The 54,513-nt window shown below is 72.6% G+C and carries 59 protein-coding genes, 1 tRNA gene and 2 pseudogenes (1 of these 62 cut by a window edge); 22 read left to right on the forward strand and 40 right to left on the reverse strand.

Going from position 1 to position 54,513, the window contains the following annotated elements; all coding sequences use genetic code 11:
• Positions 1–594 (forward strand): annotated as a pseudogene (locus ACIOFR_RS27260) (RNA helicase); the annotation flags it as partial.
• A 189-nt stretch (positions 595–783) separates the two neighbouring features.
• The gene (locus tag ACIOFR_RS27265) at positions 784–1,617 is read left to right on the forward strand and encodes a TIGR02452 family protein (protein ID WP_401001706.1); all 834 of its coding nucleotides are present in this window, start codon (positions 784–786) and stop codon (positions 1,615–1,617) included.
• 73 nt (positions 1,618–1,690) lie between these two features.
• On the opposite strand, the gene ACIOFR_RS27270 is transcribed toward ACIOFR_RS27265, so the two are convergent.
• A complete protein-coding gene (locus ACIOFR_RS27270) occupies positions 1,691–1,987 on the reverse strand; it encodes a hypothetical protein (RefSeq protein WP_401001708.1) in 297 nt (98 codons plus the stop codon).
• Between the two features lie 95 nt (positions 1,988–2,082).
• On the opposite strand from ACIOFR_RS27270, the gene ACIOFR_RS27275 reads away from it, so the two are divergent.
• Both ACIOFR_RS27275 and ACIOFR_RS27280 read left to right on the forward strand, forming a co-directional pair.
• Positions 2,083–3,327, forward strand: a complete 1,245-nt coding sequence (locus tag ACIOFR_RS27275) for an SLC13 family permease (RefSeq protein ID WP_401001709.1) — start codon at positions 2,083–2,085, stop codon at positions 3,325–3,327.
• 74 nt (positions 3,328–3,401) lie between these two features.
• A complete protein-coding gene (locus ACIOFR_RS27280; protein WP_401001710.1) occupies positions 3,402–4,538 on the forward strand; it encodes a low temperature requirement protein A in 1,137 nt (378 codons plus the stop codon).
• Here the strand turns inward: ACIOFR_RS27280 and ACIOFR_RS27285 are convergent.
• Both ACIOFR_RS27285 and ACIOFR_RS27290 read right to left on the reverse strand, forming a co-directional pair.
• Positions 4,528–5,235, reverse strand: coding sequence for a tyrosine-protein phosphatase (locus ACIOFR_RS27285; RefSeq protein ID WP_401001711.1), 708 nt, complete (start codon positions 5,233–5,235; stop codon positions 4,528–4,530). The genes ACIOFR_RS27280 and ACIOFR_RS27285 overlap by 11 nt on opposite strands.
• Before the next feature lie 56 nt (positions 5,236–5,291).
• The gene (locus ACIOFR_RS27290) at positions 5,292–6,041 is read right to left on the reverse strand and encodes an SDR family oxidoreductase (RefSeq protein ID WP_401001712.1); all 750 of its coding nucleotides are present in this window, start codon (positions 6,039–6,041) and stop codon (positions 5,292–5,294) included.
• A gap of 97 nt (positions 6,042–6,138) precedes the next feature.
• Between ACIOFR_RS27290 and ACIOFR_RS27295 the strand changes: the two genes are divergently transcribed.
• Complete coding sequence (locus tag ACIOFR_RS27295) at positions 6,139–6,813, forward strand: transglutaminase family protein (protein WP_401001713.1); 675 nt, start codon at positions 6,139–6,141, stop codon at positions 6,811–6,813.
• A gap of 17 nt (positions 6,814–6,830) precedes the next feature.
• On the opposite strand, the gene ACIOFR_RS27300 is transcribed toward ACIOFR_RS27295, so the two are convergent.
• Entirely contained in the window at positions 6,831–8,063 is a 1,233-nt protein-coding gene (locus ACIOFR_RS27300; RefSeq protein ID WP_401001715.1) for a DNA glycosylase AlkZ-like family protein, read from the reverse strand.
• 149 nt (positions 8,064–8,212) lie between these two features.
• On the opposite strand from ACIOFR_RS27300, the gene ACIOFR_RS27305 reads away from it, so the two are divergent.
• The 4 genes from ACIOFR_RS27305 (at position 8,213) to ACIOFR_RS27320 (ending at position 11,565) form a co-directional block, all read left to right on the forward strand.
• Complete coding sequence (locus ACIOFR_RS27305; protein WP_401001716.1) at positions 8,213–8,887, forward strand: DNA polymerase beta superfamily protein; 675 nt, start codon at positions 8,213–8,215, stop codon at positions 8,885–8,887.
• Between the two features lie 111 nt (positions 8,888–8,998).
• A tRNA-Lys gene (locus tag ACIOFR_RS27310) sits at positions 8,999–9,071 on the forward strand.
• Positions 9,072–9,322: 251 nt separating this feature from the next.
• The gene (locus ACIOFR_RS27315) at positions 9,323–9,952 is read left to right on the forward strand and encodes a hypothetical protein (RefSeq protein ID WP_401001718.1); all 630 of its coding nucleotides are present in this window, start codon (positions 9,323–9,325) and stop codon (positions 9,950–9,952) included.
• A 71-nt stretch (positions 9,953–10,023) separates the two neighbouring features.
• Complete coding sequence (locus ACIOFR_RS27320; protein ID WP_401001719.1) at positions 10,024–11,565, forward strand: hypothetical protein; 1,542 nt, start codon at positions 10,024–10,026, stop codon at positions 11,563–11,565.
• 50 nt (positions 11,566–11,615) lie between these two features.
• Here ACIOFR_RS27320 and ACIOFR_RS27325 read toward each other — a convergent pair whose 3' ends face one another.
• The gene (locus ACIOFR_RS27325; protein WP_401001720.1) at positions 11,616–12,071 is read right to left on the reverse strand and encodes a hypothetical protein; all 456 of its coding nucleotides are present in this window, start codon (positions 12,069–12,071) and stop codon (positions 11,616–11,618) included.
• Positions 12,072–12,954: 883 nt separating this feature from the next.
• Between ACIOFR_RS27325 and ACIOFR_RS27330 the strand changes: the two genes are divergently transcribed.
• Together ACIOFR_RS27330 and ACIOFR_RS27335 are read left to right on the forward strand one after the other, a co-directional pair.
• Positions 12,955–13,347, forward strand: a complete 393-nt coding sequence (locus tag ACIOFR_RS27330; protein ID WP_401001722.1) for an STAS domain-containing protein — start codon at positions 12,955–12,957, stop codon at positions 13,345–13,347.
• Positions 13,348–13,450: 103 nt separating this feature from the next.
• The gene (locus ACIOFR_RS27335; protein WP_401001724.1) at positions 13,451–13,879 is read left to right on the forward strand and encodes a hypothetical protein; all 429 of its coding nucleotides are present in this window, start codon (positions 13,451–13,453) and stop codon (positions 13,877–13,879) included.
• A gap of 7 nt (positions 13,880–13,886) precedes the next feature.
• On the opposite strand, the gene ACIOFR_RS27340 is transcribed toward ACIOFR_RS27335, so the two are convergent.
• Positions 13,887–14,351 (reverse strand): DUF4238 domain-containing protein, encoded by a 465-nt coding sequence (locus ACIOFR_RS27340; RefSeq protein WP_401001726.1) that lies wholly within the window; start codon positions 14,349–14,351, stop codon positions 13,887–13,889.
• A gap of 23 nt (positions 14,352–14,374) precedes the next feature.
• On the opposite strand from ACIOFR_RS27340, the gene ACIOFR_RS27345 reads away from it, so the two are divergent.
• Positions 14,375–14,821, forward strand: coding sequence for a hypothetical protein (locus ACIOFR_RS27345; protein WP_401001728.1), 447 nt, complete (start codon positions 14,375–14,377; stop codon positions 14,819–14,821).
• A gap of 3 nt (positions 14,822–14,824) precedes the next feature.
• Here ACIOFR_RS27345 and ACIOFR_RS27350 read toward each other — a convergent pair whose 3' ends face one another.
• Both ACIOFR_RS27350 and ACIOFR_RS27355 read right to left on the reverse strand, forming a co-directional pair.
• On the reverse strand, positions 14,825–15,457 hold the full coding sequence (locus ACIOFR_RS27350; RefSeq protein WP_401001729.1) for a GNAT family N-acetyltransferase: 633 nt from the start codon (positions 15,455–15,457) through the stop codon (positions 14,825–14,827).
• A gap of 52 nt (positions 15,458–15,509) precedes the next feature.
• Entirely contained in the window at positions 15,510–15,863 is a 354-nt protein-coding gene (locus tag ACIOFR_RS27355; RefSeq protein ID WP_401001730.1) for a helix-turn-helix domain-containing protein, read from the reverse strand.
• Positions 15,864–15,997: 134 nt separating this feature from the next.
• On the opposite strand from ACIOFR_RS27355, the gene ACIOFR_RS27360 reads away from it, so the two are divergent.
• Positions 15,998–17,245, forward strand: coding sequence for an IS110 family transposase (locus ACIOFR_RS27360; protein WP_401001731.1), 1,248 nt, complete (start codon positions 15,998–16,000; stop codon positions 17,243–17,245).
• 141 nt (positions 17,246–17,386) lie between these two features.
• The gene (locus tag ACIOFR_RS27365) at positions 17,387–18,028 is read left to right on the forward strand and encodes a hypothetical protein (protein WP_401001733.1); all 642 of its coding nucleotides are present in this window, start codon (positions 17,387–17,389) and stop codon (positions 18,026–18,028) included.
• Positions 18,029–18,361: 333 nt separating this feature from the next.
• Here ACIOFR_RS27365 and ACIOFR_RS27370 read toward each other — a convergent pair whose 3' ends face one another.
• Together ACIOFR_RS27370 and ACIOFR_RS27375 are read right to left on the reverse strand one after the other, a co-directional pair.
• On the reverse strand, positions 18,362–19,876 hold the full coding sequence (locus tag ACIOFR_RS27370; RefSeq protein ID WP_401001734.1) for a tyrosine-type recombinase/integrase: 1,515 nt from the start codon (positions 19,874–19,876) through the stop codon (positions 18,362–18,364).
• A gap of 83 nt (positions 19,877–19,959) precedes the next feature.
• A complete protein-coding gene (locus ACIOFR_RS27375; protein WP_401001736.1) occupies positions 19,960–20,592 on the reverse strand; it encodes a helix-turn-helix domain-containing protein in 633 nt (210 codons plus the stop codon).
• Positions 20,593–20,696: 104 nt separating this feature from the next.
• Here ACIOFR_RS27375 and ACIOFR_RS27380 point away from each other — a divergent pair, with 104 nt between their 5' ends.
• Positions 20,697–20,972 carry an integrase gene (locus ACIOFR_RS27380; protein WP_401001737.1) on the forward strand — a complete coding sequence of 92 codons (276 nt, stop codon included), beginning with the start codon at positions 20,697–20,699 and terminating at the stop codon, positions 20,970–20,972.
• A gap of 462 nt (positions 20,973–21,434) precedes the next feature.
• Here the strand turns inward: ACIOFR_RS27380 and ACIOFR_RS27385 are convergent, their stop codons facing one another.
• Complete coding sequence (locus ACIOFR_RS27385; RefSeq protein WP_401001738.1) at positions 21,435–22,169, reverse strand: phytanoyl-CoA dioxygenase family protein; 735 nt, start codon at positions 22,167–22,169, stop codon at positions 21,435–21,437.
• Between the two features lie 354 nt (positions 22,170–22,523).
• Between ACIOFR_RS27385 and ACIOFR_RS27390 the strand changes: the two genes are divergently transcribed.
• The 5 genes from ACIOFR_RS27390 to ACIOFR_RS27410 all read left to right on the forward strand — a co-directional run bounded on the left by ACIOFR_RS27390 (position 22,524) and on the right by ACIOFR_RS27410 (position 26,164).
• Positions 22,524–22,670 carry a hypothetical protein gene (locus ACIOFR_RS27390; RefSeq protein ID WP_401001740.1) on the forward strand — a complete coding sequence of 49 codons (147 nt, stop codon included), beginning with the start codon at positions 22,524–22,526 and terminating at the stop codon, positions 22,668–22,670.
• 8 nt (positions 22,671–22,678) lie between these two features.
• The gene (locus ACIOFR_RS27395) at positions 22,679–23,893 is read left to right on the forward strand and encodes a JmjC domain-containing protein (protein ID WP_401001741.1); all 1,215 of its coding nucleotides are present in this window, start codon (positions 22,679–22,681) and stop codon (positions 23,891–23,893) included.
• Positions 23,803–24,660: an aldo/keto reductase gene (locus tag ACIOFR_RS27400; protein WP_401001743.1), complete on the forward strand. Its 858-nt coding sequence runs from the start codon at positions 23,803–23,805 to the stop codon at positions 24,658–24,660. The genes ACIOFR_RS27395 and ACIOFR_RS27400 overlap by 91 nt, the downstream gene beginning before the upstream one ends.
• Complete coding sequence (locus ACIOFR_RS27405) at positions 24,641–25,474, forward strand: aminoglycoside phosphotransferase (RefSeq protein ID WP_401001744.1); 834 nt, start codon at positions 24,641–24,643, stop codon at positions 25,472–25,474. The genes ACIOFR_RS27400 and ACIOFR_RS27405 overlap by 20 nt, the downstream gene beginning before the upstream one ends.
• 192 nt (positions 25,475–25,666) lie before the next feature.
• Positions 25,667–26,164, forward strand: a complete 498-nt coding sequence (locus ACIOFR_RS27410; RefSeq protein ID WP_401001746.1) for a hypothetical protein — start codon at positions 25,667–25,669, stop codon at positions 26,162–26,164.
• A gap of 61 nt (positions 26,165–26,225) precedes the next feature.
• Here the strand turns inward: ACIOFR_RS27410 and ACIOFR_RS27415 are convergent, their stop codons facing one another.
• The 24 genes and pseudogenes from ACIOFR_RS27415 to queC all read right to left on the reverse strand — a co-directional run bounded on the left by ACIOFR_RS27415 (position 26,226) and on the right by queC (position 45,061).
• Positions 26,226–27,089 (reverse strand): protein phosphatase 2C domain-containing protein, encoded by an 864-nt coding sequence (locus ACIOFR_RS27415; RefSeq protein ID WP_401001748.1) that lies wholly within the window; start codon positions 27,087–27,089, stop codon positions 26,226–26,228.
• A 38-nt stretch (positions 27,090–27,127) separates the two neighbouring features.
• Positions 27,128–27,766 carry a DUF5753 domain-containing protein gene (locus tag ACIOFR_RS27420; protein WP_401001749.1) on the reverse strand — a complete coding sequence of 213 codons (639 nt, stop codon included), beginning with the start codon at positions 27,764–27,766 and terminating at the stop codon, positions 27,128–27,130.
• 90 nt (positions 27,767–27,856) lie between these two features.
• Positions 27,857–28,786 carry an endonuclease/exonuclease/phosphatase family protein gene (locus tag ACIOFR_RS27425; protein ID WP_401001750.1) on the reverse strand — a complete coding sequence of 310 codons (930 nt, stop codon included), beginning with the start codon at positions 28,784–28,786 and terminating at the stop codon, positions 27,857–27,859.
• Between the two features lie 84 nt (positions 28,787–28,870).
• Entirely contained in the window at positions 28,871–29,626 is a 756-nt protein-coding gene (locus tag ACIOFR_RS27430) for a PIG-L deacetylase family protein (protein ID WP_401001752.1), read from the reverse strand.
• 23 nt (positions 29,627–29,649) lie between these two features.
• On the reverse strand, positions 29,650–29,877 hold the full coding sequence (locus ACIOFR_RS27435; RefSeq protein WP_401001754.1) for a hypothetical protein: 228 nt from the start codon (positions 29,875–29,877) through the stop codon (positions 29,650–29,652).
• The gene (locus ACIOFR_RS27440; protein WP_401001755.1) at positions 29,874–30,356 is read right to left on the reverse strand and encodes an NUDIX domain-containing protein; all 483 of its coding nucleotides are present in this window, start codon (positions 30,354–30,356) and stop codon (positions 29,874–29,876) included. Before ACIOFR_RS27440 ends, ACIOFR_RS27435 begins: the two co-directional genes overlap by 4 nt.
• A 134-nt stretch (positions 30,357–30,490) precedes the next feature.
• A complete protein-coding gene (locus ACIOFR_RS27445; protein WP_401001757.1) occupies positions 30,491–31,867 on the reverse strand; it encodes an NUDIX domain-containing protein in 1,377 nt (458 codons plus the stop codon).
• A 205-nt stretch (positions 31,868–32,072) separates the two neighbouring features.
• Complete coding sequence (locus tag ACIOFR_RS27450) at positions 32,073–34,064, reverse strand: ATP-binding cassette domain-containing protein (RefSeq protein WP_401001758.1); 1,992 nt, start codon at positions 34,062–34,064, stop codon at positions 32,073–32,075.
• An 85-nt stretch (positions 34,065–34,149) separates the two neighbouring features.
• Positions 34,150–34,476 carry a MazG-like family protein gene (locus tag ACIOFR_RS27455; RefSeq protein ID WP_401001760.1) on the reverse strand — a complete coding sequence of 109 codons (327 nt, stop codon included), beginning with the start codon at positions 34,474–34,476 and terminating at the stop codon, positions 34,150–34,152.
• A 127-nt stretch (positions 34,477–34,603) separates the two neighbouring features.
• The gene (locus ACIOFR_RS27460) at positions 34,604–34,888 is read right to left on the reverse strand and encodes a hypothetical protein (RefSeq protein ID WP_401001761.1); all 285 of its coding nucleotides are present in this window, start codon (positions 34,886–34,888) and stop codon (positions 34,604–34,606) included.
• A complete protein-coding gene (gene folE, locus ACIOFR_RS27465; protein WP_401001842.1) occupies positions 34,864–35,799 on the reverse strand; it encodes a GTP cyclohydrolase I FolE in 936 nt (311 codons plus the stop codon). The genes ACIOFR_RS27460 and folE overlap by 25 nt, the downstream gene beginning before the upstream one ends.
• A pseudogene (locus ACIOFR_RS27470) lies at positions 35,784–36,035 on the reverse strand (SAM-dependent methyltransferase); the annotation flags it as partial. The pseudogene ACIOFR_RS27470 and the gene folE, both read right to left, overlap by 16 nt.
• Positions 36,036–36,150: 115 nt before the next feature.
• The gene (locus ACIOFR_RS27475; protein WP_401001762.1) at positions 36,151–36,771 is read right to left on the reverse strand and encodes a PIG-L deacetylase family protein; all 621 of its coding nucleotides are present in this window, start codon (positions 36,769–36,771) and stop codon (positions 36,151–36,153) included.
• Positions 36,765–37,628 carry a 5'-3' exonuclease H3TH domain-containing protein gene (locus ACIOFR_RS27480; RefSeq protein ID WP_401001764.1) on the reverse strand — a complete coding sequence of 288 codons (864 nt, stop codon included), beginning with the start codon at positions 37,626–37,628 and terminating at the stop codon, positions 36,765–36,767. Before ACIOFR_RS27480 ends, ACIOFR_RS27475 begins: the two co-directional genes overlap by 7 nt.
• Complete coding sequence (locus tag ACIOFR_RS27485) at positions 37,628–38,761, reverse strand: glycosyltransferase family 4 protein (RefSeq protein ID WP_401001766.1); 1,134 nt, start codon at positions 38,759–38,761, stop codon at positions 37,628–37,630. Before ACIOFR_RS27485 ends, ACIOFR_RS27480 begins: the two co-directional genes overlap by 1 nt.
• Positions 38,758–39,318, reverse strand: a complete 561-nt coding sequence (locus ACIOFR_RS27490) for a phosphoribosyltransferase (protein WP_401001767.1) — start codon at positions 39,316–39,318, stop codon at positions 38,758–38,760. Before ACIOFR_RS27490 ends, ACIOFR_RS27485 begins: the two co-directional genes overlap by 4 nt.
• Positions 39,315–40,262: a radical SAM protein gene (locus tag ACIOFR_RS27495; RefSeq protein ID WP_401001769.1), complete on the reverse strand. Its 948-nt coding sequence runs from the start codon at positions 40,260–40,262 to the stop codon at positions 39,315–39,317. Before ACIOFR_RS27495 ends, ACIOFR_RS27490 begins: the two co-directional genes overlap by 4 nt.
• A complete protein-coding gene (locus ACIOFR_RS27500) occupies positions 40,259–41,296 on the reverse strand; it encodes a glycosyltransferase family 2 protein (protein ID WP_401001771.1) in 1,038 nt (345 codons plus the stop codon). The genes ACIOFR_RS27495 and ACIOFR_RS27500 overlap by 4 nt, the downstream gene beginning before the upstream one ends.
• On the reverse strand, positions 41,293–41,736 hold the full coding sequence (locus tag ACIOFR_RS27505; RefSeq protein WP_401001772.1) for a hypothetical protein: 444 nt from the start codon (positions 41,734–41,736) through the stop codon (positions 41,293–41,295). Before ACIOFR_RS27505 ends, ACIOFR_RS27500 begins: the two co-directional genes overlap by 4 nt.
• Complete coding sequence (locus tag ACIOFR_RS27510; RefSeq protein WP_401001773.1) at positions 41,733–42,299, reverse strand: formylglycine-generating enzyme family protein; 567 nt, start codon at positions 42,297–42,299, stop codon at positions 41,733–41,735. Before ACIOFR_RS27510 ends, ACIOFR_RS27505 begins: the two co-directional genes overlap by 4 nt.
• Positions 42,300–42,308: 9 nt before the next feature.
• Entirely contained in the window at positions 42,309–43,091 is a 783-nt protein-coding gene (locus ACIOFR_RS27515; RefSeq protein ID WP_401001775.1) for an RNA-directed DNA polymerase, read from the reverse strand.
• A 160-nt stretch (positions 43,092–43,251) separates the two neighbouring features.
• Positions 43,252–43,965, reverse strand: coding sequence for a 7-carboxy-7-deazaguanine synthase QueE (locus ACIOFR_RS27520; RefSeq protein ID WP_401001776.1), 714 nt, complete (start codon positions 43,963–43,965; stop codon positions 43,252–43,254).
• Entirely contained in the window at positions 43,962–44,363 is a 402-nt protein-coding gene (locus ACIOFR_RS27525; RefSeq protein WP_401001778.1) for a 6-pyruvoyl trahydropterin synthase family protein, read from the reverse strand. Before ACIOFR_RS27525 ends, ACIOFR_RS27520 begins: the two co-directional genes overlap by 4 nt.
• Positions 44,360–45,061: a 7-cyano-7-deazaguanine synthase QueC gene (gene queC / locus ACIOFR_RS27530; RefSeq protein WP_401001780.1), complete on the reverse strand. Its 702-nt coding sequence runs from the start codon at positions 45,059–45,061 to the stop codon at positions 44,360–44,362. The genes ACIOFR_RS27525 and queC overlap by 4 nt, the downstream gene beginning before the upstream one ends.
• 304 nt (positions 45,062–45,365) lie before the next feature.
• Between queC and ACIOFR_RS27535 the strand changes: the two genes are divergently transcribed.
• Together ACIOFR_RS27535 and ACIOFR_RS27540 are read left to right on the forward strand one after the other, a co-directional pair.
• Positions 45,366–46,115: a helix-turn-helix domain-containing protein gene (locus tag ACIOFR_RS27535; RefSeq protein WP_401001782.1), complete on the forward strand. Its 750-nt coding sequence runs from the start codon at positions 45,366–45,368 to the stop codon at positions 46,113–46,115.
• Positions 46,112–46,582 (forward strand): NUDIX domain-containing protein, encoded by a 471-nt coding sequence (locus tag ACIOFR_RS27540; protein ID WP_401001784.1) that lies wholly within the window; start codon positions 46,112–46,114, stop codon positions 46,580–46,582. Before ACIOFR_RS27535 ends, ACIOFR_RS27540 begins: the two co-directional genes overlap by 4 nt.
• Here the strand turns inward: ACIOFR_RS27540 and ACIOFR_RS27545 are convergent.
• The 5 genes from ACIOFR_RS27545 to ACIOFR_RS27565 all read right to left on the reverse strand — a co-directional run.
• Complete coding sequence (locus tag ACIOFR_RS27545) at positions 46,570–47,124, reverse strand: HD domain-containing protein (RefSeq protein WP_401001785.1); 555 nt, start codon at positions 47,122–47,124, stop codon at positions 46,570–46,572. The two genes, ACIOFR_RS27540 and ACIOFR_RS27545, sit on opposite strands and share 13 nt — an antisense overlap.
• 9 nt (positions 47,125–47,133) lie before the next feature.
• Positions 47,134–49,293: a Helicase associated domain protein gene (locus ACIOFR_RS27550; RefSeq protein WP_401001786.1), complete on the reverse strand. Its 2,160-nt coding sequence runs from the start codon at positions 49,291–49,293 to the stop codon at positions 47,134–47,136.
• Positions 49,294–49,518: 225 nt separating this feature from the next.
• Complete coding sequence (locus tag ACIOFR_RS27555) at positions 49,519–50,502, reverse strand: phosphotransferase (protein WP_401001788.1); 984 nt, start codon at positions 50,500–50,502, stop codon at positions 49,519–49,521.
• Positions 50,503–50,689: 187 nt separating this feature from the next.
• Positions 50,690–52,816: an NB-ARC domain-containing protein gene (locus ACIOFR_RS27560; protein WP_401001789.1), complete on the reverse strand. Its 2,127-nt coding sequence runs from the start codon at positions 52,814–52,816 to the stop codon at positions 50,690–50,692.
• A gap of 14 nt (positions 52,817–52,830) precedes the next feature.
• Positions 52,831–54,513, reverse strand: the 3' portion of a protein-coding gene (locus ACIOFR_RS27565) for a glycoside hydrolase family 15 protein (protein WP_401001791.1). The gene runs 210 nt beyond the window's last position; only the last 1,683 of its 1,893 coding nucleotides appear in the window; its start codon lies beyond the right edge, outside the window; its stop codon occupies positions 52,831–52,833.

Genomic DNA, 54,513 nt, shown 5'->3' on the forward strand with positions numbered 1-54,513 from the left:
TCGTTCGGTGACCGTGACAACCGTTCGGGTGGCTTCAACCGGGACAACCGCTCCGGTGGTTTCAACCGTGACGACCGTCCGGCCCGTTCGTTCGGTGACCGTGACAACCGTTCGGGTGGCTTCAACCGGGACAACCGCTCCGGTGGTTTCAACCGTGACGACCGTCCGGCCCGTTCGTTCGGCGACCGTGACAACCGCGGTGGCGGCACCGGTGGCTTCGGCAACCGTGACCGGGACAACCGCTCCGGTGGTTTCAACCGTGACGACCGTCCGGCCCGTTCGTTCGGTGACCGTGACAACCGCGGTGGCGGCACCGGTGGCTTCGGCAACCGTGACCGTGACGACCGTGGCGGCCGTTCCTTCGGCAACGACCGTCCGGCCCGCTCGTTCGGCGACCGCCCGTCGTTCGGTGACCGTGACCGCGGCGCCGGCAGCAGCCGTCCGTTCGCCCGCCGCGACGACCACCGTTCCGGTGGCCGCCCGCAGGGCTTCAACCGCGACGACCGTCCGGGTGGCCGCTCCTTCGGTGGCGACCGCGACAACCGCTCGGGCGGCTTCAACGGCGGCGACCGCAAGCCGCGTTGGAAGAGCTGACGACTGACGGCGCGACCGCGCCACCGCACTGAGGCCTGGGGCCGATCCACTCCGGTGGGTCGGCCCCAGGCCTTTTGCGTGCCCGCGACCGGCGGGGGACCTGGCTGCGGGCCTGGCCGCGGGCCTCGCATTCTCCGAATGAGAACAACTCGGTGGCGGGCCGCCCCCGCCTCGCGTACGGTCGCCGGTATGAGCAGCAGAATGCATCAGGTGGCGGTCGAGAACGAGGAGATCGCCGAGCGGGGGACCTACCGCACCCGCGCGGGGGCGACGGTCGGGATCGGCGAGCCGCTCGCCCTGGCCCGCGCCGGGACGGTCTCGTACGGGTCCGACGAGCCGCTGCGGGGCGGGGAGCGCGGGCCGCTGCGCGGACCGGTCGAGGTGACCTCCGAGGGCAGCATGCAGGCCGCGCGCCGGCTGACCGAGGGCGGCGGCGAGCACGTCGCGGTGCTGAACTTCGCCTCCGCGCGCAACCCCGGGGGCGGGTACCTGCGCGGGGCCAAGGCCCAGGAGGAGGACCTCTGCCGGTCGGCGCTGCTGTACCGCTGCCTGCTGGAGGCCCCCGACTACTACGAGGCCCACCGGGCCTCCACCGACCTGCGCTACAGCCACCGGGTGATCTGGTCCCCCCGGGTCCCGGTGGTCCGCGACGGGCACGGCGACCTGCTCGCGGAGCCGTACACCGTCTCGTTCCTGACCTCGCCGGCGCCCAACGCGGGCCAGCTGGCGCTGCGTTCGCCCGGGAAGCCGGTCGACGTGCGCGGCGTGCTGGCCGCCCGGGCCGACCGGGTGCTGGCGGTGGCGGCGCAGCACGGGGTGCGGGAGCTGGTGCTGGGGGCCTGGGGGTGCGGGGTGTTCCGCAACGACCCCGCGGTGGTGGCGGAGGCCTTCGAGACCGCGCTGACCGAGCACGGTGCGGCGTTCGACCGGGTGGTCTTCGCGGTCTGGGACCGCGCGCCGGTGTCGGCGAACCGGGCGGCCTTCGAGGACCGCTTCGGGCCGGCCGGCGAACAGGTCGGCTGAGCGGCGGGTCGGCTGAGTGGCGGGTCGGCTGAGCGAACGGGTCGGCTGCGGCGCGCTCGGCCCGGCCCGGCGGTCAGGAGCCGGTGGTGAGCACCGAGGCGGCCACCACGACGCCGGTGACCGTCAGCACGGCCGGCCAGGCGCCGATGCTCCGGGCCAGCGGGTGCGAGCCGCCGAACGCGGCCACGTACAGGCCGGTCAGGGCGGCCGCCGCGGGTGTGCCGGCGGAACGCCGCCAGCGCACCGCCGCGACCGCCCCGGCCGTCGCCAGGACGGCGCCGCCCAGTTCGCGCCGTCCGGTGCCCCGGGCGGTGCCGTAGCCGCCGATCAGGCCGGCCGCCGCGATCGCCGAGGTGGGGATGCCTGCCATGGTGCGCTCCTGGTTCCCGTCCGGTGGTGCCGTCCTGCGAGCCTATGCCCGGTCCGGGGCGGGGCGCCGCCGTGCCCGCGTGCGATGCTCGCGGGATGAGCACTGCCGCCGCCGAAGCCCTTTCCGTCCTGTTGCTGGTCCTGGTGCTGGGCTTCGCGGTGGTCCGGCCCCGGGGGTGGCCGGAGGCGGTGGCGGCGGTGCCCGCGGCGGTGCTGTTGCTGGTGGTCGGCGCGGTGCCACCCGGTGACGCCTGGCAGCAGACCCGTGAGCTGCTGCCGGTGGTCGGGTTCCTCGCCGCGATCCTGGTGCTGGCCCGGCTCTGTGCGGACGAGGGGCTGTTCGAGGCGGCCGGGCGGATGGTGGCCCAGGTCTGCCACGGCCGGCCGGTCCGGCTGCTCGGCGGCGTCTTCGGGGTGGCCGCCGTGATCACCGCCGCGCTCAGCCTGGACGCCACGGTGGTGCTGCTGACGCCGGTGGTGCTGGCCACCTCGTCCCGGCTGGGCGCCCGGCCGAAGCCGCACGCGTACGCCTGTGCGCACCTCGCCAACTCCGCGTCCCTGCTGCTGCCGGTGTCCAACCTGACGAACCTGCTGGCGTTCACCGCGAGCGGGCTGAGCTTCACCCGGTTCGCGGCGTTGATGGCGCTGCCCTGGACGGTGGCGATCGGCCTGGAGTACGTGCTCTTCCGCCGGTTCTTCCGGGCCGATCTGGCGGCCGGCGCGCCGCTGCCGCCGCCGCCCGGGCGGCCGGCGGTGCCGCTGTTCACCCTGGTGGTCCTCGGCCTGACACTGGCGGGGTTCGCGGTCGCCTCGCCGCTCGGGCTGAACCCGGCGTGGGCGGCCCTCGCCGGTGTGGTGGCGATCGGGGCACGGGCGCTGCGGCGGCGCGACACCACCGTCCGGGAGCTGGTGGGGGCGGCCGGGCTGTCGTTCTGCCTGTTCGTGCTGGCGCTGGGCGTGGTGGTGGAGGCGGTGGTGGCCAACGGGCTCGGCGACTGGCTGGGCGAGTGGCTGCCGACCGGTGACGGGCTGCCCGCCCTGCTGGCCGTCGCGGGGGTGGCCGCGCTGCTGGCGAACCTGATCAACAACCTGCCGGCCACCCTGGCGCTGGTCCCGCTGGCGGCGCCGGCCGGCGCGGGGCCGGTGCTGGCCGTCCTGATCGGCGTCAACCTCGGCCCCAACCTGACGTACGTCGGCTCGCTCGCCACGCTGCTGTGGCGCGGCGTGGTCGGCGGGCTCGCCGAGCTGTCGACGTTCACCCGACTCGGGGTGCTGGCCGTCCCGCTGACGGTGGTCGGTTCCACGACGGCGCTGTGGCTCGGGCTGGGCGTCCTGGGATAGCCGGGCCGCCCTCCGATCCGGTTTTCCGCCGGACGGCCCGCGCCGGACGCCTCCCTTGATCCATACTCGCCCCTGTGACCACCGACCTCGAACACCGGGCCGAATCCGATCTCCGGGTCAGCCCGCTGGAGTTGTTCTTCGACCTCGTCTTCGTCTTCACCGTCACCCAGCTCACCGCGAGCCTCGCCCACCACCTCACGGCCGGTGGGCTGGCGAGGGTTCTGGTGATGCTCGCGGTCATCTGGTGGATGTACGACGCGTTCATCTGGCTCACCAACGCGATGCCGCCGACCACCCACCCGCGGCGCGGGCTGCTGCTGACCGGCATGGCGGGCTTCCTGGTGGTCGCGCTGAGCGTCCCGCACGCCTTCGAGGGCAGCGGGGTGGCCTTCGGGCTGGCGTACCTGCTGGTCGTCGCCGTGCACACCGGGATGTTCGCCGGCGCGGACGTGCCGCTGGACTCGGTGCTGCGGATGGGGGCGCTCAACCTGGTCAACGCCGCCCTGGTGGTCACCGGGGGCTACCTGGAGGGCACCGCCCAACTGCTGCTCTGGGGCGCCTCGGTGGGCGTCCAGCTGGCCATCCCGTACCTGGTCGACCTGCCGCGGTTCCAGCTGCGGGCCCCGCACTTCGTCGAGCGGCACGGGCTGGTGATGATCGTCGCCTTCGGGGAGTCGGTGATCGCGATCGGCGTCGGTGCCGGGGACGCCGAGATGTCCGCCCCGCTGGTCGGGGCGGCGGTGCTGTCCCTGGCGGTCTGCGTGGCCCTGTGGTGGGCGTACTTCGGCCGGGACGACGACGAGTACGCGGGCCGCTACCTGGCCGCCCTGCCCGGCGCCCGCCGCAACCAACTGGCCATCCGGGTCTACAACATGGGCCACTACGTGCTGCTGCTCGGCGTGATCCTGCTGGCCACCGGCGCGAAGTCGGCGCTCGCCCACCCCGCGCAGGAGCTCGCCACCGCCCCGGCCACGGCCCTGGCCGGCGGGGCGGCGCTCTTCCTCGTCGCCAACGCCGCGATCCGGCGGACCCTCACGCTGGCCCCGAACACCGTCCGGGTGATCGCCGCCGCCGCGGTGGCGGCGACGATCCCGCTGGGCACGCACGTCTCCGCGCTGGCCCAGGTGGCCGCCGCGGCGGCGGTGCTCGCGGCGGCCGTCGGGTACGAGGAACGGGCGGCCGGGGAGCGGGCCCCGGCCGCTACGCGGTGAGCAGCGCCCGGACGCGGTCCAGCTCGTCGCGGGGCACGCCGTGGGCCGCCAGGTAGTCCTCGATCGAGCCGTGCAACTGGTGGATGCGGTCCAGCGCGGTGTGCAGCCGGTCCGCCACGGCGGGGTGGGCCAGGTGCTGCTCGCCGAACTCGTCGAGGTAGGGGACGGGCCCGGCGTCGAGGCCGAGCCCGGGGTTGGAGCGGAGGTAGTCCGCGGTGATCTCGTCGAGGTCCAGCCCGCCCAGGTGCTGGAGGACGGCCACCGTCAGGCCGGTGCGGTCCTTGCCGACCGCGCAGTGCACCAGCACCGGACCGCCGCCCGAGGCCAGCGCGCGGACGGTGGCGGCGACCGCCGCTCCGCCGACCTCCGCCATCAGCCGGTAGACCGCGAACTGGTCGCTGGGCCACGGGTTCTCGGCATCGAGGCGGTCCGGGAGCAGCGGGACGTGCAGGTACCGGTGGCCGAGGTCGTGGTGCAGGTCCGGGGCGGTCGCGAGCTCCGCGTGGGTGCGCAGGTCGACGACGGTCCGGATGCCGAGCGCCCGCAGCCGCCGGGCACCCTCGGCGGTGAGGCCGGAGAGGGCGGCGGACCGGTAGAGCAGGCCGGGCCGGAGCCGGCCGCAGGAGGCGTCACGGAAGTTCCGTACGTCGGGGATGTCCAGGAGGGCAACGGCAGCGTCGAACCCGTGGTCGGTCATGCCCTCACGCTAGCGCCGGCGGACGGCCTGCCGGGGACTCGTTGCCGACCTGTGCCTCAACGGCCGCCGGCCACGTCCAGGAAGGTGCCGGTGGCGTACGAGGCGGCCGGCGAGAGCAGGAAGAGGATGGCCTCGGCGACCTCCTCGGGCCGCCCGCCGCGCCCCATCGGCAGCTGTGGTGCGACCCGGTCGACCCGGCCCGGTTCCCCGCCCAGGGCGTGGATGTCGGTGTGGATCAGCCCGGGGCGGACGGCGTTGACCCGGATGCCCTCGCCCGCGACCTCCAGGGCCAGGCCCCGGGTCATGCTGTCCAGCGCGCCCTTGGAGGCGGCGTAGTCCACGTACTCGTTCGGCGACCCGAGGCGGGCGGCGGCCGAGGACACGTTGACGATCGCGCCGCCCCGGCCGCCGTGGCGGGTCGACATCCGGCGGACGGCGGCGCCGGCGCACAGGAAGGGCCCGGTGATGTTGGCCGCCCAGATCCGGGCCAGCCGGTCCTCGTCCAGCTCCTCCAGCCGGGCCTGCCGCTCCAGCGTGCCGGCGTTGTTGACCAGCGCGGTGAGCGGGCCCAACTGCTCGTCCACGGCCCGGAACAGCCGCTCGACCCCGGCGGCCCGGCTGACGTCGGCCGCCACGGCGACCGCGGTCCCGCCGTCGGCCCGGATCCCGTCCACCACCGCGCGGGCGGACGCCTCGTCGCTGCGGTAGTTGACGCACACCCGGTACCCGCGCCGGCCGGCGAGCCGGGCGGTGGCGGCGCCGATGCCGCGGCCACCGCCGGTGATCAGGACGGTCTCGGACGGCATGCTGACTCCCTCGCGCTGACGGCCAACCGCCCCCGACCGTAGCCCACATACCGGAATTCCCGGCCGGCCCGGCCGCGCGTCGCCCACGATGGCCGGCATGACCACCGAACCGCCCCCGCCGCGGCCCGCCCCGACCCGGCCGCTCCCGCCGCGGCCCGCCCCGACCGCCGCGCCCCGACCGCCCCGGCTGCGGGCCGCCTCCGCCGAGCCGGCCGACTACCTGGCCGCCGACGAGGTGATCGACCACGGGCACCCGGAGATCCGGGCGCTCGCCGGCCGGCTGCGCCGGGACAACCCGGCGGAGAGCGCCCGGGCCGCCTTCGAGCACGTCCGCGACCGGGTGGCGCACTCCGCCGACCTCGGCCGGTGGAGCGGCGCGTACCGGGCCTCGGACGTCCTCGCCGCCGGGGACGCGATCTGCCACGGCAAGGCCCACCTGCTGACCGCCGTCCTACGGGCCCAGGGCATCCCGGCCGGGCTGTGCTACCAGCGGCTGGACGTGCTGCACGCGATGGTCGCCGCGCACTGGCCGCAGCCGGCGGGCGGCGGCGCGTGGGTGCGGCTGGACCCACGCGGCAACAAGCCGGGCGTGGACGCGCGGTTCGCCACCGACCCGGCCGCGGAGCGCCTCGCCTGGCCGGTCGACCCGGCGCGCGGCGAGTACTGGTACGACACGGTCCACCCCACCACCCCGGACCGGCTGCGCACCGCCCTGGCCGCGGCCGAACCGGGGCGGACCGGCTACGGCTACTACCTGCCGGCCGAGCTGTGACCCGGCCGCCGTCGTGTTCAGGAGCCCGCGGCCGCCCGCATCGCGGCGATCCTCGGCGCGCGGCTCCTCGGTGAGTCCAGGCTGAAGCCGCGGGCGTCGCCGAGCTGGTCCCGGACGAACTCCTCGGTGCGGCGGACGGCCTCCCGGAGCGCGTCGTCGAGCGGCACGAACAGCTGGTGCACGATCTCCCGCCGCTCGGTGTCGTACTCCCAGAACCCGACGATCCGGCCGCGGTCGACCACGACGTGGGTCTGCGGATCCGCCTCGGAACCGAACACCCGGCCCTCCCTGGCCGCGGGGACCGGCCGCCCGGCGTCCGCCGGGTCGAGCAGACGCGACAGGTCGCGGTGCAGCAGGTGGATGCCGTCGATGCCCGCCAGCAGGGCGTACCGGGGCTCGGCCGGCGGCCGGAACCCGGCGAACTCCTCGGCGAGTTCGGCGGGCATCAGCAGATCGGTGCCCGGCACGGCGGTCAGCTCCAGCGGCCCCAGGGCGGCCTTGGCGGTGGCGGCGGTGAAGCCGGAGAACCAGCGGAAGTGCCGGACCGAGGCCGGCGCGGCCCAGGAGAAGTAGCGGTCGGCCAGTTCGGCGGCCGACCCCTTCACCGGCTGGTCCCAGTCGACGTACCCGTAACGCTGCTGGTCCAGACGGCCGTTGGTGGGCACCCGGCGGATCCGGCCGCGCGCCTGGAGCAGGCCGAGCGCCAGCGGGAGGGTGGTCGACAGGCCGCGCTTCTTGCCGGCCTCGCCCAGGCCGCGGACGGCGTCGCCGACCGCCTCCCGGATCGCCGGGGGATCCAGCGGCCGGTCCGGGGACAGCGCGCCGGCGACGGCCAGGCACAGCTTCTCGACCTCGTCCTGCGTCACGCCCAGGTGCCTGGCCGCGGAGGCGATGTCGGCCTCCGGTGCGGCCGCCCCGGCCGCCAGCCCGAGCGCGAAGTCGGCCGCCGGCAGGACGTACGTGCAGCCCCGGGCGGACGGCAGTTCGTGCACCTGCAGCGCCTCCACCGCCGCGTCCACGGCCGCCCGGTCCAGCCCGGCGCGGGCGAACAGTCCCAGGTACGGGGCCGCGCCGCCGACCGAGCGCGCCCAGCCGGTCGCGGCCAGCACCTCGGCGGCGGACGCGCCCTCGTGCGCGCCGTCCAGCCACTGCCGGTGCGCCCACCAGGCGCGGAGCTTCACCGTCAGGGCCGGGTCGGGCCCGGGTTCGAGGTCCGGTCCGGTGTCCGCCGGGGTCCCACTGTTCGCCATGGGGCCAGTATCGGCGGGCGGCCGGGCGGGAGCACGCAGCGACGGGCCGACAATTCGTTCGACCCGGAGCGGCGGTCCGGGGGAAACTGCCGGATGACCGGCGGCCGTTGCGGCCCGCCCGGCCCCGACCGCCGAGGAGGCGACCACCCGTGCACGTCCTGCTCTCCGGCATCGTCGGCTCCACCGCGTACGGGCTCGCGCACGCCGGTTCCGACATCGACCGGCTCGGCCTCTACGCCGTCCCCACGGCCGAACTCCACGGCCTGCACAGCCCCGCCGAGTCGCACGTCACCACCGCACCCGACCGCACCCTGCACGAGGCCGCCAAGTGGTGCCGCCTCGCCCTCGGCTGCAACCCGACCGCCTCCGAACTGGTCTGGCTTCCCGCGGACCTGTACGAGGTGCGGACCGACCTCGGCGAGGAGCTGATCGCCCTGCGGCGCACCTTCCTCAGTGCGAAGGCCGTCCGCAACTCCTATCTCGGCTACGCCGCCCAGCAGTTCAGGAAGCTCGGCAGCCGCGACCGGTCGGATCCGCAGGGCCTGGACCGGGCGGCCAAACACGCCCGGCACCTGGTCCGCCTGGTCGGGCAGGGGCTCGCCCTGCACGAGACCGGCGAGCTGACCGTCCGGCTCGCCGAGCCCGAGCGGGTCCGCGCCCTCGGCGAGCGCTTCGCCCGCACCCCCGACGACGCGGCCGCGCTGCTGGCCGAGGCCGAGGCCCGCTTCGACCGCCCCGGCGTCCTGCCCGACGCCCCCGACCAGACCCCGGTCGAGGCCTGGCTGCGCCAGGTCCGGGCGGTCCACTACACGCCCGCCGGGTGAGCTCCGCCCGGGCCGTGACGCGGCCGGAAATACTGTTGGCCACGACGGCGTGATCACCAGGTAGGATCGGCCCCGCAGGTGCCGTATCCTCGCGGATCGGCGCCGGTCGGCGGGCCGCTAGCTCAATTGGCAGAGCTGCGGACTTTTAATCCGTAGGTTCAGGGTTCGAGCCCCTGGCGCCCCACCGTGAAGGCCCAGGTCAGATCCATCTGACCTGGGCCTTTTCCATTCCCTTACATTTGGCGACCCGGGATTGTGACCGTGTACAGCCATGGGTGTGACCATGATGTGTCCGCCACTGCCTGCCCGCCACATCACTGTCTGACCGGGCGTCAGAAAGCCTCCCGATTCGTGTCGCCAGCTGGGCGTTCGTGCGACGACGTCTCTTGTTGGAGTGCTACAACGGCCCCCGCCCTCCACCGGTAGGGTGGAGGCGTGGACAGCACCGGGGACGGGAACGCGTTGGAGACGCTCGTTGCGCAGAGCGCCGGCGTGCTGCTGACGATGGGCCTGAGCGCCGAGCCCGCTGCTGTGAGACGCGTGGCGGAGGTTCTCGCGAAGAACGTCTCCGAGGGCAGTGGGCTCGACATGGACGACGCCGTCCAGTGCCTGACGCCGGAGGGCGTCGCGGACGCGATTGCCCGCGCTGCGGAAGGCGACGACCAGGCCGTGGCGGTGCGTCCCGTCCGCGCGCGGGACGGCGCCGTCGCCGTTCCGCCGTGGGTCTCGGGCCGGCTCGTCATGGCCTTGGCCAAGATCGCGCAATGGGCCGGCCCCAACGGCGCGACCCGCAGCCAGCACCACGCGTTCGACCTCTCGGTCGAATTGGGCGATGCCTTGCTGCACAGTAAGGATTCCGGTCTCATGGAGATCCACCTCGACCTGCTCGCCGAGGTCCAGAAGTTGGCAGAGCAGGCAGCGGACCGGATCGAATCCGGTAAGTGGTCCCCGTGTCCCTGCGGGCAGCGCCACGACGGGGAGGACGTTCCGCAGGCGTTCGTTGTCGCGTTGCGATCCGACGCCGAACTGGCCGGTCGCCTCCTGTCCAAGGCCGAAGGCGACTGACAGGGACGACCCCGAGCCAAGTCCGGGAAATCCCCTACGGGCTTGTCCCCCAGTCTGGGACAATCCCGTACATGTCGCGCAACACCTCCACATCTGAAGACGACGCGAAGCTCCGGCTGAGCGGTCCCGACCGGGACCGGCTGAAGGCCGTCGTGTTCGACGCCAACGCCTACAGCGCTGCTAAGCCGGACCTCGGCAACCTGGCGCGGATCGCTGAACGGCTCGCGGCGATCGGTAAGGAGACGTGGGTCCCCCTGCCGGTCGCCTGGGAGTGGGCCGAACACCTCGCCACGGACTGGCAGAAGACCAAGTCCGCCGTGCGGGAGGAGCGCCTGAGCCTTCGGCGCGCAGGACTGGAAGCGCCCGAGCCTGCCTACGACAGCCGCGAGGCGGTGATCGACGCGGCCCTCGCGAAGATCGCCTCGACCCCCCATGTGAAGATCATCGAATTGACCGAGTCCAGCGCGATAGAGGCGTTGAAGGACCAGATCCTTCTGCGCCCGCCGGCCAAACGCAAGGGCGAGACCAAGACCGGGGCGGCCGACAGCGCCTGGTTGAGGGCCGTGCTGGAGAAGCTGCCGCCGGAGGAGCTCCTGATCGTCTCCGCTGACCGCGACGTCGCCGCAGCCTTCGTGGCCTGGAACAAGCCCGCGCCGCCGATCCGGACCAGGGAGAAGCTTCGCCAGAGCCTCTTCGGCGTGACGGTCGACGACGATCACGCGCGGCTCTCCGTACTGCGCTACCTGCTCGGCGGACTGCCTGTGGAGAACCTCGGCACCACGAACCTCGACATCGGGCGCACGACGGGGCTGGCCGCAGCGGTCACCCGGAGAATCGAACGCGACGGGCCCGACGTGCAGGTCCTCAGCCCGAGCGTCACCCGCCTGGTCGCACTGGCGGGTCTCTACGACATCGTCCTCGAACGTGACGTATCCACTGAGACACCGGACGGCCACGACCCGGCCGTCGCCGGCCGTCCCGGCGAACTCGGCGTGGCCAAGCACGACATCGTGTACGCCACGGCGATGTTCCTGGCCGAGGGCGAAGCGGCGGTCGCGTGGATGCTCGATGATGAGGAAGCCCAGCCCGAGATCGTCCCGTACGACAACGTCCTGGTCCGGGCGCAGCTTAGCTTCCACTTCACCGATGCCGTGATCACCAAGGTTGCGGCGGAGGCCGACTCCGTCGCGATGCTCGCGGAGCAGGTGTACGGCGATGACGACGACGGTGTGACCGAACTCGCCGAGGCACTCAGCTGCGTTCCGGGCCTCGATCTGGACGAGGACGTTCTGCGCGATCCCTCGACGGACGAGTACGGGGCCATTGCCGGGACCGGCGCCCGGATCGAGGTGAGAACGAAGCGCGACGGAGACACGAGGGTCGACCTGACCTTCCACCAGGGGGACACCTACACCGACGCCTCGGTCGAGTTTACGTACAACCCGGACTCCTGGTGGGGAGGGAGCCGTGACGGTGTCCAGGGTTCGGACGCCTATCAGGTGACCGTGGACGGGCGCGGCCTCTCGCACGCCCACGGCGTCTGGGCCGTCCCGGCGTGGATCATCGGTCAGGTTGACTGGACCGTGTCCGCGGAGGTGGAGTCGGACGAGTAGACCGCCGCGGCCGGTGGGTCGGCGGCCCACCGGTCACCCGTGCGCCCTGGTCAGGCGGCGACCCGGTCCACTCGCGTGACCCTGCACTGGATCGCGCCGCTGACCTCGACGATGTCGGAGACGTCGGTCTTCACGAGCTGCCCGGGCGTGACAGCCGCGGAGGAGACGATGCCCTCCCCGAGCCGGGTGCCGGACGGGTTGGTGAACTCCACGGAGACGAAGTAAGTCGACGCCTTCGAGGTGTTGTTGCGGATCTCCAGGTGCGCGACGGGGAACTTCGCCGCATTGGTCTCGCAGCCTGCCACGGTGACGTCTGCGGCCGGCGGATGGTCGGTGTTGTTGGACCCAGTGAGCGGGCCGGACGCGGACGAGGATGCCGGACTGCTCGGCCCGCTGCCGGACCCGCCGACGGCCACCACGATCGCGACAATCACCCCGACGACCAGCAGGACTCCGAGGCAGCCGCCGACCAGGCAGCCGCGCCCGAACCGGGAGGTCTTCGCCACCGGTGGCGACGGGGGTGGCGCACCGTACCCGTGCTGAGGCCCCCAGCCCGGCTGTTGCGCTGGCGGAACCGGGCCGCCTGGCCCGGGTCGCGGTTGCCCACTGGGGTCCGGATTCGGCTCCTGCTGTGCCATGGCCGCCAGCCCTTCCGTTGGTGGACGATCGACACTACGCGCAGGTGTGCCCAGCAGCCCGCCGGCAAAGTCCGTCCGGGTGACGGCGGGGCCGGACCGTCCTGGGCGACCATGAAGGGGTGAACGTACCCGTGACACCGCCCCCGCCTCCTGGCGGCCGACGTGGCGCACAGCCGATGCCCGCGTGGAGGGCGGTCTGCGTGCAGGTGGACGGCCGGTGGCGTGTCGGTCTCCTCGACGGGTGGGCCCCGGACCCACGGTCGTCATCGGGCTGGGCGGCGGCCGTCACGTGGGGACCCGATCCGCAGCACGACCGGGGGCTTCTGCCCTACGACCCGGTGTCGATCGTCGAGGTGCCGCCTCCCGCTGGGCCGCCCCGCTCGGATGCTGTCGAGACCGGTGCTCCCGGCGCCGAAAGCCTCAGCTCCACGGCGGCCCCATGGCTGCCGGTGTGGATCGGAGTGGCCGGCAGGTGGCACCTCGCCCGCCTCGTCGCCTGGCACCGGCCCGCGGATCCGGGCGCGCGGTGGACGGCGACGGTCCGAGCCTCCGCGGACGAATCCGCGCCCCTGCGGCACATTCTCTTCGATCCCGCTTCCGTCGAGCCCGTGCGGAACCAGCCGCCGACGGCGTAGGAGGGCCGGTGACCTCTTGATCATCACGTCATTGATCGGGAGCTGGGTGTCACGGGCGACCTGATCGGCGACGACGGCCCTGCGCCGGAACTGGAGCGGGCATAGAAGGCATGGACATGATGAAGCGACCCGAGTGGGAGGTGCGGCCGGTGGCAGCGGACCCGATTCGGCCCGCAGGGGATCTCGGCGCGCGCGTCCTGGCGGGCGGACAGCTCGACCTGGCCCTCGCCGTGGGCGCCGGCGAACGGGTCCGCGCCGTCCTGCGCGGCGAGGTCGACCTCTACGACGCCGAGCGGCTGACCGAGTCCCCGGTGACGATCGCCCGCGCCTGCCCCGACGGGGTCGATGTCGATCTTTCGGAGGTGGCGTTCCTCGACTGCGCCGGCCTCTCGGCCCTCCAGGAGGCCCAGGCCGAAGCGACTGCACAAGGCTGGAGCCTGGTCCTGCGGCACCCGAGCCCGGCGGTGGCGCGGCTGACGCGGCTGGTGTGCCTGCCGCCCTTCGACTGACCGCCTCCGGCCCTCGCGCCGGGTCCGGTCACCGCCCGTCCCACCCCGCCCGGGGAGAGTGCCAGGGCCGGCGGGGCCAGCGGATGCTGATAGAGATGGAGGCGTGGAGACGATCGCCCCCATCTTGCCTGTCCTGTTCGTCGGCGGCCTGGTCGCCCTCGTGGTCGTTACCACCCGCTCCCGTCGCCGACGGGAGCGGGTGGCGCTGGCGGCGCAGTGGGATTGGATGCTGCGAGAGCGGGAAGCACGCCGACCGACCGGGGTGCGGATGCTGCAGGTGGAGTCCGTCTACCAGCGCGCGCGCCGCGGATCGAAGGCCCGCGTCCGGTGGTGCGACAGCGGAGCGGTCCAGGACGCCTGGTTCCAGGGCTGGCATGCACCGCCGGGAGCCTTCGTGCTGGCGGTTGGGCAAACGGGGTGGGGGCCGCACAACCAGATCCGCAACGTGTTGTACGTCGGCCCCGGGCAGGTGTACGGGTGGGCCCCGGCGGCGGCCTCCGTGGCCTGGCAGAGGCTCCAGGCCACGGCATAGGCGGTCCCTACGGCGTCGCGGCCGAGCGGGCTGCTGATCGCCGGAGCCGGTGCTCGTCCAGCAGCTGCTGGAACACGGGGCTGCCGGGCCGCGTGAACACGAACTCGACGGCGTGCACGGCCTGCGCGAAGTTCACCGCGGAGACGATACGGCCGTCCACCGGCAGGTAGCCGTGCTGCGATCCCAGTGCGGCAACGTGCCGAGGGCCGAGGGGCATGACGACCACCTCGGCCAGCTCCAGCGGGACGCCCACCCGTTCCGTCAGCTGCCGGCTGCCGACCGTCACGGCCGGTGCGTCGCCGAGGATGAACTCGTGCCGCGGGTCCCGGGGGGTGAGGACCTGCAGGTCGGCGGAGGCCGTGAACCAGGTCGCGTGCTCGAACAGGAGCTGGGCCGCGATCCGGAACAGGATGCCGCTGTCGACCGGGTCCCCGGTGTGCCCGGCCGCCGTGAGCGCAGCGTCCACCTCCACCCGGTGCTCCCGACGAACCGCTCGTGCTGCTCGCGGAGCCGGACGTTGCGCACGAGGTGAAGCGCCACCAGGCGCTTCACGGCGTCTACCAGCTCCGGGTGGTCGAAGAGGGTGCCGCCGGTCACGGCGTCGAGGACCGGGGGGATCAGCTCCTCGACCTGGACCTTCCAGAACCGCTCGATGCCCGCCGAAGCCTTCGGCACCCAGTCCCGCGCGTAGCCGGCCCCGGCGGGTGCGGTCTTCCGCGGGAGGCGGTCCAGGAGGTCGATTCCGAACGGCTGATGGCGCGGGACGCCGTCCGTGTCTGGCGCCGTCCAGGCCTTCTGCAAGGCCGCCGACACCATGTGCTGTTTGTGGACCGGGGCCTCGGTGAGCTCCGGCGCAATCTCGGCGATTCGACGCAGCAGCACCGCAGGCCCGAAGGCCGGGCCAGGCCCCTGGGGGTGTGGGATTCGCGTAGACACGCCTGAATGCTACGCATCGTGAAGTGGCAGGTGCACTCGGTTTCCGGGTGCGGGGGTTGCTTCGGCCTCCGAGGCCTCTCCGCTCCGCGCCGCGGCCTGTCTGCGGGTCAGCTGCCACACCTGCTCCTCGCCCGTCTCGCCGGGGGCGAGGCGTTCGGCCGGTCGGCGTGCGCAGGCGGTGAAGCCTAGCCTTGCCGGTACCGCGCCGCTGGCCCGGTTGGCTGGGTCGTGGACGATCTCGACGATCTCGATCCCGGGGAGGAGGAATGCCTCGCGCACCAGGACGCCGCCCGCGCGGGTAGCCAGTCCGCGGCCGGTTGCGGCCGGGTGGAGCCAGTAGCCGATCCCCATGACCCCCGGCTGATCGCTGCTGCGGAAGAGCTGGCAGGTGCCCGCGATGGCGCCGCCGTCGATGACGATCGCGTAGGTGAACGCCGTGCCCTGGTGCCACCGTTCGCTGCGGTGCAGAAGGAAGTCGCGCGTGGCTTCGAGGCTGTGGTCGGCGATCCACGGCATCCAGGGCCGTAGATGCTCCTGGGCTTCGTCGATGACCCGGAAGAGCTCGGGCAGGTCCGCCTCGCCGTTGAAGCAGCGCAGCGCAGCGACCCGGTCCAGGGTGATCAGTTCGGGGGGAGTGTCCATGCCGGGAGGATCACGCGGCAGTCGCGCGCGGACAACCGGTTTCCGCGTGGCTCTACGGCTGCGGGGGAGGGGTTCCGTCCCGCGTCTCCTCGGGGAGGGTGAGCTGGCGGTGGAGGTCTGCCGGATACAGCGCGTCTCCGGTCGCGATTTCCAGCAGGACGATCGTTCCGAGGTCGGGGAGCACTTCGCCCCGGCGCAGCGCCCCGATGGTCGGGTGGGACAGTCCGGCCCGGCGGGCGAGGGCGCGGTCGGAGAGATTATGGGCGCGCATGGCCGCGTCGAGGTTGCGGGCGAACGCGAGTCCGGCCTGGGCGCTCGGCGGGGCCTCGGAGGTCAGGACCACCTCGGGCCACTTGCCGGAGGCGACGTACCGCGCGGGAGGCTGGTGCAGGGGGCCCCGGGGCATGCACCCCTCCCGTTCCTCTTCCTCCAACGCTGACCCCCTTCATTCTTCCCTGTCGGCTGCGGCGGTGCAGCGCGCCCCACCTGTGGTAAATGTATCTACCAGTCGTGGACGTTTGTTCGGGAGTGGGGGGTGTCGTGGGCGGCCGGACCGGAGCCATGTACGCGGGCATCGACTGGTCGGAGGGCCTCAACGACCTCGCCGTCGTCGACAGCACCGGGGAGGTGGTGGCCAGCGCCCGCATCCCGGAGACCCCCGAGGGTTTGCGCGAGGTCCTGAGCCTGCTGTCCGGGTTGAAGGCCAGCCACCAGCACAGCCGCCGCCACGTCCCGGTCGCGATCGAGACCGGTCGCAGCCTGCTGGTCGCGGGTCTGCGGCAGGCCGGCCAGCCGGTTGTGGTCGTGCATCCGACGGTGGTGGCGGCGTACCGGCAGACGGCCGGGCCGACGCGGAAGAAGTCCGACCGGGAGGACGCTGCCTTGCTGGCCCAGATCCTTCGGACCGACGGGCATCGCCACCAGGAGCAGCCCCAGTCCACGGACGACGCCGAGGCGGTCCGCGCCCTCGCGCGCGCCCAGCTCAAGGCGTCCCGTACCCGCCAGTTCCACCTGCTGCGGCTGCGCTCCCAGCTGCGGCTCGTGCACCCGGCCGCGCTGACGGCCTGGGACCACCTCCCGGGGAAGATCGGCCGTGGAGAGGCCCGCTCGGTGATCGCGGCGGCACCGACCAGCCGTTCGGCCGCCTGCCTGAGCAAACGCCGCCTGTACGACCTGTTGGAGACCGGCGGCCGGACCCGTAACCTCGACGACCACGCCGCGCGACTGTTCACCGAGTTCCGCCGCCCGGTGCTGATGCAGACCCCGCTGCTGGAGGAGGCGCTGGGGCACGAGGTACGGGTCTGCGTCGAATTGCTGGACGTGGCCACCTCGACGGCACAGCGCCTCGCCGCCCTCGCGGTGGAGGCGTTCGACCGCCACCCCCAGGCCGACATCTACCGCTCGTTCCCCGGAGTCGGGGAGCTGACCGGACCCAGGCTCCTCGGCGAGATCGGTGATGCGCCCGCCCGCTTCGCCTCGGCCCGGGGGCTTCGGGGCTACGCCGGGGCAGCGCCGCTGACGTGGACGAGCGGGGGGAGCCGGGTGGTCTTCCACCGCCGCAAGGGTGCCAATAACTTCCTGAAGACCGCCGGCCACTACTGGTCCTTCTCGGCGATCGGCCGCTCGCCCGGTGCCCGCGCGCACTACGACCGGCGCCGCGCGGCCGGCGAGCGGCACACCGCGGCGCTGCGGCACGTCTTCGGCCGGCTGCTGGGCTGCCTGCACCACTGCCTGACGCACGGTGAGACCTACCGCGAGGAGGCCGCCTGGCCGCACACCGGCACCTGATCGCCGCGGCGCCGCCGACGGGCGGCCGAGGGACACGCCTGATGATTCAACCCGGGCCTTCGAGCCCTTCAGCGGGAACGGCACCCTCGGCCGCCTCTCGGCCGAACCACGGCCGGCAGAACGCCCCTGGGAGACACCACGATGGACGAGAGCTACCTGAACGAACTGTGCGGCCACCTGACCGGCTCCGCACCCCTGCACGGCGATTGGATCACCAGCGCCCGATCGTGGGCAGCAGCCCCGGACGGCCGCGTCCGCGGTGCTTGGCTGCGGATCCTCTCCGAGCCGCACCGGCTCTACCGCGCCGCGCTCGACGCCGCCCTGCCGCTGCCCCTGGAGGGCCGAGACAGCGGTGACCCGTGGCTCCACGTGGTCCAGGACAACGCCCTGGCCGCGGTCCTCGCCGTTCACGCGGCGTTCGCCGTCACCGCGCCTCGCAACGAGGCCCACCAGGCGGGAGGGCCGAGCATCGGCAGCGTGCTCGGCGAACAGCACAAGCGTGGCGCGGTCCACGCCGCCTCGCTCGATGCCACTGTCGCGTCCCTGGCGCGCGGAGGCCGCGACGCCCTCATACGGACCGTTTCTTTGGCCGGGCGGGCGCGGGGATCCCGGGTCGACCTGCGGACCGTCGCGGCCCTCGCCTACAGCCGACCCGGCCAGGCCCGTCCCCATCTACTGACCACGAACCCCACCGGCCACTGGCCCAACGCCCTGGCGAGCAGAGACCATTGGAGCCCGCTGGAAGAGATCGTCCGCGACGCGCTCAGTGCTCGACAACGCTGACCGGCGCGAACGGCTGCGCCGACCGAAGAGCCGGCGCTCCGGTGCCAGTCCGTCCCCACGGGCCAGGAGGGTCCGCGTATCGGGGCGGCTTCGAACCTCGGGCGCCCGCCGCCGCACTCGCAGGACACCGCGAGGACCTCGGCCTCCCGCCCGTTGATCTGGAAGCGGAACCTGCGTTGGAGTCGCAAGCGGGTTCGCCGGCCGGGCCGGACCGGTCGGTCGGGTTCACGATCACGGTGCGTGCCCTGCCTCGTGCGGTTCATGGGCCCGGTGTGCCGGGACACGCCACTGCCCCTCCTCCGCCGGGACCGGCGGAGGAGGGGGCGAGGGAGGTCAGGTGCTGGTGTCGGCGAAGCTTGCGAGGGCGGCTGCCGCTGCCTCGGGCGCGTAGGCGGAGGTGCGCCGCCGGGCACGGGGCACGATCGCGACGACGGCCTCGGCCGCCTCGTAGGCGAGCTCGTGCATGACGGTCTGGTAGATGTCGCGGGTAATGGTCGTGCTGGAGTGACCGAGCATCTCAGAGATGATCTTGATGTCCACCTTGGCGGCGAGCGCCAGGGTGGCGGCGACGTGGCGCAGGTCGTGGAGCCGGATCGGAGGCAGGCCCGCCGCCTTGACCAGGGCTTCGAAGAGGTCGGTCAGGCGGCCGGGGTGCAGCCATTCGCCGGTGTCCTCGGTGAAGCACCGGCCGTCGCGGTTGGCCGCCGCGTTGCCGGCTGCGAGCAACTCCTTGGCCTGGCGGCGCTTCTGGTCGCGCAGGACGCTCGACGTCTCGATGTCCAGGGCGACGGTGCGCACGCCCGAGCGGGTCTTCGGGGCGCCCGGAAGGATGTCCCAGCCGTCCTGGCCGAGCTGCTCGGCGACGCTGAACCGCTTCGCGTCCCAGTCGATGTCGGACCAGCGCAGGCCGCACGCCTCGCCGCGCCGCAGGCCGCGGAAGGCGATCACGTGGAACAGCGCGTACAGGCGGTGGTTGATGGAGACCAGGTAGTCCAGGAAGGCCCCGACCTGCTCGGGGGTCCAGACCATGACCGGCGACGGCTTCTCACCGGTGATCTTCCACTGCTCGACGCGTTCGGGGGTCCAGAGCAGCGCCTTGGGGTTCTCGTAGCGCGCCAGTTCCACGAACTCGCAGGGGTTGAACGGCGGGATGACCCTCTGGCCGATCGCGACGTTCAGGGCCGCCCGAAGAGTGGCGAGGATGTTGCGGTGGGTGGGGGGGTTGGTCAGGCGCCGGAACGGCGGCATAGCGGCGATCTGCTCGCGCAGCTCCTTGCGCCGCGCCCGGTTCTCCGCACCCTTGTTGGGGACCGTCGCGAGCAGGTCCAGGGCGGCGCGCCGGGCCTTGTTGGCCGCGTCTAGCTCGATGTTGGACGAGGCGATGGCGTCGAACATCTCGTTGATCTGGTCCACGCGCAGCGCGCGCACGGGCAGGTCGCCCAGATGGGGCTTGAGATGGCAGCGGATGTCGACGTCGTAGCGGTCCGCACCCCGCTTGCGCAGGGACTTTTTCCCCTTGAGCCACTTGTCGAGCCACTCGCCGACCGTAAGGTTCGAGGAGAGGTCCTGCTGGGACTCGTAGCGCTGGCGCAGGTCGTCGTAGTCCGGAAGCGGCTTCTTGCCGGTTGCGCACTTCTCCAGCACTTCGCTGATCGCGGTGCGTGCCGCCACGTTGTCCTCACCCCCGATCGACAGGAGGGCCTTGACCGTGTTCAGGTGCTTGCTCGCCTCGGCACTGTTGGCGAATCCGGACCGGCGGTAGCGACGGCGGCGGTCCAGACCGTCCTCGGTCTTGGCGGGAGCCAGCTCCTGGTCGACGTACCAGTTTCCGTGCCGGCTGTTGCGCATTTTCGGGCACGCGCTGCCCCAGGGCTTGCCGGTCTCTGGGTTGCGGCACCCGCAGCGCCGGTTGACGGAGCCCTTGAGCGGCTTCACGAGGCCGCCCCGGCGGGGTCGACGAAGACGATCTCGGAGGGCAGGGGCGGGGGGAAGGCGCCCAGCTCGCGCAGACGTCGGCGCTCGCTCAGCACGTCCTCGCGGTCGCGCCGGGCCACGTCCTCCAGCTGCTGGGCAGTCTCGCTGGCGCGCTGGTAATCGTCCGGCCCGGCGAGCTGAGCGTCCCGTCGACGCTCCACGGCCTGCCCGGTCGACCACACGGCGGTGCGCACCAGGCGGTCGTGGCGGCGCAGGACGCTGAGGGCGGCGACGGGCCCGTCGCCCTCTGCGGGGGACGGCCACTCGCCGGTGATCCAGGTGAGTGCCTCGGCTGCCGGGACCTCGACGTCGGGTGCGATGTGGATGCTCTCCTGCTGATCGAGCGGGGCGATCAGCAGGACTGGCGGCACCTCCAGTGCCCGGGCGAGGACCAGGAGCTCGGCGAGGTTCAGCGGAGCGTCCCGCTTCCCCGCCTCCAGCCGGGACACGGACGGGCGGCTGATAGGGAAGCCAAGGTCCGTGCACCTTTGGGCGACCGCCCCCGCCGTGAGGCTCAGCTCCGCCCTGCGCTTCCTGATGGCGGCGCCGCTCATGCTCGCCAGTTGCTCAACCCACTCGCTCTGCTCCATAGCTGAGCAGTATTCCATGTCGCCTGCTCACTGGTCGAGCATGTGATACCAATTTTCCAGTCGGGTAACCCGCTCGGCGTATCAGTGACCAGCAGGAGGCCCCCATGGCGTCGAGCACCAGCGACCGGTTCCACCCGGCCATGACCATCGCCGAGCTGATCAACTTGCCCACCTGCGTCACCCTCACAACTGCCAACCGTTCCCTCGGCCTCGGCCGCACGGCCGGGTACGACCTCGCCAAGTCCGGCCAGTACCCGGTGCCGCTCATCCGCGCGGGCAAGGCCTACAGGGTCTCCACCATCGAGCTCGCCAAGGTTCTCGGGCTCACCGTGCCCGACCGGGTCGACGTGCCCGCCAAACTGCGTGCGACTGCGGCCTAGGAGTTGCCGGACCCGGCCAGGCGCTGGCCGGCGATCGCGTCAGGCCGCCTCGGTCGAGGGTGAGGCGGATTCCTCGGAGAGCTGGGCGCGCTCCCCCCACGGAAAGGACCACGCGGCATTAGGCGCGAGCAGTGCCTCCAGATCGGTGGCGCTCGAATCGCGGCGGTGCGGGCACGGCCAGCCGGCGCACGTGCCCACCGGGCGGTACCGGGTCACACCCAGGCACTCGCCGCACGTCATCCACTTCACCCGGGGCTCGGGAGATTCCGACCGCGCCACTCAAACTGCCCTTCCTGTCGCCCCTCCCTCGACGGTAAGGGCACGAAGGTCCGGCCCGGGGTGCTGGGCAGGAGAAGTGGCGACCCTCACGCGCCCAGCAACGGAACGGGCCGCACGGCAGACAAGCCCGGAGGCTCTCCCTGGCCGGCCGCCTCGTGACCCCGGCTTGGGCGCCCCCACCCGTCAGCTGGCGAACTCCACCAGCGGGTCGGTCACGACCTCGCGCCAGCGTTTGCGGTGGCCGCCCGCGTGAAGGCGGAAGTACACGGTCTCCCGCGGCACGTCGCGGGCCGTCCCGAAGTGCCCGCCGATGTTGTGCGCCAGGAGGTAATGCACGAGGACCAGGCTGCCAGGGGCTCCGGTGACCTGCACCGGCTCGCCCAGCTCGACGGGCGGGTAGGGCGCCGCCGTGGCCAGCGCGTCCGCACCTTGCTTACGCAGCCACGCCGCGGTGCGCAGGTGAGTGCCCGGCCACACCCACAGGTTTCCCCGGTCGCGGTCGCGCTGGTCGGTCAGGAGCAGGCCGGCGAGCACGGTGAACGTTCCCGGGCGGCCGTCCTCCTCCGTGGGGGTCAGGCCGTCGATGTGCGGGGCGCCGGGGTGGCGCGGGTGCGGGGGCAGGGTGAGCGCAAGTTGCGCGACCTCCGGCTCCGCCAGCCCGAGGCCCTCCCGCAGAAAGGGACGGATGGTGTCGGCGACGGCGCTGCCGCCGTACAGGGCGCGCAGTTCGGGGTCCTGTGCGAGTACGGGCCACAGGAAGTACGGTCCGGTCTGGCCGTCCTCGGGCGGCTGCTGGTCGACGTACCGGGCGACCAATGTGCGCCAGGCAGCCACCTGGCCGGGCGTGAGGATGTCGGGTACCACGGTGTACCCATTGCCGCGAAATTCGTTGAGGTGATGCGGAGTTGATGTCTCCATCCGTAGATGGAAGCGCGCCGCCGCTGGTGGCGGCAACAGGATTTCCGTAGGCCCGTGCAGGGCCGCGGTCCGTTGTCGAGGCGCGGGTTGCACGGGCCCGCGCGAGGTCGTCGTGCGGGCGGGGCCGCCCACAATCCGCCAACGTCGCTGTCGGGAACCACCAGCGGCACCGTGCTGTGCCCGGTGCCGACCCGCAGGTCGGTCGGTGGTTTGCGGAGCGCGGGGTGTGGCCGGTTCAGGCGCTGCGGTCGTCCTGTTCTTTCGCCTACGTTCGAAGACTGCTCATCGGGGCGTCGGGCCGTTCGCGCGGCTGAGGTCGATGGTCCCGTCGGGCAGGGAAGGGAGGTGACCCCGATGGACGAGGACGACCTGCTGCTGGCGGTCGAGCAGCTCTCCGGAGCGCACGACCGGTACGAGGCGGAGCGCTCGGACGTCACCAGCTCCGGCAACAGTGCTGGTGACGACGGCGAGAACCGCGACCTGAACCTTCCCCGAGGCTAGGAGACCGCATGGAGCACCGGCTCGTCGCAGGCATCGAGAAGGCGCTGGGCTGGGACGGGCCGGGCGCCATCGGGCGCGCGTTCGCCCGCGGGCAGCTCCCGGAGCCGGACCTGGCCGCCCAGCTGATGACGCCGCACCGCCTCCTGGATCTGGTGATGCGAAGGCACCTGGCCAACCCACAGTTGCGCTGCTACGCCGCCGGCGAGGAGCTTCACCCTTCGGAGTACCTGACCGAGGTGGTCAACCGGCGGCGCCAGGCGGTCAAGCAGGCCGACATGGCCTCCCTCGGAAGGGTCCTGTCCGCCGGCGGTTCTCTGGTGCTCGACAGCGTCGACACCTTCGACCCCACCCTGGAGGTGGCCTGCCGGGCGTTGGGGTGGTGGTCGGGCGAACTGGTCTCGGTGAACGCCTACCTGGGCGTGGGCGACACCGCCGGCTTCGGATTGCATTGGGATGATCATGATGTTGTCTGCGTCCAGGTCTCCGGCCAGAAGGCGTGGGAGGTCCGCGGCCCGTCGAGGCCGGTGCCGATGTACCGCGACGCCGAACGCAACCTCACCCCCGCCGAGGATGTCCTGTGGGCCGGCGTGATGAACCCGGGCGACGTGATCCACATCCCCCGCGGTTACTGGCACACCGCCACCCGGGTCGGCTCCGGCGACGACGGGCACACCCTGCACGTCACCTTCGGCCTTACCCGCCGCACCCCGGTCAGCTGGATCGCCGCCCTCGCCGACACCGCGCGCGCCGACCAGCTCATGCGCACCGACCTGGAGACCGCCGACGGCGTGCCCGCAAACGACCTGCTGGTCGCCCGTCTGGCCGAACTCGCCCGCGAGCACGATCCCGCCACCTACCTCGCGGCCACCCGCGCTAACACCCCGCCGGCCCGCCACCTCCCGCACATCCACGCCCTCGGCCCGCTGGAAGCCGTCGCCGCCGTCACCGAGTTCGAACCCGAGATCACCACCACGGCGGCTGGCGTCGTGGTCGTCGCCGGCGGCAAGCGCCTCACCTTCCGGCCCCGCGCCGAACAGCCCCTGCGAACCCTGTTGTCCGGTCACCCGGTCCACCTCGCCCACGGCGGACCCGACCTGGCCGCGCTCGCCGATCATCTCGTGAAGGAGGGCCTGTGCGCCCCGCTGACCGGCGACTCGCCCTCGGGCTATACCGGGCTGGTCCCCGCCGTCACCTACTCGCCGCAGCCCTCGACCTCGGCGTAACCGCCCTCGACACCGCCACCAACTACCAGCACCACCAGGCCCACCGGGTGCTCGCCGACCAGGCCGGGCAGCTCCTGCATCGCTTCGACCTGACCACCAAGATCGGCTACTTCCCCGACGGCCACGACCTCGACCCCGACCGCCTGCGCGCCGCCGCCGACCAGGCCAACCGCGACCTGGGCCGCCCGCCGGACACCCTCCTCCTGCACAACCCCGAGCACGACCCGGCCGGACTCGCCCGCGCCTCCGAGGAACTCGTCCGCCTGCGCGAGCGGGGCCGCATCCGCCGCTGGGGCGTCGCCACCTGGAACCCCGCCCCGCTCCTCGCCCACCTCGACGGCGTACCCCGGCCGGACGTCCTGATGACCCGCGCCGGACTCGCCGTCCCCGCCCACATCCTGGACGCCGGCGACCGGCTCGCCGAACACCTGCGCCCCGAAAACCGCTGGGGCATGGCCCCCTTCGGCGGCAACCCCGCCGACCCCCTCTGGAAGCAGCTCGACACCAGGCCCTTCCTCGCCGGACGGCGCACCGCACCCGCCCTGCAAGCAGCACTCGCCATCGCCTACGGCACACCCGCCGTCGCCCGGATCGCCGCAGGCACCTCCGACCCCGCGCACCTCGCCGAACTCGCCACCGCCACAACCGACATCGAGACCGACCCCGACACCCTTTCCCGCTACCGGACACTGCTGCGCGAAGCCGCTACGGTGCGAGAACACCGCGAGGCAGGAGGGGACAACGCCCGTGCAGCAGAACCTGGATGACCTGTCGACCGTCGACCTGGAGGAGGTCCTGGATGCCACCGAGAGCCGCCTGGGCTGCACCCTCCAGCGGAAGGCCGGCCACTACTCGGCCCACAACGGCTCCGCCGGGTTCCCCACCGCAGCGGGCACCTGGGTCCGGCTGGCCTGGCGACGGCCCGACCGGCTGAACAGCCAGCGCTGGAACGGCTTCGAAGCCGCCGCCGCCCTCGCCGGCGTTCCCCGGCCCGAATGGTTCGCCGCGGCCTCCTGGACCGACACCCGGCACGGTGTGGTCTGGCGCGCCGACGAGATGACGCACATCCCGGCCCGCTCCATCTCCCAACGCGCCGACCTCACCACCGACCCGCACCTGCCCGAGCAGTGGTGGACCGACCTGCGCGCCGCCCTCGACTCGCTCGCCGGCCACACCACCGACCGCCTCTGCATGCCCCAAACCCACCTCACCGCACGCATCCGCGAGATCTACGGCGACACCGTCGACACCACCGTCACCGACTGGGCCTGCGCCCACGGAGACCTCGGCTGGGCGAACCTGTGCGGCCCCGACCTCGCCGTCCTCGACTGGGAGGACTGGGGCAACGCCCCCGTCGGCCTCGACGCAGCCTGCCTCTGGGCGGCCTCCCTCCCCCAGCCCGCCGTCGCCGACAAGGTCCTGGACCTCTTCGCCGACGTCCTCAACACCCGCTCCGGACAGCTGTCCCGCCTCCTGCTGTGCGCCAACACCGCCCGCGCCCACAAGCGAACCGGCACCCCGGGGCCGCTCACCGAAACCATGGCCCGCACCGCCGACGAACTCCTGGCCGAACTCACATGACCGAGCCGCGCGCCCACCTCCTCGCCAGGCCGCGCGGCGCGAGGGCGGCCCGCCCCGGCATCGGGGTGCAGTCCGCAGTCGGATTCCCCGGCCGCTGACCCCAGCACGGGGTTGCCGCGTGCGGCGGAATGGCGGCAGCTGTTGTACGTGGCCGGGCATAGTGAGGGCAGGGCTGCCGAGAAGGGGACGAGAGTGGTCAAGAAGAAGAGGCTGTGGTGGAGGGCCGGCGCGCTGGCGGCGCCGGCACGATCGGCCGGATGGTCGGACGCGCTGTGGCGGGGGGCCGAACTGGTTGAACCCCGTTGGGAGGACGACGAGGGCCCGTACGACTCGTACGCCGTCCACGGGCTGCAAGCGCTGGCGCTGCTCCTGCTGGCCGCTGCCGATGAGCACGCCGGCCGAGTGAGTGATGTCCCCGAGACGGAGATCCGGGCCACGGCTGGCGACCCGGTGCGCGCAGCCGCGGTGGTCGAGGGGTTCGTCGCCGGCCACACAGGTGTCCCCGGGTACGAGTGGCTGGCGCAGCTGGCCGAGCCGCTGCTGCGCGAGCACATCCCGCTGCCGGACATGTTCGAGGTCCCGGCCGCGCTGACCGACCGGCGCGGAACCCCGCTCCAGTGGGGCTTGGAGTGGCTGGCCTGGGCACTGGACGGTCCGGAGGCGCAGGTGCCGGCCCGGCCTCGCCCGTGATCCGCAGTGGCCTGCCGGACGCGAGCGGTGCCGCTCGCGCCCGGCAGGTGCGTGCGCGGGCTCAGCCGGCGGGTGGCCCGCCCGCCGTGAGGTCGAGGTGGGCGAGGGCCTTGTCGTCGCTCGGCTTGTAGCGGGGCCAGGTTCGGCCGTGGGCGTCCTGCTCCTCGGCCCGGTGGATGGCGTCGACCAGGGCCTGCGGCCCGTCGGCGCGGCAGGAGGCGGCCAGCTCCGTCCATGAGTACAGGCCGTAGTCGTCGACCGCGCTGGACACCCCGTCGGTGGCGGCGAGGATTTGGGCGATCTCGGCTCGTGGCCAGGTGGCCGTGACCGCCTGGCGGCCGGCCTCCGGGACGGCCTCGGCCACCCAGTAGCCGCCCGGCTGGTTGATCCATCCCATCTGGGCTTCGCGCAGCTCGACCAGCAGCTGGTGGTGCCGGGTGTCGAAGCCGCTGCCCGTGGCCAGGCGCCGCCGGTACTCGGCGGCCTGCGGGCGGGTCTCGACCAGCTCGGCCAGACGGGTGTCCGTGAGCGTTCGCACCGTGCCGTCGTGGCCGATCACCACGACGGGGCTGTCGCCCAGGACGGCTGCCTCCACCACCGTGTCGCCCAGGCGCACGACAGACACCGTCGCGGCGGGTGAGGCCCCCGGTGTCAGTGCGTACTCGCGGGTGATCGCCGAGATCGCGTCGTGCAGAACGTCGGTCAGCTCCGCCTCCGAGCCTGCGGTGAGGCGGTCGACGATCAGCTTGCCGAGGGTGTCCGCGTACCAGCCACCGCGAGGCCGGTCGTCGGAGAGCGTGGAGACTCCGTCGAGGACCACGAAGGCGTCGCCGGACGGCGTGGCCAGGATGCGGTCCTCGCTGGGGCGGTCGTTGCGGCCGGGCCGCTCGCCGGTACGGAGGGACGGGGCAGGGGTCGGTGGCACGGGCAGTTGTCCTTCGCAGGCTGGAGGGATGGGGGTGTTCAGGTGTTCTGCAGGGCGGTGGTGATGATGGCGCGGGCGTCGTCGAGGTACACGGCGGACTGCTTGAGCCGGTCGAAGGCTCGCTGGAAGATCTTGATGCGGTCGTCGGTGATTGTCTCGCCACCGCGATAGCCCTCGACCTCGACCCGGGTGCCGTCGAAGACCCCGAAGCCGTCACCCGGGTACACGAGGAGCCGGGCGCGGGCGGGGATGACGCCGAGGGTGAGGCCGGGCAGGTCCATCGCCTCCAGGAGGTGGGCGAGCTGGGGGCGCATCACGGCCGGGCCGCCGATGCCGGTGAGCAGGGCCTGCTCGCCCAGCAGGACGTGGTAGGTGCGTCCGCCCTGCCCGAGGTACTGGGCACGCGCGAGGCGTTCGGTGGCTCCGGCGTCGAGGTCGCGGGGGATGTCGTGCAGGTCGGCGACCAGCCGCAGGACCTCCCTGGCGTAGTCACGGGTCTGCAGGTTGCCCCAGACGAGGTCGGGGCTGAACCCGTGGTAATGGCTGGTCTGTTCGACGAGCCGGCGGAACTCGGCCTGGATCGGGCCGGTGCCCTGCCGCAACAGGCCCGGCCAGTCGGGTGCGGACACGGGAACCGCGTGGGTGTCCACGGGGTCGGGGTTGCCCGGGGCGGACATGGTGCCTCCAAGGTGTGCGGATGCGGCCGGGGTTCCGGCGGCAACTCGGGACTGGGACAAGCGGCGGAGCGGCTACGGGCCGGCCGTTCGTCAGGTGGGAGCGATCCTGGCGACGTCCACGTCGACGTGGACGAGCCGGTGGTCGGAGGCCGCCTCACCAGCGGGTGAGACGTGGACGCCGTAGCGGACGAGTGCGGGTACGACGGGGCGGGTGACGAGGACCAGGTCGATACGGCGCGCTCCCCACGGATCCGGATCGCCGTCCCCGTCCGCCCAGTACCCGACGGTCGGCTGCCACGGCACACCGAGGTGGGCGGCAGCGTCGACCGTGAACCCACGCCGCAGCAGCGCCTCGGTCGGTCGCCGGTCGGCCACGTTCGTGGAGCCGACCGTTCCCGGGACGCACTGGTACTCCAAGTCGTCGTGGTCCTGACCGGTGTAGGGCTCGGCGTCGTAGAAGCCGCCGTCGGGGCCGGTGGCAGCCGAGACGGAGTTGAAGTCCCCGGCGACCAGGCCCACCTTCGCGCCGCCGGTGCGCCGCAGAAGCCCTTTCAGCCGCAGTGCCTCAGTGGCACGGAAGTCGGGCCGGAACGGATCGCCGTGGTACGAGGCGACCAGGAGCGGCTCGCTCGCGCCGACGTCCAGCCGGACGGTCGTCAGAGCGTGCCAGAAGTCGGGCGCCCCGTAGCTCTGGAAGCCGTCCGGGACGGGGGCCACGGCCTCGGGGTTCCACAGGACGGCCGTGTACCAGGGACGGTGGAGGCTCGCGGCCGTCGCGACACCGGCCGTGCCCCCGCGGGAGAGGTCCGCGACCAGGCCGCAGTCCGCGGCAAGACGCCGTACGACCTCGGCGGCGGCGCGGTCCCAGTCCCGGAGATCGGGTACCTCGTCGACCAGGATCTCCTGGACGGTGAGGATGTCCGGCGCCAGTTCCCGGACCGCGGCGACGCGGGCCCGCCACCGGGCCGTGCCGATCTCGGACGGGCGGGCCTTGTAGAGGTTGAAGTTGGTGATGCGCACGAGGGGCTCCACGGTCGGGTCGGTCGGCGGTGTCCGGTGCCGTCAGGCGGAGCCCACCCAGCCCGCACCGGACCGGGGCGTTGTTCATCCGGCCTTGCCGGGCGTGGGCCGGAAGGCGAGGCGCGTGTAGTACTCGGTGGCGAGGATCCGGTCCCTGGCGTCTCGGGGTAGTCGGGACAGGAGGCCGGGCAGTGGGCGTTCCCTTTCTACCTGGCTGCGGTGCGCGGTGATCGCGGCCCACTTCTGGCCGAGCCAGGGGGTTACGTCGACCGTCAGGTCGACGGTGTCGGCGGGCACGCTGAGTACGGACTTGGCGGCCCGGGTCAGGAGCGGGCCGAGGTCGGCGAGCGCCGAGTGCGGGTGGGTAGCCAGGTGGACGGTGGTGGGCTGCCAGGGCTCTCCGGCTTCCGGGTAGAGGTATTCGAGTCCTGCAGCAGCGACGGCCAGCAGAGTGGCGCGGTGCGTCAGCCGGTGGTCCGGGTGGCCGGTGAGCTGCCCGTAGGCGTCGTGGGTGACTACTGTCTCGGGCCTGACCGCACGGATGTGCCGTACGACGTCCTCGACGACCTGGTCGAGGGGCGCGTCGCAGAGCCGCGGCCAGCCGGGCGCGGACTCGGGGATGCGGTGGTCGGCGTAGCCGAGCATCCTCGGCTCGCCCGCACCCAGGATCCGCAGGGATTCGGCGAGTTCGGCGGCCCGGTGGGTGTCCGGGGCCCAGGTGGCGGTGACCACCGCCGTCCGTGCGCCGCGAGCGGCGTGCTGGGCGAGGACCCCGCCGAGGAGGAGCGCTTCGTCGTCCGGGTGCGCGACCACCCCGAGGAGGGAGGGGAGCTGAGGCACGGGGGTTCCTCCAGGAGGTGCGGTCAGAGGGGAAGGGGTGGTGGCGGGGGTTCGAGGCGTACGAGGTGGTGGTCGACTCCGCCGTCGGGGCGGTGGACGGTGCGATACGCGTACGGGGCGGCCGATTCCGGGAAGACGACGATGCCCTCCTCGACGACGGCACGCCGGCTGCCGATCGCGTCGAGGCGGGCGTCGGCGTCGGTCGGCAGCACTGGGTCGGGCGGTCGCTGGTGGCGGCCCACCGTCCTCACGCCCCGACCAGCGCGCGCGGGTCGAACGGGCCGTCCCAGCCGTGGGTGGAGAAGCCGCGCCCGCCGGACAGGTACATGGTCAGGGCGGCGTGGGAGGTGGGGAACATGGGCAGCGGCAGCTTGTCGGCCGGGGCCCACGCCACGTCGAGGTGCTTGTCCGGTTCGGTGTTCGTCAGCTCGCCGCTCCAGGCGGTGGCGAGGAACACCGAGAGGAGGAACGGACCCTTGCCGTCCCACCCTGCCTTGACCTGGATCGTGTGGACGAGCCGCAGGTTCTCGGGCGCGACCAGCAGTCCCGTCTCCTCGGCGAGTTCGCGGGCTGCGGCCTCGTCGAGGCGTTCGCCGACCTCGACCTTGCCGCCGGGGATGGTCCACGCGGGTGTCGCGCTCCAGCTGTTCACCGCGTAGCGGATCAGTGCGACCACCCCCGTGGCCCGGTCGTGGGCGATGACGGACACGGCCTGTCGCAGGCTCTCCACAGCACTACCTCCAAGGACGTTCGACGGATGGGGCTTCAGGTGGCGTGCGCGGGTCGGCGCAGCAGGACCAGGACGGTGCGGGTGTAGCCGAGGACCTCTTCGTCGTGGCGGCGGTCGAGGGCCCAGCGCAGTGTTCATGCGGTCCTCCCGGTGGTTCGGTCGGCTGTGGCGGCAAGCAGCGGCAGGTAGTGCCGCATGTAGGGCGGGACTTTGAGCAGCGGTACCTCGTCGAGGGGGACCATGCGCACCGCCAGGCCCTCGTCGCCGAGTCGCAGGTCCGTCTCGGGGCCGTCCCAGACGCCGTGCAGGACGCGGGTGAGCGGGTGTACGAGGTCGTGCTGCGGGCCGGGTACCGGCCGTAGGTCGGAGACGGTGATCCCGGCTTCCTCGGCGACCTCGCGCGCAGCGGTCTCCTCGGCCGTTTCCCGGCCCTCGCGCCAGCCTCCGATCGGCGTCCAGTGACCCGGCCACGCGATGCCCGGGTTGCGGTCGCGGTGGTGCATCAGCAGTCGACCCCGGGCGTCCGTGACCAGGACCATGACACCCTCGAAGTCGTCCTCCGGTGGCGCCGGACGCTCCACGTACAGCGGCGTGCCGCTGCGGTGGGCGCGCAGCACCTGCAGAAGCCGCTGGTAGCGGTGCGGTTCCATGAGCGCGCGCCAGTCGTGCGCGGTCTCGAACCGCCACTCGGTGTGCTCAGCCGGATCGAGGTGGATCCTCGTCTGCTGTTCGGGGGTGAGGACGCCGCCGTCGAAGACATAGCCGCAGACCGGCACCGGGTACTCCGTGCCCGCCTGCTCGTGGATGACGGCCACCAGGCGCCGCTGGGCGATGATCTCGGGATTCTCCGCGGCGAGATCGAGGCCCAGCTCCTCCATGGCCTCGATCAGCGCGGTGGCGAACGGTGTTCGGCCGTGCTCGACGTTGCCGCCGGGGAAGTTCCACCCCCCCGGGGCGATGGTCGAGCGCATGCCGAGGATGCGGCCCTGCGGGTCGGTGACCAGGAAGCTGCCGTAGGCCGTGGGCCGGGCGATGGTGGTGATGTAGCCGCCGACCGGCCGCCATCGGGGGAGGGCCAGACGGCGGACGAGCCACTCGACGACCTCCCGCTGCCCGTCGCCGGCCGCAGGCAGAGCGTCTGCACTCGCCCACTGGTGGTCGTCGTGGTCTCGGGAGAGGGCGATCGGGGTGCCGTCCGGCACGACGGTGGTGAAGACGAACTGCCGTACCCGGTTGCCGTACTGGCTGGTGAAGTCGAGGTGCCGCGCGTACTCCAGCGGCAGGCCGGTGAGCCCGGTCTCCTCGGTCAGCTCCCGTGCCGCGCCCGCTTCCACACCCTCGCCCGCCTCACGGCCGCCGCCGGGGTACTCCCACAGGCCGGGCAGCGCGTCGTGCTGGGACCTGCGGATCATCAGGATCCGGTCGGCGCTGTCGCGGACCACCACGCCAACGCCGATCCGCTCGATGCCCTCGCGGAGGGCCAGCGCGGTCAGCCCATCGAAGTCGATCAACGGGCTTCTCGTCTTGTCGGGCAGGTACGCTTCGCCGGCCGACGGTGCCGACAGCGCGGGCGGAGCCTCGAACTGCCCTGCCGCAGCAGGAGCGTCTGTGGCGGTCGGACCGTGGGCTTCACTGCCCGGGTTCGGCCCCGATAGCGGTTTCATCGTCGCCTCCAGGAGTTGGGAGAGTTTCGGTTGTCCGGGGCTGTACTGGAGATCAGTGGGTGTCGGCGACGTCCCGGCCGCGGGCCTGGCCGGGGACGGTGGTCTCGTACTGGTGAGCCTGCAGGAGATACGCCTCGCGGTAGCGACTGGCTGGCTGGCGGGCCATGAGGTCGGCGTGAGTGCCCTCCTCGATGAGCCGGCCGTGGTCGAGGACGAAGATGTGGTCGGCCTTCGCCGTGGCGCCGAGGCGGTGGGTGATCAGCACGACGGTGACGCCGAGGTCGGTGAGGTGGCGGATCTGCTCGAACGCGGCGACTTCGGCCTGTGGGTCCAGTGCGGAGGTGGGTTCGTCGACGACGACCAGCGCCGGCAGCCGGCCGTCCTGGTCCGGGGTGGTCAGGCGCAGGCGGGTCCGGGCCAGGGCGACCTTCTGCCACTGGCCGCCGGACAGCTGGACACCGCCCTCGAAGCCCTTGGCCAGCAGGGTGTTCCAGCCGCCGGGAAGTTCGTCGAGCACCGGCTGGAGGTCGGCGTAGTCGGCGGCGGCGTCCAGGTGCTCCTGACCGAGGGGGACCTCGGGGCGGCCCAGCAGCAGGTTGGCCCGCAGCGTGAAGATCCACCGCTGGAAGTTCTGCGCGAGCAGGGCGACGCTGCGGAACTGCTGGTGACGGTCGGCCGAGGCGGTGTCGACGCCGTCCCACAGCACCCTGCCCTGGTGTGGCTGGTAAACGCCGCACAGGACGTTGGCCAGCGTCGACTTGCCCGACCCGTTGGAGCCGACCAGGGCGACGACCTTCCCCCGCGGGATGGTGAGACTGACCTTGTCCAGTGCCGGGACCTCGCGACCGGGGTAGCTGAACGTCACCTCCTCGACCGTGATCGTCTCCGGGCGCTCCGGCAGGGGCGTGCCGCCGGTGGGGATGGCCCGGCGGTGGCCGTCGCGGCGTAGCTGGTCGAGGTCGCGGACGAAGAGGGACTCCTCGTAGAGGCGGTTGACCTGGGAGACGAGGCCGCCGATGCTCGCGGATCCGGTGCGGATGGCGACGACGGCGGTGCCGGCTGCGGCGAGCGGGATGGAGCCGTCCACGACGAGCCAGCCGAGCAGGGCGAAGGCTGCGGTGGTGGCGAGGCCGGCGAGGGCGGCGGTGAACAGGTCGGTCCGGGCGCGGGCACCGGCGAGGCGGGCCTGTTCCTGTTCGGCGGAGGCGGCCATCTGTTCGTAGTGGTGGAGCAGGAAGGGACCGCTCGCGTGGACGCGCTGCTCGGCCGCGGAGTAGGGGCGGATCATCATGTCCGCCAAGGCGCTGCTGGCGCGGGAGTGCTGGAGCCAGGCGCGGGTGGAGGCGTACTGGCGGCGGGCGGTGAGTACGGCGCCCCATCCGCGCGGTGCGGTGATCAGTACCAGCATCGGCAGCAGCGCCGGGTGGAGGACGGACAGCACGCCGGCGGCGGAGACGAGGGAGAGGCTGGCGGTGAGGACGGAGGTGGCCTGGCCGATGATGTTCTGCAGGGACATCGCGCCCCAGCGGGCGCTGTCGACCTCGGCGAGGAACTCGGCGTCCTCGATGGCCTCCAGCTCGGAGCGGCTGACGATGCCCAGGAACTCCACCGTCGCGCGGCGGAAGACCGCGGGCTCCAGCCGTCCACCCGCCCAGCCGGAGACGGTGGAGAGGATTGCTGAGAGCGCGGCCAGGAGCCCGACCGCGATGACCGCCGGAGCGGCGGCGCGCAGGACGTGCCCGACCTCGCCGGGCGCGAGGATCGCGGTCAGCGCACGGTTGGTGGCGATCAGAGCGGCGGCTGCCGCCAGGCCGCGCAGCACCTCCGCGCCGATGAGGGCGACTAGGGCTCGGGGGTCGGCCTGCCACGCCATCCGCCCGGCGAGGCGCAGGAAGCGGGGCATCTGGCGGGCCACCGCCCAGAACGTGACCTCCCCGCTGGCCATCTCGTGCTTGGCCCACCCGTAGTCGTAGCGCATCGGGCCGCCGAACAGCAGCTGCTCGCTGTCGGAGACCTCCTCGGCGCGTTTCGGAGTCCTGCTCATCCGGGTCCTTCCGTCGACGGGTGGGCGTGCGGGCGTGGAGCCCGAGGGCGGGAGCGGACTCCCGGCCTCGGGCTGCGGTGGGTGCTCAGGCCGGGGTGGTCCCGTTGGTGTCGCGGGCGGCGACCGAGCGAAGGTGCTCGTCGAAGAACCGGCGGGGGTCGCCGCCCATCCGGGCGAGCATCACCAGGGCGGACAGCGCCACGTCGCAGGTCTCCTTGCGCACGTCGTCCCAGTCGTGGGAGAAGCCCTTGCGGGGGTTGGCGCCGAGGGCGCCGATGACGGCCTCCGCGACCTCCCCGGCCTCCTCCTGGAGCTTCAGGGCCTGCACGGTCCAGCGCAGCTCGTCGCCGCGGTCGAAGTGTGCATCGAGCCTGGCAGCAAGGGAGTTGACAATCTCCCAGGTTTTTTCCATGAGTGAGGATCCTGTCCCTGTTCGAATGGGGCGATCAAGCCGATTTCTAATCTGGCGGTTCCCGGCGAGCCCGGCACTTTTCGATTCCCCGGCGGCCCGACCGGCGATGCCGGGTACGCCGGGCGCGCTAGTGGTCGTCGGGAGACCCAAGGGCGCGATCTACGAAGCTGCGCACGTCAACGACGTCGTAGCCGAGACGAAGGAAGCGCTCGATGCCAAGGAGCAGTGCCTGCGCCGCGATGTCGCAGCCCCAGGTGTTACCGAGTTCGCCGGAGTGGTCGGGGTCGTCGGGGCGGTCGTCGCTCCATTCGGCCAGCTTCTCGGGATCGATTCGCTTCGTGTCGAGGGGCGGCGACGTTGCCAGCTCAACTGCCTGATGGCGATGCGTCAGAGGACGGGGCTGAGGACCCAACGGTCTATTCGCGCCGCGAGCTCGGAGTCGCTCGCGGTGCGTCCGAGCCGGCACGAGCTGACAGTTCGGGCCGGAGCGGCCTCCACACCGCGCATGCTCATGCACAGGTGTTCGCCGACGGCGATGACGGCCACGTCGTCCGTACCTGAGGCCTTGGCGATGTCGTGGGCGACGTCCCGGACCACCCGCTCCTGCAGCTGCAGCGCGTTCGAGTGGACGCGCAGCTGTCGGACCAGTTTGGACAGGCCGAGGACCCGCGCTCCGGGGACATAGGCGATGGCGACCTTGAGGCGGAAGGGGAGGAGGTGGTGCTCGCACACGCTCCAGGCCTCGATGTCACGGACGAGGACGAAGTCGTCGGTGGTGGTGGCGTGGGCGAACGTGGTTCCCAACGTGCCGGGGTCGCGGTTGAGGAACTCGGTCCACCAGGCGGCGACGCGGCGGGGCGTGTCGGCCAGGCCTTCGCGGTCGGGGTCCTCGCCGAGCGCGATGAGCAGCTCCCTGGTGAGGCTTTCGACGCGGGGGGTGTCGACCCGGGGGCGGGCGGGCGAGGGTATGGGCGTCACGGTGCCTTCGCTTTCTTGGTGGGTTACGGGGTCAGGCCAGGTGGCCTTGAGGCCGATTCCGGCCCAGGTCGTTGTGTCGGTGCTCGCAGCGTGGCCGGCGTTCCAGCTGCCGGCCGGTGCCAGGCCGGGCGGCAGAAGGACCAGGCCGTTGAGCAGATCGTGAAGCCGGTGCGCGGTGCGCAGGTGCAGCGTGAAGTCGTTGTCCGCGACGGCGTCCGCGAGGGCTCGCCGGATCGCGGGAGTGTGGTCGGCGGTCGCATGGGTGATGGACACTGTGCTGCCGGCGGGGAGACGGGAGACGAGTCCGTGCAGCGTGTGGCCGACGCGTCGTCGTCCGGAATCCAGTGCAGGTCGGCGTGGACGCTGACGGCGATCGGGCTGGTCAGGTCCAGGCGGTCAGCCACCTCCGGTGCAGCGAAGAGTCTGGCGGTGTCGAGGAGGTCGGCCGCCAGGGTCCGGACGGCATCGCCGGGGGTCAGGTGGGTGCATGCGTGGTTCATGGCGAGCGGGTCGAAGTCGACGTAGGTGGTGCCCCGGGATACGGCCGCAGTCGTGCGGTGGATGGTCGGCAGCGGAACCAGGAGCTGCTGTCTTTGTAGTTGGCGGCGCTGGTCTCCATGTGGTGCTCCATGGCGAGGGGCGCGCGCAGGCCGCCTGCCACCGGCCGGTCGGCGCGGGCAGCCTGCGCGAGGGGGGTCAGAGCTGGGTGGCGCCGGGCAGGCAGCCGAGGAGCGGCACGGCGGTGAACGCCTCGCCGTAGCCGGCGCCGATGCGTGCTCCCCAGAGTCGGCCGAGGGTTTCGGCCATCGGCCCGAAGTGCTCGTCTATCGGCTGGCTGACGTGCTTCCGCAGGGCCGCCATCTTGGTGTCGAACGTCGCGGTGACGTCCACGATCACGTCGGCGCGCACGGGGCCGTCGAGGGTGAGGGAGTTGTAGCTGTCGCACGTGTAGAAGCGTCTGGGGCAGCCGGTGGCGATCCTGGGCTCGGGCAGTGCGGCGAGCACGGTGGTGGCGACGGCGCGATGTTCAGGGTGGACGTCGTTGAGCGGGTGCGTGATGACGACCTCGGGAAGGGTCTCCAGCAGCAGCCGGCGGACCGCTTCCTCGTCGAGCCGGTCGAGTTGCCGCAGCTGCGCGCCGAGGACGGCGGCTCCCTCGCGCGCTTCGGCGTCGCGCTCCTCATCGCGATGGGGCACGGCGATGGTGACCGTGGCGTGCTGGGCGTGGTGGGCCAGGGTGGCGCCGACCCAGAGTTCGGCGTCGTCGGGGTGCGCGAGCAGGGCCAGGACCGGTCCCGGCGCGCCGGCGCTCACCACAGCCCCAGCTTTTCGACGACGTCGGCGGGCTTGGGCAGCTGGGGGCTGACCTCCCCGTCCGGGGACAACGGCAGGACGAGGTCGCGCTGCATGGTGATCAGATCCCGCCAGCGCTGGACGTCGCCCCACGCTTCGGTGATCGCGCGGCCCTTCGCGCCGGTCAGCCGATCGGAGCCGGGGAGGGCGTCCAGGCGCATGCCGTCGCGCAGGAGGCCGGCGGCGACCTTGGGACCGACGCCCTTGACGCCGGGAATGTTGTCGGCGCTGTCGCCGGTCAGGGCACGGAAGTCCGGCCACTGCTCGGGGGTGACGCCGTAGCGCTCCACGACCTCGTCGGCGGTAATGAGCCGCCGGGTGGCCTTGCGCGATCTGTTGATGATCTTCACGTGGTCGGTGAGGAGCTGGTAGTAGTCGGCATCACGGGACATGATCCGCACCGGCCGGGTCGGGGCGGACTGAACGGCGAGGGTGGCGATGACGTCGTCGGCCTCGGCGTCGTCGAGCTCGATCCAGCGGATGCCGTGGAGGTCGAGGCCCTGCTTGACCGGGGCGAGGAACTGGAGGGGCTTGAGCGCCTCCGGCGTCGCCTCGCGGTTGGCCTTGTACTCCTCGTCGGCCGCGACGCGCTCGGCGGTGCCGTGCTCGCCGTCGAAGACGACCAGGACCTCGGGCGGGTCCACGTCGAGGTCGTCGCGGATCGTGGCGCGCAGCAGGGCGAAGAAGGCGAACAGGCCGGTGAGTTCCCTGCTCTTGTCGCGGGAGAAGATCGGCGCGGGGAACCCGAACGTGCCGGCCCACAGGACGTTGAAGCCGTCAACGAGCATCAGCGGCTTGGGGGTTGTTGCGATTGCGGACATCACGACACCGCCTCCAGGAAGAGGTTAGCGATCCGGTGCGGTGCGAAGTCGGCCGCCCGCCGGTACACGGTCTGTGTAGTCGCGCCGTACAGTATGTCATCTTCCAAGAGGGCCTGGGCGGTCTTGTGGAGCGCCGCGGGGCCGGCGTCGTGGTCGACGAGGAGCTGGTCGCCGTGGCCGGTGGGCTCGATCAGGGCCGGGAGGTTGCCGACGCGGTAGGCGACGACGGGGGTGCCGACGCTCATCGCCTCCAGGGCCACGAGCCCGAAGGTCTCGCGGTAGCTGGGCACGATCACCACGGCGGCCCCGGCGAGCCAGGGCAGGACCTCGCGCCAGGAGAGCGCCCCGCGCAGGCTCACGCCCGGCGTTCGGGCCGCCGCCTTGCGGCATCGGTCGAGCAGGGCCGCCTGCGATCCGTTGCTGGCCTCGAACCCGGCTTCGGCGAGTGCCACCTCGACGGGCCGGTCCCATCCTCCGGCCGTGTCCAGGAGTTCGAGAACTCCCTTCTCCGGGCCGAGCCGGGCCAGCACGCGCACCGGGCCACGGCGGCGCAGCTCCTCGCGCCGATCCGGACCCGGCGGCAGGACCACGGGGTCCGGGAGCAGCGCGTTGGGCACGACGCGCAGGTTGCGGGGCTGCCAGCCGGCCAGCTCGCCGAGGACGGTGTCGGAGGGGACGAGGACGCGGGTGGCACGGGCGAAGGCCGGGCCGGCGTCGAGGACGGCGGGCTTGACGTGGGCGGCGAGCGCGCGGCGGACGTGGCCGGGGAAGTCGCCGCGCAGGCGACCCAGGCCCCACAGGGCATCGGTGAACAGGACGGTGTCGATGCGGTGGGTGGTGATCAGGTCGCGGATCTGGCGGGCTACTGTGCTGTCCTGCCCGGTGACGGCCCGGCGCAGGACGTCGTCCTCGCAGGGGAAGGCGACGTTATCGAGCCGCAGGCGCTCGACGGTGACGCCAGGCAGGGTCGGGCCGTCGGGCTGCGGGGCCGCGGTGGCGATCACCGGGCGGTGGCCGGCCTCGGCGAGGCCGGCGGCCAGGGCGGCCGTGGCCCGCTCGATCCCGGCCGGTGCGTCCGGGCGCCAGGAGACAAGGACCAGCAGGACACCCCTGGACGTGGTCAGGCTGCTCACGGGGTCATCACCCGCCGAACGGGCGGAAGAACCCGGGTGTCGCCGGCGTGGGCCTGTTCCCAGGGGAAGACGACCCAGTCGTCCACGGTCCAGATCCAGCGGGCCGGCGCGTCGGTGCAGCCCTGGTTGCGGCACAGCGCGAGCGTCTCGACCAGGGCCCCGTCGGTGAGGCGGCCGGCGAGGGCCCGGGTGACGGCGGTGAAGGTGGCGCCGGAGCCGGCGATGTCGTCGACCAGCAGAATCCTGCCCTCGAACCGGTCCGGCAGCCGGTCGGGAAGGAGCACCTGCACCTCGCCGGTGGCCTGCTGCCACGGGGCGTCGCTGGTGTTGTGGCGGGCGGTGATGGTGTGGAGGGGGACTTGGAGGTAGTCGGCGACCACCGTGGCGGGCCTGATGCCGCCGGAGGCGATGCCGATCACACAGGTCACCGCGGGCCCACTACCGACGGTGGACTCGGCCAGGAGCCGGGCGGCGTCGGTGCACTGGTAGGGCGTCGGCGCGTACGGGGCGGTGCGGGTGAACCGGCGCTGCCCGTTCGGCTGGGTCGTGGCGGTCATGAGCTGCTCCGGACGGTGGGCAGGTGGAGGTCCTGGGGGCCGGTGACGGGGTTGAACGCGGAGATGCGGGTGGCGCCGCCGGTGTTGCGCCAGGCGTAGCCGTCGGCGCGCAGGACGGTGAAGCCGTCGGCGCTGCCGCGGGTGCGAAGCCGCACCCGCAGGCCGTCGGGGACTGTGAGGGCGTCGATGGCGGTGCGGGCCTGGTCGTCGGTGAGCATCTGTTCGTCGGCGAGCCCCGCGCCGTCGCCGATCGGCAGCATCTGGAGGAAGGTGACGCCGCCGACGCCGAGGTGGGCGGCCCGCTCCAGGAGGGCCTGTGCCTCGTGCTGGTTGGCCTGCATGAGGACCATCTGCAGCTGGACGGGCAGTCCCTCGTCGACGGCGGCGCGGATGCCGGCCATCGCGCGCCGGTAGCTGTCGGCCCCGCGCCAGTGGTCGTGGGTGGCTTCGGTTGCGCCGTCGAGGGAGACACGCACGGCGTCGACCGCGCCGACGAGCTCGGCGGCCCGGCGGGCGAGGTGCCAGCCGTTGGTGGTGCAGCTGACCACCGCGGTGTTGTGTGAGCGGATCGCGCGGGCGAGGTCGGGCAGGTCGCCCAGCAGCAGCGGCTCCCCGCCGGAGATGTCGACGCCGAGGACGCCGGAGTTCGCGATGTGCTCGGCAAGGGCCCGCCGCTCGTCGGCCGTGGATTCGCGCACGCTCTTGTCGTCCAGGCACTGGGGGCAGGCAAGGTTGCACCGCACGATCGGCGACCAGCACATGCTCACCGGGGCCGTGAGTCGGAGCTTGGCCAGCTCGGCCTCGATCCATGACGCGACCTGCCGGTCGTCGAGGAAGACCCGTCCGGCCGGGATCGATTGGGGCGCCAGGTGGTTGGTTCCGACCGCCGGGTCGTGGACCACGGTCGTGCCGCCGAAGGTGGCGGTGGCGAAGCAGCGGATCATGGGGTGACTACCTCGGCTTCTGTCAGGTGCTTGTCGGTGGCGGTAGCGAACTCGTGGCCGCGCCCGGAAGGCGCCGGCCGGTCGAGCAGACGGCGGTAGTGGGCGAGAGTGGCGGGCCAGGTGGCGAGCTTCGCCTGCCACTGGGCCGCGGCGTCGGGCGGATCGAGGTGGTAGCCGACCGCCTGGCGCATCGGGATGACGAGGCAGCCGGAGGCGATCAGTGCGGCACCGAGGTGGGTGTCCTCCATCCCCCAGCCGAGGCGGCCGAACTCCTCCTCGAAGCCGCCGACGTCCACCAGAGGTTCGCGCGGTACGGCGAGCAGCGCGGTGACCACCATCCGCGGCAGGTCCCAGTCGTGGTAGAAGCGGCCGCACCCCAGCGTCTGGAAGTCGTCGGTGGCATCCAGGGGGCGGCCGTCCAGGCGTTCGCTGAGCGTGATCCCCGAGTACGGCAGCATGGTGTTCGCCGGTGGTGTCCAGGTGACGCGGTGATCGGCTGCCAGGGACGGCGGGCCGTCCGGGAGCACCCAGCCGCAGGGGGAGGACCGGAGGACGGTGTTGTGCCGGAACCCGGTCAGCACGGTCTCCGTGCTCGCGCGGGCGGCGACATCGGCCAGGACGTGCGGGGGCAGCACCATGTCGGCGTCCACGAACAGTAGGGTCGGGGCCTGGGCGAGGTGGGCCCCGATGTTGCGCGCGGTGGCCGAACCCCTCCGGGTGGGGAGCCGGACGGCGGTGGTGACCGCCCGGTGGCGGCGGGCGATCTCGAAGGTGGCGTCGGTCGAGGCGTCGTCGACCACGATCACCTCCACCGGCCCGGCCGTCTGCTGGGCGGCGAGCGCGTCCAGAACCGCGGGCAGCGCGTACGCGGTGTTGCGGGCCGGCAGGACGACCGACAGCTCGCGGCCGGCGGCAGCCTTGGCCGGGGTGGGCTGGTGCCAGCCGATGCCCGTGCGCTCGGTGAACGCCCCGGTCAGGTGTCGGTGGATGTTGGGACGGGTCTTGAGTACATCCGCGAGGGTGGGGCCGATCACGGCCACCTCCATTCGTCGAGCACGGCGGCGGCCTGCGGCCAGCCGCGCGGGTCGCTGACCCACTGCACGACCGGGCGCTCGGGCAGCGCCAGCAGGTCGGCCAGCGGGATCAGATAGTCGGGTTCCAGGACCAGCAGCACCCGGCGGGGTGTGCCGGTGGCGGCGAAGTCGTGGCGCAGCTGAGCGGCGACGATCGGGCGCAGCTGCACGGCACGCTCGCGCGTGAGGCGGCGGTCGTAAGGGGCGAGCGGGTCGTCGGCGTGGACCAGGCCGTGCTCGGCGGACAGGAAGCGGATCCTGCCGCGGGCCGGCGGGTGCCCGGCGAAGCGGGCGAGCAGTTGGGGAGCGATACCGCCGGTGTAGCGTTCCAGCGCCGGTACCGGCCGGGGCTCTTCGGCCTTGCGGCGCGAGCAGCCGGCGATGAGCAGGTCGCCGATCATGCCGGCCTCACCACCCGTACGCCGATACCCGGGGAGCGCAGCTCGGCCGGCGCCGCGTTGAGGAACGTCGACCGCGCGTACAGGGGCAGGGAGTTGTAGGAGCCGCCGCGGACCACGAAGCCGTCGCCGATCGTCGGCGACGCGGTCCACTCCCAGCAGTTGCCGGCCATGTCCCACAGGCCCTCCGGTGTACGCCCGCCGGGGTGGGAGTCGACCGGGGTGAGCCGTTCACAGTTGCCACGCAGGTTTGCCCGGCTCGCATCCGGCGCCTGCTCGCCCCACGGGTAGGCGCGCAGGTCCACTCCGGCGGCGGCCCACTCCCACTCCACCGACTTGGGCAGCCGACCGCCGAGCCCGGCAGCCAGACGCACCGCGTGTGCCTGGTCCAGGTCCACCAGCGGCCGGTGGTCGTCGCCGAGCCCGAGCTGGGCGGGCGTCAGCGGCGTGGCCGTCCACTCCAGGTCGGCCACCGTGATCGGCCGCCGCCGGTCGCCGAACAGACACACGCCGCCCGGCACCGGCACCCATCCGATCGAGGACGCGAAGGCGTCAGGTGTCGTCATCGTCGCCCCTCATCCGGCGATCAGGAACAGGTCTTCGGTGTTCACCCCGGCGCGTACCTGGCTCTTGCCGGGATGCGGTTCGAGCCCGCAGCGGCCAAGCGCCTCGGCGACGGCCGCCATCGCCTCCTGCGCCTGCGCGCGGTCCTCGCAGAACAGGCAGTAGTTGTCGGCGAACCGCACCACCCGGTAGCTGGCAAGCGCCGAGTCCGCCCGCGACAGGCGCAGGTTGATCAGCAGCGGCGCCAGTGCGGTACCCGGAACGATCGGATACGGAAGCGGCTCCAGCACCCGCTCGAACAGCCGCAGGAACGGGCCGTCCGCGACGTGCTCGGCCAGCCAGCCGGTCACCTCGCTCGCGCTCGACCCGGCCGACACCTGCCGCACGTCCACGTCCGCCACCCACCGCAGCCCCTCCCGCAGGTGCCGGTCCGCGTCGCGCAGCGCGGTGATCCGGTTGCGGCCGGCCCGGTAGCCCGACACCCAGTCGGCGAACGCCCGCGCCTCCAGCACCGGCTCGACCGCCTGGCGGATCGCCCGCTGCACGACCCGGTCCTCCACCGTCGGAATCACGGCGGTGAAGACCTTCCCGGTGTAGGCGGTGATCTCCACCTCCCGCACCGGGCTCGGAGCCCAGATCCCCGCGCGCAGCTGCTCGGCCAGCACCTCCAGCCGGCCGTTCAGGCCCTGCCGGTACTCGGCCCACCCCATACCGTCGGCGCCCGGCGCTCCGGCCCGGCGCATACACGCCCGCGCCGCCCGCTTGAGGTGGCGCACGTCCACGACGAACGACATCAGCGAATGGGCCCGTGGAACAGCGGAGTTGGATATAGTGGGCACAGCCTGAGCGGCAAGCAGGATCCCGCTTCGCCCATCGTTCGACCGATGACCGCTACCGCACACGCGCGGTCCGGGGAAACCGGAACGACCGCGCCGCTCAGGTGCCCTGGCGCTGTCAGCGGCCACCCTCGTCCTCCCAGATCAGGGTGTGGAGCCGGGTGCTGAGGTTCCAGCCACGGGCCAGGACGGGTTCCGCCAGGGCCCGCTGGCCGGCGATCACCTCGGCACTGCTCGTACCCTCCGGCATGATCCACACCTGAGTGAGGGAGAACTCCTCTACCAGGGAGGCCACTTCATCGAGCTGGCCGATGTCACGGACCACGAACTTGAACCGGGCCTTCCCGCAGGCCGCGAGCGCCCGAAGCGCCTCCGGGTTGATACGGCGGTCCCCGGGCGCCGCGAACGCCTGCAGCTTCGGCGAGACGTTGAACGCCTCTACCGCCTCCACCAGGCCGGGCAGCGGGACCACGGTCCCGTTCGTCTCCACCTCCACCCGCCGGCCGGACAGCAACTGCACCAGGGCGATCAGTTCGCTCTGCTGGAGCAGCGGCTCACCGCCCGTGACCACCAGGAGGCGGGGCGAGTGGGACATCACCCAGGCGGCCAAGTCCTCCACGCCGTGCCGGGTGGACACCTCTCGCGGGTCGAACCTCGACCAGTCCCAGGTCTGCGGTGTGTCACACCGAGGGCACTTGAGGTTGCATCGCGACAGACGCATGAACAGCGCCTCTTCCCCCACGCTCGGGCCCTCGCCCTGGAACGTCGGACCGAAGCACTCCGCGATCAGCAGCCCCCGGCCGCCGAGTACCGCGCCGCCCATGAGGCTCATCGCTCACCCACCTGGAACTCGGCCCAGCTGCTCGCGGTCTCCGACACCCGTACCGCCGCCAGGCGGCCGGGCAGGCCCGGCTCCACGTGCTCCACGAACCAGCCGGCGAACCAGGCCGCGAGGTTCTCCGAGGTCGGCGCCGACGGCAGGACCTCGTTCAGCACGCGGTGGTCGAGCGTGGAGTCGATCATCGCCTTCACGGGTGCCAGGTCCCCGAAGTCGGTGACGAAGCCGGGCTCGACCAGCCGGTCCGCGGTGAGGACGAACTCCACCGTGTAGGAGTGGCCGTGCATCCGGGCGCACTGGTGGCCGTCCGGCAGGCCGGGCAGGAAGTGCGCGGCCTCGAACCGGAACACCTTGCCGATCCGGTGGCGGCCGGCCAGAACCCCGGCGCTCATCGGGCCGCCTCCGCGCGGGCGTACTCGGTCGGGTCCTCGACACCGGCCAGCGAGAACGCCTCGATCCGCTCGGTGCACGTCCCGCACGTCCCGCAGTGCAGCTCGCCGCCCTTGTAACAGGACCACGTGTCCTGGAACGGCACTTGGACCTGGCGCCCGATCTCCACGATGTCGGCCTTCGCGAGGTCGATGAACGGCGCCAGCACCTCGAATCCGTCGGCGAGGAATCCCTGGTTGCCGGCCTTCGCAGTCTCGGCGAACAGGTCGAAGAACGAGCTGCGGCAGTCCGGGTAGATCGCGTGGTCGCCGGCGTGCGCGCCGAACGCCACCGCGTCCGCCCCGAGGACGACCGCCATGCCGACCGCGATGTCCAGCATGATCGCGTTGCGGTTGGGCACCACGGTGCTGCGCATGCTCTCGGCGGTGTAGTGGCCATCCGGGACCCGGATGCCGGGGTCGGTCAGCGCGGAGCCGCTGAGCAGGCGGCCGAGTCCGCTGAGGTCGACCACCTCATGGTGGGCGCCGAGGTGGCCGGCGATGCGTCGGGCGAAGTCGAGTTCCTTGCGGTGCCGCTGCCCGTAGTCGAAGGAGAGCAACGAGAGTCGGCTGCCGCGGTCGGCGAGCCAGTAGGCCACGGTGGTGCTGTCCAGACCACCGGAGGCGATGACGACCGCATGACGCGGCGTGTGTCCAGTCATCTCCGTACTTCTTCCTGTAGTCCTCCATGACGGAGGGCGGAGTGAGTCCCGCGAACGATGCGCGGGCGGACCGAAGTGGGTGCTTCAGTTGCCGGCGGCGGCTGCGGCTTAGGGCCGATGCGGACGCAGGCGAGTGGTCCATAGCCGGCTCGGACGGGGATGGGGCACCCGCGCGTGAGCTGGCGATAACTCAGAGTGCCTCCACCGTGCGGGACATGATCAGACATGAGCTGGACGTATCAGGACGTCCCCGCTAGCGTCAGGCCGTCCGAGTGCGTCCCAAGACGTCCGAAGTGGGGGTCGAATGGCCAATGAGCGACTGCGTTCCGCGCTGGTGAGCCGGGGCGTCAAGGAAGAAGACCTCGCGGAGCACGCCGGGGTGGACGCGAGGACCGTCGAGCGCTGGATCACCAAGGGCCGCGAGCCCTACCGCAAGCACCGGCAGGCCACAGCAGCATTCCTCGGATTCGAAGAGGACTACCTCTGGCCGAACGCGAAGCCTGAGGAACAGCGGATCGACGCCGCGGACGCCGAGATCGTCCACGTCTACCCCCACCGCTCCTCCGTGCCACCGGACCTCTGGCTGACCTTCGCCGAGCGGGCCACGTCCGAGCTGGGAATCCTCGTACACGCCGGGGTCCATCTCGCGGAGAACCCGCGCTGGCACCGCCTCCTGCGAACCAAGGCGGACGCCGGCGTTCGCATCCGCATCCTGCTGGGAGACCCCGACAGCCCCGAGGTCGCCCGCCGAGGCGAGGAGGAGGAGATCGGCGAGGGAGTCGCCTACAAGGTCCGGGAAGTCATCAAGCTGTACAGGCCGCTCTACGGGGTACCCGGAATCGAGTTCCGCTCGCACCGCTCCACCCTGCACAACTCCCTCTACCGATCCGACGACGAACTGCTGGTCAACACCCAGATCTACGGAATCAGCGCACCACTGACCCCGGTCCTGCACCTGCGCCGCGTCGCCGGAGCCCTGCTCGTACTCAGCTACCAGGAGAGCTTCGACAAGGTCTGGGCCCGAGCCGAACCGCTGAAGAGGAGCACCCCGTGAGCCGCACCGACTACTTCAACGACCCCGACGCCCCGGAAGCCCAGCGGATCGTCCCCGCCGTCACCGCCTTCGTGCTCAACGACCACGACGAGGTGCTCCTGGAGCGACGCTCCGACAACGGACGCTGGGCAATGCCCGGAGGCGTCCAGGAGATCGGCGAAAGCATCGCCGAAGCCGCCGTCCGCGAAGTCGAGGAGGAAACCGGCATCCGGGTGCGGGTGACCGGCATGGTGGGCATCTACAGCGACCCCGGCCACGTGATCGCCTTCTCCGACGGCGAGGTGCGCCAGGAGTTCTCCATCACGCTGCGCGCACAGCCCCAGGGGGGCACGCTGAGGGCCAGCTCGGAGTCGTTCGAGGTCCGGTGGACGCCCCGGTCCGAACTTGACGCCCTGGATATCGCGCCGACGACACGGCTTCGCCTCGACCGCGGATTCGAGAACGACCCCGCCCCCTACATCGGGTAACCGCCCGGACGAGCCGCCAGCCGCTCCTCGACCCGGGCGACCATCGAGAGCAAGGCCGGGCGCGCCGCCGACACGGCCCGGTGAACGACGTGGTCCGGAGCGTAGCGGCAAAGGACCTCATCGAGCCGCGAGGTGGCATCCACCAGAGCGCCGCCGGGCCCGCTCGTGAGGTCGCAGAACGTGATGGCGTCCAACAGATCGGACGGGGGCCGCTCGAACTCCGCCAGCGCGGGCGCCAGCCCAAGCTCGGCTGCTTCCCACTCCGACGAGGAGTGGTAGGCCACCAGCGAGCAGACCAGCGGATCACATCCCAACCGGGCAAGGTAGCGGGCACCGTCGATCATGTGCTGGCCGGTATCAACCGCCGCGGACGCGTAGCCCACATCGTGCAGGATCGCGCTCACCGCGAGAACCTCACGAGCACTACCCACAACGGGCGCCAGCTTCCGTGCCTGAGACAACACTTGCTGGGAGTGAGCCCATCGCGCAGGAAGGTCCGACAGAAGTATGCCCGTAAGGCGATGCGCAGCGAGTAAGTGCATCAACCCAGGTTAGGCGAGGCGTGGTCGACGCTCCTCGTGCTGCGGCCCGGTCGTGCTGTCGTGGTGCGGGGGGAGGTCGACGCCGCATGCCGTCAGTTCAGTGTGCTGCCACAGCGGCAGCCGTCCCTGACGGGCGTTCTTTCGGCAGTTCTTCAGCCAGTCCCCGAGGCGGCCGTGGTCACCGCCTCGGTCCGACGGCGGGACACGGGCATGGCCGTGCTGCGCCACGAACTCCTTCAGCAGCGTGATGTTGCTCCGAAACCGGTGCTCCGCGACGGAGCCCACGAATCCGAGGGCGTCCAGCTCGTGGCGCTGGGCGGTGCTGAGGGAGTCGCCCTGCCTTCGCCTGACGCGGACTTGCGAGCCGAGGGGCCGGCCGCCGGGGGTGACGTAGGTGCTGGGCACCAGGAGGTTGCCGTGCTCGGCCTTGTAGTCGGTCAGGTCCTGCACGAGCTGCTTCCACTCGGCTTCCCCGGTGTGCCAGACGACACCGAGGTCTTCGAGCCGGCGTGTGACGGAGGCGGGCAGGGAGTTCTGGCGGTGCCGGTGTTTGGCGTTGTTCAGCCACTGCCCGGTCCTCTCCCCGCTGGGGCCGATCCAGTCCCGGGCGACGCGCAGGTGGCCGGTCTGGGCGTGGAAGGCCTTCAGGTCGGCCAGGTGGCGCTCCCGGCGGGAACCGGTGGACAGGACGGCCCTGGTGGTGATCGCTTCGATGAAGCCGGCGGGGATCTCGCCGGTCCCGCTGAAGGAGATCCAGTTCGGCAGGCCCGGTGGTTGGGCCGGTCGGGCGGGGCGGTCGCGGGAGCGTCGCATGCGGGTGAGGTGGCGGTAGAGCCGTTCGTCCATGGCGGCCATGGCCGCGACGGTGGCCAGGGCGGTGTTGAACCCGTTGTCCTCACCTGCGTTCGCGGCTGTGATGGCCGGGACGATGATGGCCGCGACCTTCTCGCGGCTCCGGTCGCCCCGGCGCAGGGCCCGTCCGGCGATCTGGGTGACCTCGATCTTCGAGCGGCGCGGGTCGACGATGGCGACGGCGTCGGTCTCCGGGCAGTCGAATCCCTCGATCAGGAGCCGGGAGTTGGTGAGGACCGCGAGGCTCTCGGTGCTCGACCGGAAGCGGTCGAGGATCCGGCGGCGCACGGTACGGTCCTGTCGGCCGTGGACGTGTCCGGTCCACAGTGAGGCGGGCCGGTGCTCTGGCGGCAGGTGGGCGACCAGGTGCTGCAGGAGCTGGGCGAAGGCGCGGGCCGCTGCGACCGTCGAGTGGTAGGTGATCATGCGGCGGGAGCCGCGCTCCGTGGCCGCGCGCAGGACCGCGACGGCTTTCGCCACGACGGTGGCCTCGACGTGCATGGGGCCCACGGTCAGGAAGGTGCCCTGGCGGACGAGGTCGGTAACGGTCCGGGTGGAGGTGTCGGCGATGACCAGCTCGTAGTCGGCGAGCCGGCCCCGCTCGATGGCCTCGCCCACGGACAGCCGGTGGACGACGGGCCCGAACCGGTCGGGCCGGACCGGGATGCCGTCGGTGCCGACGAGGTCCCTGAGAGTCGCCGTCAGGGAGACCCGGCGCAGGGCCGGAATGCTCTGGTCGTTGTGGATCCGTGCCCAGGTGTTGCTGTCCGAGCGGTGCAGTTCGTCGGCGATGACGAGGTCCCAGGCGCCGGCGCCGGCCTGGTGGGCGGCGATCACGATGTGCAGGCTCTGGTAGGTGCAGATCGCGGTGATCCGCCGCCCCGTCGTTCTGAGGTCGGCAAGCTCCTGAGGATCGCTGACGACCCGGGCACCGCGGCCGGCGGAGGCGTCACCGAGGACCCGTCGGTCCGAGCAGATCGCGATCACCTCGCCGAGGGCATCGGGGCCGAAGGCGCCGGCCCACTGGTCGAGGGTCTGGCTGACCAGGTCAAGTGTGGGAACGGCGATCAGCACACTGCCGGTGCGGGGGAGGACCTCCTGCGCGATGGCGCCCGCGACCACGGTCTTCCCGGATCCGCAGGCCATTAGGACGACGACCTGTGGAGTGGCGTTCAGCGCGGCGGTGGCCTTGTCGACCGCCTCGTCCTGGTCCGGCCACAAGGTCACGCCGGCGAACGCACGCGGACGCCGGGCAGGGTGGGAAGGGGCGGTTTCGGGCAGGACGGTGTCCTCGATCCGGGGGGTGGTGTGAAGCATGGGTGTCCTTGCAGCAGTAACTGGTGGCGTCGGCGGTCCGTGGCAGTGCGCTCAAGCGGGGTGTCGGCAAGGGCCCGGCCGGAGCCCGGACGGAGCCCGGACGGGCGGGGGCCGCTCGTCATGGCGTCCTCTCCCGCAGGCCGGTGCGGGTGGTCCGCCGGGCATCGAGGACCGGCGGCCGGTCCGGGGCCGGGCACGCACCCGCCCGGCCCGGCCACTGCCTGATCAGTCGCTGCGCGCCTCCCCGGGCCGTCGCATCACGGGGGCCTCGCGGCTGTTCCAGTCCCACGGGTAGGCGGGCGGGCCCTCGCTCTGGCGCCGCAGGCAGGCCGTCCGGTGCGTGGCCTCGGGCATCCACGCCGGGTCGTGTGTTGCGGCTTCCAGGGCTATGACGACGCCGCATGCCGCTCGCAGGCGGGCCAGCACCCTGTATGCCGCGCCGCGCTGGACGGTGGTGACATCGAGACCGTAGGCCGTCCGGAATTCTTCGTACCCGTGGGGGTCCGCAGCGAAGCCGTCCCGGGTCCACGCCACGAACGCGAGGTCGTAGAGGGCAGGTCCGACGGCGAGGGATTCCAGATCGAGCAGTGCCGGTCCGAAACTGGGGCTCAGCATGGTGTTGAAAGTGTTGAGGTCGCCGTGCACGACGGCCGGGGCCTGGGGCCAGAGGTGGGCGGACCACTGCTGGCCGGCTGCCGTCACCTGTCCGTACAGCCAGTACCGGTCGCCCGGTGCGAGGACCCGCCGGGGCAGGGCGGCGATCCTGGCCAGAAGCTGGCGGGCAGGGTCGAGTACCGGCAGGCGCAGGTGTTCGGGCACCGGGAGGGCGTGGAGCGCGGACAGCAGGTGTGCCAGTTGCGCGGAGGAGACGGGGCCGCCGTCGCCCAGGTCCTCGCTGAAGGTCACCAGCCGGCCCTGGCGTGTCACGGCGGGCGCGCTCAGCGGACGGGCCGTCATCACCCCGTTGTCCCGTAGCCAGTGGGCGGCCATCGTCTGGCACTGCACGGCGGAGTGGTCCTCGCCCGGCTTGTAGATCTTGGCGACGGCGGAGGACCGGCCGGTGGCGCGGGGCAGGCGCACCACTGCGTGCTGGCGGTGCTGGAGCACGACCGCGCCGGCCGGGTCGAGCCCCGTCATCGCGGCGGCTTCGGCGAGCGCTGCCTCGCCCGCCGGGTCCAGGGCGCGGGGTTCCCGCTCTGCGGGGCTCACCGGATGCCCGGTGCGGAGAGGGGGGCGCTCGCGGACGCGGGGCGGACGCGGGGGTGCTGGCGGTGGGCCGCCGGTCGGGGCGGGGTGCGGTGGTGGACGGGTGGGGCAGCGGTTGGCATGTCGCAGTCCGGGGTAGTGGCGGTCGGTGGCGGGGGCGGGGACATCGCGCCGGCGGTCGGGGCGACGCTCACCGCGTGTCGGGGCACGGGGCGAGCACGGCGGCGAGGCGGTCGTTGAGTCGCTTCTCGTCTCTCGTGCTGGCGAGGCCCGTGTACTGGTGGAGGCTGGCGGTGTACCAGCCGAGGGCGACCTCCGACTGTCCGGAGCGTTCGGCGGCCAGTCCGAGGAACTCGGTGGTGCGGGCGATCCAGTGGCGGTGGCCGAGGTCGGCGAACTCGCGCCGGGCTTGGACAAGCGTCGAGACGGCGAGATCGTGCTGGCCGGCGAGGGAGTAGCCCTCGCCGAGGTAGGCCAGCGCCCTTGCGGCGTTGAGCGGGTCCGGTGGCTGGAGGCCGGTGAGATCGGTACGGGCCATGCGCAGAATCGGGAGGGCGAAGTCGACATGGCCCTGGCGAGCGGCTGCGGAGGCGAGGAGCATCCCGGCGAGTCCCGCGCCCCGGCGGTCGTCGAGGTCGCTGTAGAGGCTGAAGGCTTCTCCGAGGAACGACTGCGCCTCGTCGTACAGTTCGGCGTCGTGGAGGGCGGCCCCGATGCCGGAGGTGTACTGGGCGACGCCGGCGCGGTCGCCCGCAACGTGGGCCAGCGCGGCAGCCCGTGAGTAGTGGGTGGCGGCCTCCGTGTGGCGTCCGGCGGCGACCAGGCCGAGGGCGAGGGTGGAGGACATCTCGCGGATCGCCATCGGATCGCCCCAGCGGAGCGCGGCACGCAGTCCGGCCTCGTACACGATGATCCACATCGGGACGTCGCGGTGGTAGTGGAACAGGGGCCACAGGTCGGAGGCGAGGGCGCAGGCGATCGCCGGGTCGCAGCGGTCGACGGCGGTGATCATGGCGGCGCCGACGGCTGGGGCGATGGCCTCCAACCAGGCGAGGGCCTCGTGCCGGTTGGTGAAGCGGACCGGCTCGACGGGGCGCCCCAGGGACGGACGGGGCAGGACGCGGTGGTGCGGGGTGAGGAGCTGGGCGCAGGCGCGGGCGGCCTGGAGCAGGTGGGTGAGGTAGCCGGTGCAGGCGGCGTCGGCGGCCAGTCTGGCCGATGCTCCGACGCCGATGGCGGCGCTGCGGACGGCGGGGCGGAGCGTGTAGAGGTCGCCGCGGACGGCGGCGCGGTGGGCGGTGTCAAGCAGGCCCCGGGCGGCCAGCTCGGCGAGGAGCAGCCTGGCTTGGTCGCGGGTGGTGCCGGTCGCGGCGGCACTGGACGCGAGGTCGAGGTCCGGGGCCGGGACCAGGGCGAGCCGCTGCAGGAACCCGGCCTCCTGTGGTGACAGGTGGGCGAGGGCGGTGTCGACGGCGTGGCGCACGGGGTTGTCCGATCGGGTTGCCCCTGATGGGGAGGGCGCGGGTAGGCCGGAGCGCAGAGGCAGGTCGGGCTGGAGGACGAGGTCGGCGGCGGCGAGCGCGATGGCCAGCGGCATCCCGCCGTGGAACCCGACGAGGGCCGCCGCCCCCTGCGGGTCGCGCCCGGTGCGTTCCTCGCCGACGATCCGCGACAGCAGCCGAAGTCCGTGCTCGGCCGCCAGCGGTTCGAGGCGGTGGTGGACGGCACCGTGGGCCAGCAGCGCGGGCAGCGGGTCGCGGCTGGTGACCATGACCAGGCAGCCCGGCGCCGCCGGAATCAGCGGCAACACCTGCCCGGCGTCGGCGGCGTCCTCCAGCACCACCAGCACGCGCCGACGGGCGGTCTCACTGCGCCACAGGCCGAGCAGGTCCTGTTCGGTCCAGGGCAGCGGGGCGTGGTCGCCGAGGCCGAGTGAGCGCAGTAGTGACCGCGCGGCCTCGGCCGCCGTGGCGGGGCCGCCCGGTGAGTGCGCGCGCAGCCGGGTCACCAGCTGGCCGTCCGGGTACCGGTCGGCGATCTGGTGGCCCAGCTTCGTGGCGAGGGCCCGCTTGCCGACTCCGTCCGGGCCGGTGATCACCACGACGGGTGCCGTTTCGTCGGCGGGGGCTCGGCCGAGGGCGGCGTCCAGGGACAGCAGGGCGTCCTCCCGGTCGGTGAACACGGCAGGGACGGGGGCGAGTTGGCGCGGCACCGGTGTCGGCAGCGATGGCGGGCCCGGGTGGAGGTGTACGCCGCCGGTGATGGTGCCGGCCTGGACGGCGGTGGCGACCGATGAGCTGTCGACGGTGTTGCGCACCTCGTCCCCGCGCACTACGCGACCACGGCGGCGGGTGCCGCCTGCTCGACAGCTGCCCGGGGGCGGGGCGGTGCGGCCCGCCGGGTCCGGGACCTGGGGGCGAGGCGGACGGCGGCGTCGACCATGCTCCAGTGCGAGAACGCCTGCGGGTAGTTCCCGAGTTGACGCTGGGCGAGGGGGTCGTACTCCTCGGCGAGCAGGCCGAGGTCGCTGCGCAGGGCGAGGAGCCGGTCGAACAGCTCGCGGGCCTCGTCGGTGCGGCCGATGGCGGCGAGGTTCTCGGCGAGCCAGAACGAGCAGGCGAGGAAGGCGCCTTCGTGGCCGGCGAGGCCGTCCACGTTGGCGCCGGGCGCCTCGTGGGTGGCGTAGCGCAGGACCAGGCCGTGCTCGGTGAGGTCGTGCTGGATGGCCTCGGTGGTGGCGATGACCCGCTTGTCGTCGGCGGGCAGGAAGCCGGCCTGGGGGATCAGCAGCAGGGAGGCGTCGAGGGTCTGGTCGGCGTAGTACTGGGTGAACACTCCGCGCTCGTCGACGCCGTGGGCGCACACGTCGTGGTGGATCTCCTCGCGCAGCGCGGCCAGGCCGACCAGGACGGCGGGGTCGGCGCCGGGGCGGCGCTCCAGCAGCCGCAGGGTCCGGTCCACGGCGACCCAGCACATGACCTTCGAATGCGTGAAGTGGCGTGCCTCGCCCCGGATTTCCCAGATCCCCTCGTCCGGCTCCCGCCAGCGCAGCTCCACCTGGGAGACGAGCGCCAGGAGCAGGGCGTCGACCTGCGGTGAGGGCGGCAGGCCCGCGTCCTCGGCGAGCAGCAGTGTGTCCGCGAGTTCACCGAACACGTCGAGCTGGAGCTGGCCGGCGGCGCCGTTGCCGATGCGCACGGGCTGGGACTCCTCGTACCCGGGCAGGTGGTCCAGGACCTCCTCGTCGAGGTCGGTGTCGCCGTTGATGCGGTAGATCGGCTGGAGGCGTTCGGGGGTGATCGTGGCGAGGAGCCACTGCCGCCAGCGCCGGGCCTCCTCCAGTTGTCCGAGCCGGATCAGGGCGGCGATGGCCAGCGCGCTGTCGCGCAGCCACACGAACCGGTAGTCCCACTGGCGTTCGCCGCCGAGCTGCTCGGGCAGGGAGGTGGTAGGCGCGGCGATCACGCCACCGCCCGGGTGGCACATGGCCTTGATGGTGAGGGCGGAGCGCACCACGGCCTCGCGGTACGGGCCGCGGTAGGTGCACCCCCGTGCCCACTGTTCCCACGACTCCACGGTCGCGTCCAGCTCGGCGAAGGCGTCCGGCGGGATGGGCGCGGGCCTGTTGGAGGGCTTCCAGGTCAGGGAGAGCGCGATGCTCTGGTGGGCGTGGAGGGTGACGTCGGCCCGGCACACCCCGTCGCGGTTGACGGTGTGCGAGGGGCCGTCGAGCCAGTACGCGTGCGGGTGGGTGGTCGCCGACAGGCGCGGGGTGCCGTGGTTGAAGCGCTGGATGGTCGGCGGCGTGGCACCGTAGTCGGTACGGGGCCGGAAGACGGAGGCGACGCGCACCACGCCGCTGACGCACTCGACGATCCGGATGATCTGCGGGTCGGCGTCGTCGGTGACGTCGGGGCCGGGCATGAAGTCGGTGACCGCGAGGACGCCGCTGTCGGTGTCCCATTCCTGGCGCAGGACCAGGGTGTCGCCCAGGTACTGGCGGCGGTCGGCCGG

This window comes from Kitasatospora sp. NPDC088346, from assembly GCF_044740765.1.
Taxonomy (GTDB): Bacteria; Actinomycetota; Actinomycetes; order Streptomycetales; family Streptomycetaceae; genus Kitasatospora.

Coding starts and splice junctions, on each gene's coding strand:
- ACIOFR_RS27265 (WP_401001706.1), top strand. CDS start 784: ATGAGCAGCAGAATGCATCAGGTGGCGGTCGAGAACGAGGAGATCGCC.
- ACIOFR_RS27270 (WP_401001708.1), bottom strand. CDS start 1,987: ATGGCAGGCATCCCCACCTCGGCGATCGCGGCGGCCGGCCTGATCGGC.
- ACIOFR_RS27275 (WP_401001709.1), top strand. CDS start 2,083: ATGAGCACTGCCGCCGCCGAAGCCCTTTCCGTCCTGTTGCTGGTCCTG.
- ACIOFR_RS27285 (WP_401001711.1), bottom strand. CDS start 5,235: ATGACCGACCACGGGTTCGACGCTGCCGTTGCCCTCCTGGACATCCCC.
- ACIOFR_RS27290 (WP_401001712.1), bottom strand. CDS start 6,041: ATGCCGTCCGAGACCGTCCTGATCACCGGCGGTGGCCGCGGCATCGGC.
- ACIOFR_RS27295 (WP_401001713.1), top strand. CDS start 6,139: ATGACCACCGAACCGCCCCCGCCGCGGCCCGCCCCGACCCGGCCGCTC.
- ACIOFR_RS27300 (WP_401001715.1), bottom strand. CDS start 8,063: ATGGCGAACAGTGGGACCCCGGCGGACACCGGACCGGACCTCGAACCC.
- ACIOFR_RS27320 (WP_401001719.1), top strand. CDS start 10,024: ATGTCGCGCAACACCTCCACATCTGAAGACGACGCGAAGCTCCGGCTG.
- ACIOFR_RS27330 (WP_401001722.1), top strand. CDS start 12,955: ATGATGAAGCGACCCGAGTGGGAGGTGCGGCCGGTGGCAGCGGACCCG.
- ACIOFR_RS27350 (WP_401001729.1), bottom strand. CDS start 15,457: ATGGACACTCCCCCCGAACTGATCACCCTGGACCGGGTCGCTGCGCTG.
- ACIOFR_RS27355 (WP_401001730.1), bottom strand. CDS start 15,863: ATGCCCCGGGGCCCCCTGCACCAGCCTCCCGCGCGGTACGTCGCCTCC.
- ACIOFR_RS27365 (WP_401001733.1), top strand. CDS start 17,387: ATGGACGAGAGCTACCTGAACGAACTGTGCGGCCACCTGACCGGCTCC.
- ACIOFR_RS27370 (WP_401001734.1), bottom strand. CDS start 19,876: ATGCGCAACAGCCGGCACGGAAACTGGTACGTCGACCAGGAGCTGGCT.
- ACIOFR_RS27375 (WP_401001736.1), bottom strand. CDS start 20,592: ATGGAGCAGAGCGAGTGGGTTGAGCAACTGGCGAGCATGAGCGGCGCC.
- ACIOFR_RS27380 (WP_401001737.1), top strand. CDS start 20,697: ATGGCGTCGAGCACCAGCGACCGGTTCCACCCGGCCATGACCATCGCC.
- ACIOFR_RS27385 (WP_401001738.1), bottom strand. CDS start 22,169: ATGGAGACATCAACTCCGCATCACCTCAACGAATTTCGCGGCAATGGG.
- ACIOFR_RS27390 (WP_401001740.1), top strand. CDS start 22,524: ATGGACGAGGACGACCTGCTGCTGGCGGTCGAGCAGCTCTCCGGAGCG.
- ACIOFR_RS27395 (WP_401001741.1), top strand. CDS start 22,679: ATGGAGCACCGGCTCGTCGCAGGCATCGAGAAGGCGCTGGGCTGGGAC.
- ACIOFR_RS27420 (WP_401001749.1), bottom strand. CDS start 27,766: ATGTCCGCCCCGGGCAACCCCGACCCCGTGGACACCCACGCGGTTCCC.
- ACIOFR_RS27450 (WP_401001758.1), bottom strand. CDS start 34,064: ATGAGCAGGACTCCGAAACGCGCCGAGGAGGTCTCCGACAGCGAGCAG.
- ACIOFR_RS27455 (WP_401001760.1), bottom strand. CDS start 34,476: ATGGAAAAAACCTGGGAGATTGTCAACTCCCTTGCTGCCAGGCTCGAT.
- ACIOFR_RS27480 (WP_401001764.1), bottom strand. CDS start 37,628: ATGTCCGCAATCGCAACAACCCCCAAGCCGCTGATGCTCGTTGACGGC.
- ACIOFR_RS27490 (WP_401001767.1), bottom strand. CDS start 39,318: ATGACCGCCACGACCCAGCCGAACGGGCAGCGCCGGTTCACCCGCACC.
- ACIOFR_RS27495 (WP_401001769.1), bottom strand. CDS start 40,262: ATGATCCGCTGCTTCGCCACCGCCACCTTCGGCGGCACGACCGTGGTC.
- ACIOFR_RS27505 (WP_401001772.1), bottom strand. CDS start 41,736: ATGATCGGCGACCTGCTCATCGCCGGCTGCTCGCGCCGCAAGGCCGAA.
- ACIOFR_RS27510 (WP_401001773.1), bottom strand. CDS start 42,299: ATGACGACACCTGACGCCTTCGCGTCCTCGATCGGATGGGTGCCGGTG.
- ACIOFR_RS27515 (WP_401001775.1), bottom strand. CDS start 43,091: ATGTCGTTCGTCGTGGACGTGCGCCACCTCAAGCGGGCGGCGCGGGCG.
- ACIOFR_RS27520 (WP_401001776.1), bottom strand. CDS start 43,965: ATGAGCCTCATGGGCGGCGCGGTACTCGGCGGCCGGGGGCTGCTGATC.
- ACIOFR_RS27525 (WP_401001778.1), bottom strand. CDS start 44,363: ATGAGCGCCGGGGTTCTGGCCGGCCGCCACCGGATCGGCAAGGTGTTC.
- queC (WP_401001780.1), bottom strand. CDS start 45,061: ATGACTGGACACACGCCGCGTCATGCGGTCGTCATCGCCTCCGGTGGT.
- ACIOFR_RS27535 (WP_401001782.1), top strand. CDS start 45,366: ATGGCCAATGAGCGACTGCGTTCCGCGCTGGTGAGCCGGGGCGTCAAG.
- ACIOFR_RS27545 (WP_401001785.1), bottom strand. CDS start 47,124: ATGCACTTACTCGCTGCGCATCGCCTTACGGGCATACTTCTGTCGGAC.
- ACIOFR_RS27550 (WP_401001786.1), bottom strand. CDS start 49,293: ATGCTTCACACCACCCCCCGGATCGAGGACACCGTCCTGCCCGAAACC.